46 protein-coding genes, 2 rRNA genes, 1 other RNA gene and 2 pseudogenes (1 of these 51 cut by a window edge) are annotated in these 57370 nt (G+C 60.6%); 30 read left to right on the top strand and 21 right to left on the bottom strand.

Annotated elements, in window-relative coordinates; translation table 11 throughout:
• From PSJE_RS13135 to recD, 5 genes are all read left to right on the top strand, one after another.
• A 23S ribosomal RNA gene (locus tag PSJE_RS13135) occupies positions 1 to 108 on the top strand; the annotation flags it as partial.
• A 171-nt stretch (positions 109 to 279) separates the two neighbouring features.
• Positions 280 to 395: ribosomal RNA gene (rrf, locus tag PSJE_RS13140) — 5S ribosomal RNA — on the top strand.
• A 221-nt stretch (positions 396 to 616) separates the two neighbouring features.
• Positions 617 to 4066, top strand: a complete 3450-nt coding sequence (gene recC, locus PSJE_RS13145) for an exodeoxyribonuclease V subunit gamma (RefSeq protein ID WP_090452971.1) — start codon at positions 617 to 619, stop codon at positions 4064 to 4066.
• Complete coding sequence (gene recB, locus PSJE_RS13150; RefSeq protein WP_090452972.1) at positions 4066 to 7755, top strand: exodeoxyribonuclease V subunit beta; 3690 nt, start codon at positions 4066 to 4068, stop codon at positions 7753 to 7755. The genes recC and recB overlap by 1 nt, the downstream gene beginning before the upstream one ends.
• On the top strand, positions 7752 to 9845 hold the full coding sequence (gene recD / locus PSJE_RS13155) for an exodeoxyribonuclease V subunit alpha (RefSeq protein ID WP_090452974.1): 2094 nt from the start codon (positions 7752 to 7754) through the stop codon (positions 9843 to 9845). Before recB ends, recD begins: the two co-directional genes overlap by 4 nt.
• Here the strand turns inward: recD and PSJE_RS30540 are convergent.
• Positions 9842 to 9979: pseudogene (locus tag PSJE_RS30540) on the bottom strand (LysR family transcriptional regulator); the annotation flags it as partial. The gene recD and the pseudogene PSJE_RS30540 overlap by 4 nt on opposite strands.
• 182 nt (positions 9980 to 10161) lie before the next feature.
• Here PSJE_RS30540 and PSJE_RS13160 point away from each other — a divergent pair.
• Positions 10162 to 10722 carry a hypothetical protein gene (locus PSJE_RS13160; protein ID WP_224795447.1) on the top strand — a complete coding sequence of 187 codons (561 nt, stop codon included), beginning with the start codon at positions 10162 to 10164 and terminating at the stop codon, positions 10720 to 10722.
• A gap of 166 nt (positions 10723 to 10888) precedes the next feature.
• On the opposite strand, the gene PSJE_RS13165 is transcribed toward PSJE_RS13160, so the two are convergent.
• Complete coding sequence (locus tag PSJE_RS13165) at positions 10889 to 11836, bottom strand: LysR family transcriptional regulator (protein WP_057716520.1); 948 nt, start codon at positions 11834 to 11836, stop codon at positions 10889 to 10891.
• 150 nt (positions 11837 to 11986) lie between these two features.
• Between PSJE_RS13165 and PSJE_RS13170 the strand changes: the two genes are divergently transcribed.
• Both PSJE_RS13170 and mmsB read left to right on the top strand, forming a co-directional pair.
• Positions 11987 to 13513: a CoA-acylating methylmalonate-semialdehyde dehydrogenase gene (locus tag PSJE_RS13170; RefSeq protein WP_057716519.1), complete on the top strand. Its 1527-nt coding sequence runs from the start codon at positions 11987 to 11989 to the stop codon at positions 13511 to 13513.
• A 10-nt stretch (positions 13514 to 13523) separates the two neighbouring features.
• Complete coding sequence (mmsB, locus tag PSJE_RS13175; RefSeq protein WP_008047570.1) at positions 13524 to 14411, top strand: 3-hydroxyisobutyrate dehydrogenase; 888 nt, start codon at positions 13524 to 13526, stop codon at positions 14409 to 14411.
• 173 nt (positions 14412 to 14584) lie between these two features.
• Here the strand turns inward: mmsB and PSJE_RS13180 are convergent, their stop codons facing one another.
• From PSJE_RS13180 to PSJE_RS13195, 4 genes are all read right to left on the bottom strand, one after another.
• Positions 14585 to 14929, bottom strand: a complete 345-nt coding sequence (locus tag PSJE_RS13180) for a cupin domain-containing protein (protein ID WP_007988984.1) — start codon at positions 14927 to 14929, stop codon at positions 14585 to 14587.
• Positions 14930 to 15035: 106 nt separating this feature from the next.
• Entirely contained in the window at positions 15036 to 15407 is a 372-nt protein-coding gene (locus PSJE_RS13185) for a MerR family transcriptional regulator (protein WP_057716517.1), read from the bottom strand.
• A gap of 49 nt (positions 15408 to 15456) precedes the next feature.
• Positions 15457 to 16035 (bottom strand): NAD(P)H-dependent oxidoreductase, encoded by a 579-nt coding sequence (locus tag PSJE_RS13190; protein WP_090452976.1) that lies wholly within the window; start codon positions 16033 to 16035, stop codon positions 15457 to 15459.
• A 42-nt stretch (positions 16036 to 16077) separates the two neighbouring features.
• Positions 16078 to 16962 carry a LysR family transcriptional regulator gene (locus tag PSJE_RS13195; RefSeq protein WP_090452978.1) on the bottom strand — a complete coding sequence of 295 codons (885 nt, stop codon included), beginning with the start codon at positions 16960 to 16962 and terminating at the stop codon, positions 16078 to 16080.
• A gap of 217 nt (positions 16963 to 17179) precedes the next feature.
• Here PSJE_RS13195 and PSJE_RS13200 point away from each other — a divergent pair, with 217 nt between their 5' ends.
• Positions 17180 to 17944 (top strand): sulfite exporter TauE/SafE family protein, encoded by a 765-nt coding sequence (locus PSJE_RS13200; RefSeq protein WP_090452980.1) that lies wholly within the window; start codon positions 17180 to 17182, stop codon positions 17942 to 17944.
• Here PSJE_RS13200 and PSJE_RS13205 read toward each other — a convergent pair.
• The gene (locus tag PSJE_RS13205; RefSeq protein WP_057716513.1) at positions 17934 to 18248 is read right to left on the bottom strand and encodes a putative quinol monooxygenase; all 315 of its coding nucleotides are present in this window, start codon (positions 18246 to 18248) and stop codon (positions 17934 to 17936) included. The two genes, PSJE_RS13200 and PSJE_RS13205, sit on opposite strands and share 11 nt — an antisense overlap.
• Before the next feature lie 162 nt (positions 18249 to 18410).
• On the opposite strand from PSJE_RS13205, the gene mdaB reads away from it, so the two are divergent.
• From mdaB to PSJE_RS13240, 7 genes are all read left to right on the top strand, one after another.
• Positions 18411 to 19001 (top strand): NADPH:quinone oxidoreductase MdaB, encoded by a 591-nt coding sequence (gene mdaB, locus PSJE_RS13210; protein ID WP_090452982.1) that lies wholly within the window; start codon positions 18411 to 18413, stop codon positions 18999 to 19001.
• Positions 19002 to 19067: 66 nt separating this feature from the next.
• Positions 19068 to 19979 (top strand): LysR family transcriptional regulator, encoded by a 912-nt coding sequence (locus PSJE_RS13215; RefSeq protein ID WP_090452984.1) that lies wholly within the window; start codon positions 19068 to 19070, stop codon positions 19977 to 19979.
• A gap of 242 nt (positions 19980 to 20221) precedes the next feature.
• Positions 20222 to 21667 carry a SulP family inorganic anion transporter gene (locus tag PSJE_RS13220; RefSeq protein ID WP_090452986.1) on the top strand — a complete coding sequence of 482 codons (1446 nt, stop codon included), beginning with the start codon at positions 20222 to 20224 and terminating at the stop codon, positions 21665 to 21667.
• Between the two features lie 185 nt (positions 21668 to 21852).
• Complete coding sequence (locus PSJE_RS13225; RefSeq protein WP_008047545.1) at positions 21853 to 23202, top strand: GntT/GntP/DsdX family permease; 1350 nt, start codon at positions 21853 to 21855, stop codon at positions 23200 to 23202.
• 14 nt (positions 23203 to 23216) lie between these two features.
• Positions 23217 to 24077 (top strand): MurR/RpiR family transcriptional regulator, encoded by an 861-nt coding sequence (locus PSJE_RS13230; RefSeq protein WP_090452988.1) that lies wholly within the window; start codon positions 23217 to 23219, stop codon positions 24075 to 24077.
• Between the two features lies 1 nt (position 24078).
• Positions 24079 to 25536 (top strand): D-aminoacylase, encoded by a 1458-nt coding sequence (locus PSJE_RS13235; protein ID WP_090452990.1) that lies wholly within the window; start codon positions 24079 to 24081, stop codon positions 25534 to 25536.
• Positions 25537 to 25772: 236 nt separating this feature from the next.
• Positions 25773 to 26141 carry a glyoxalase superfamily protein gene (locus PSJE_RS13240; protein ID WP_090452992.1) on the top strand — a complete coding sequence of 123 codons (369 nt, stop codon included), beginning with the start codon at positions 25773 to 25775 and terminating at the stop codon, positions 26139 to 26141.
• A 26-nt stretch (positions 26142 to 26167) separates the two neighbouring features.
• Here the strand turns inward: PSJE_RS13240 and gliR are convergent, their stop codons facing one another.
• Positions 26168 to 27196 carry an AraC family transcriptional regulator GliR gene (gliR, locus tag PSJE_RS13245; protein WP_090452994.1) on the bottom strand — a complete coding sequence of 343 codons (1029 nt, stop codon included), beginning with the start codon at positions 27194 to 27196 and terminating at the stop codon, positions 26168 to 26170.
• Positions 27197 to 27406: 210 nt separating this feature from the next.
• Between gliR and PSJE_RS13250 the strand changes: the two genes are divergently transcribed.
• The 6 genes from PSJE_RS13250 (at position 27407) to PSJE_RS13275 (ending at position 37245) form a co-directional block, all read left to right on the top strand.
• Complete coding sequence (locus PSJE_RS13250) at positions 27407 to 29002, top strand: FAD-binding oxidoreductase (RefSeq protein WP_090452996.1); 1596 nt, start codon at positions 27407 to 27409, stop codon at positions 29000 to 29002.
• Between the two features lie 5 nt (positions 29003 to 29007).
• Complete coding sequence (locus PSJE_RS13255; protein ID WP_090452998.1) at positions 29008 to 30603, top strand: glycerol-3-phosphate dehydrogenase/oxidase; 1596 nt, start codon at positions 29008 to 29010, stop codon at positions 30601 to 30603.
• A gap of 20 nt (positions 30604 to 30623) precedes the next feature.
• Positions 30624 to 32192 carry an FGGY-family carbohydrate kinase gene (locus tag PSJE_RS13260; RefSeq protein ID WP_090453000.1) on the top strand — a complete coding sequence of 523 codons (1569 nt, stop codon included), beginning with the start codon at positions 30624 to 30626 and terminating at the stop codon, positions 32190 to 32192.
• Positions 32193 to 32431: 239 nt separating this feature from the next.
• Positions 32432 to 33721: a phospholipase C/P1 nuclease family protein gene (locus PSJE_RS13265; protein WP_090453002.1), complete on the top strand. Its 1290-nt coding sequence runs from the start codon at positions 32432 to 32434 to the stop codon at positions 33719 to 33721.
• Positions 33722 to 33781: 60 nt separating this feature from the next.
• Positions 33782 to 35737, top strand: coding sequence for a DUF1302 domain-containing protein (locus PSJE_RS13270; RefSeq protein WP_191622245.1), 1956 nt, complete (start codon positions 33782 to 33784; stop codon positions 35735 to 35737).
• 134 nt (positions 35738 to 35871) lie between these two features.
• Positions 35872 to 37245 carry a DUF1329 domain-containing protein gene (locus PSJE_RS13275; protein WP_090453004.1) on the top strand — a complete coding sequence of 458 codons (1374 nt, stop codon included), beginning with the start codon at positions 35872 to 35874 and terminating at the stop codon, positions 37243 to 37245.
• Between the two features lie 161 nt (positions 37246 to 37406).
• Here PSJE_RS13275 and PSJE_RS32200 read toward each other — a convergent pair whose 3' ends face one another.
• Both PSJE_RS32200 and PSJE_RS32205 read right to left on the bottom strand, forming a co-directional pair.
• Positions 37407 to 38270 (bottom strand): methyl-accepting chemotaxis protein, encoded by an 864-nt coding sequence (locus PSJE_RS32200; RefSeq protein WP_408003798.1) that lies wholly within the window; start codon positions 38268 to 38270, stop codon positions 37407 to 37409.
• A gap of 42 nt (positions 38271 to 38312) precedes the next feature.
• Positions 38313 to 39326: pseudogene (locus PSJE_RS32205) on the bottom strand (methyl-accepting chemotaxis protein); the annotation flags it as partial.
• 259 nt (positions 39327 to 39585) lie between these two features.
• Between PSJE_RS32205 and pmrG the strand changes: the two are divergent.
• From pmrG to PSJE_RS13295, 3 genes are all read left to right on the top strand, one after another.
• Positions 39586 to 40257, top strand: a complete 672-nt coding sequence (gene pmrG / locus PSJE_RS13285; RefSeq protein ID WP_090453008.1) for a lipopolysaccharide core heptose(II)-phosphate phosphatase PmrG — start codon at positions 39586 to 39588, stop codon at positions 40255 to 40257.
• A 31-nt stretch (positions 40258 to 40288) separates the two neighbouring features.
• Positions 40289 to 41116, top strand: coding sequence for a phosphatase PAP2 family protein (locus PSJE_RS13290; protein WP_090453010.1), 828 nt, complete (start codon positions 40289 to 40291; stop codon positions 41114 to 41116).
• A gap of 512 nt (positions 41117 to 41628) precedes the next feature.
• Positions 41629 to 41892, top strand: coding sequence for a hypothetical protein (locus PSJE_RS13295; RefSeq protein WP_008047515.1), 264 nt, complete (start codon positions 41629 to 41631; stop codon positions 41890 to 41892).
• Positions 41893 to 41988: 96 nt separating this feature from the next.
• On the opposite strand, the gene ssrA is transcribed toward PSJE_RS13295, so the two are convergent.
• The 8 genes from ssrA to PSJE_RS13335 all read right to left on the bottom strand — a co-directional run bounded on the left by ssrA (position 41989) and on the right by PSJE_RS13335 (position 51157).
• Positions 41989 to 42385, bottom strand: a transfer-messenger RNA (tmRNA) gene (gene ssrA / locus PSJE_RS13300).
• 94 nt (positions 42386 to 42479) lie between these two features.
• Positions 42480 to 42758 (bottom strand): hypothetical protein, encoded by a 279-nt coding sequence (locus PSJE_RS13305; RefSeq protein ID WP_057716496.1) that lies wholly within the window; start codon positions 42756 to 42758, stop codon positions 42480 to 42482.
• A 335-nt stretch (positions 42759 to 43093) separates the two neighbouring features.
• The gene (locus tag PSJE_RS13310; RefSeq protein ID WP_090453013.1) at positions 43094 to 43366 is read right to left on the bottom strand and encodes a hypothetical protein; all 273 of its coding nucleotides are present in this window, start codon (positions 43364 to 43366) and stop codon (positions 43094 to 43096) included.
• Positions 43367 to 43558: 192 nt separating this feature from the next.
• Positions 43559 to 46369, bottom strand: coding sequence for an FAD-binding and (Fe-S)-binding domain-containing protein (locus PSJE_RS13315; protein WP_090453015.1), 2811 nt, complete (start codon positions 46367 to 46369; stop codon positions 43559 to 43561).
• The gene (locus tag PSJE_RS13320; protein ID WP_090453017.1) at positions 46366 to 47037 is read right to left on the bottom strand and encodes a LutC/YkgG family protein; all 672 of its coding nucleotides are present in this window, start codon (positions 47035 to 47037) and stop codon (positions 46366 to 46368) included. The genes PSJE_RS13315 and PSJE_RS13320 overlap by 4 nt, the downstream gene beginning before the upstream one ends.
• Complete coding sequence (locus tag PSJE_RS13325) at positions 47034 to 48491, bottom strand: LutB/LldF family L-lactate oxidation iron-sulfur protein (protein WP_090453019.1); 1458 nt, start codon at positions 48489 to 48491, stop codon at positions 47034 to 47036. The genes PSJE_RS13320 and PSJE_RS13325 overlap by 4 nt, the downstream gene beginning before the upstream one ends.
• Entirely contained in the window at positions 48488 to 49312 is an 825-nt protein-coding gene (locus tag PSJE_RS13330) for a (Fe-S)-binding protein (RefSeq protein WP_057716491.1), read from the bottom strand. The genes PSJE_RS13325 and PSJE_RS13330 overlap by 4 nt, the downstream gene beginning before the upstream one ends.
• A 150-nt stretch (positions 49313 to 49462) precedes the next feature.
• Complete coding sequence (locus PSJE_RS13335; protein WP_090453021.1) at positions 49463 to 51157, bottom strand: lactate permease LctP family transporter; 1695 nt, start codon at positions 51155 to 51157, stop codon at positions 49463 to 49465.
• A gap of 261 nt (positions 51158 to 51418) precedes the next feature.
• On the opposite strand from PSJE_RS13335, the gene PSJE_RS13340 reads away from it, so the two are divergent.
• Positions 51419 to 52186, top strand: a complete 768-nt coding sequence (locus PSJE_RS13340; RefSeq protein ID WP_090453023.1) for a GntR family transcriptional regulator — start codon at positions 51419 to 51421, stop codon at positions 52184 to 52186.
• 115 nt (positions 52187 to 52301) lie between these two features.
• Here the strand turns inward: PSJE_RS13340 and smpB are convergent, their stop codons facing one another.
• Entirely contained in the window at positions 52302 to 52784 is a 483-nt protein-coding gene (smpB, locus tag PSJE_RS13345; protein WP_008057382.1) for an SsrA-binding protein SmpB, read from the bottom strand.
• Between the two features lie 118 nt (positions 52785 to 52902).
• Here smpB and PSJE_RS13350 point away from each other — a divergent pair, with 118 nt between their 5' ends.
• From PSJE_RS13350 to PSJE_RS13360, 3 genes are read left to right on the top strand one after another with little or no spacing between them, the layout of a single operon-like run.
• Positions 52903 to 54306, top strand: coding sequence for a sodium-dependent transporter (locus PSJE_RS13350; RefSeq protein ID WP_090453025.1), 1404 nt, complete (start codon positions 52903 to 52905; stop codon positions 54304 to 54306).
• A 7-nt stretch (positions 54307 to 54313) separates the two neighbouring features.
• Positions 54314 to 54748, top strand: a complete 435-nt coding sequence (locus PSJE_RS13355) for a type II toxin-antitoxin system RatA family toxin (RefSeq protein WP_057716487.1) — start codon at positions 54314 to 54316, stop codon at positions 54746 to 54748.
• Entirely contained in the window at positions 54741 to 55055 is a 315-nt protein-coding gene (locus tag PSJE_RS13360; protein ID WP_057716486.1) for an RnfH family protein, read from the top strand. The genes PSJE_RS13355 and PSJE_RS13360 overlap by 8 nt, the downstream gene beginning before the upstream one ends.
• A 61-nt stretch (positions 55056 to 55116) precedes the next feature.
• On the opposite strand, the gene PSJE_RS13365 is transcribed toward PSJE_RS13360, so the two are convergent.
• Entirely contained in the window at positions 55117 to 55644 is a 528-nt protein-coding gene (locus PSJE_RS13365) for an outer membrane protein assembly factor BamE (protein ID WP_090453027.1), read from the bottom strand.
• Positions 55645 to 55741: 97 nt separating this feature from the next.
• Here PSJE_RS13365 and fur point away from each other — a divergent pair, with 97 nt between their 5' ends.
• Positions 55742 to 56146 (top strand): ferric iron uptake transcriptional regulator, encoded by a 405-nt coding sequence (fur, locus tag PSJE_RS13370; protein WP_003197684.1) that lies wholly within the window; start codon positions 55742 to 55744, stop codon positions 56144 to 56146.
• Positions 56147 to 56222: 76 nt separating this feature from the next.
• On the opposite strand, the gene recN is transcribed toward fur, so the two are convergent.
• A protein-coding gene (gene recN, locus PSJE_RS13375; RefSeq protein ID WP_090453029.1) for a DNA repair protein RecN crosses the window boundary here: on the bottom strand, positions 56223 to 57370 show its 3' portion. Its footprint extends 526 nt past the window's final position; 1148 of the gene's 1674 nt are visible here — the last part of the coding sequence; the start codon falls outside the window, past its right edge; the stop codon is at positions 56223 to 56225.

A 57370-nucleotide genomic window follows, 5' to 3' on the forward strand; every position in this document is an offset into this window, starting at 1 on the left:
TTGAGTCCCCTGAAGGGCCGTCGAAGACTACGACGTTGATAGGTTGGGTGTGTAAGCGCTGTGAGGCGTTGAGCTAACCAATACTAATTGCCCGTGAGGCTTGACCATATAACACCCAAGCAATTTGCCTGCTCTTGGCTAAAAAGCCGAAAGAAGCATCAGATTGCGGTGTGTGAAGACGAAAGAACCGAAAGTTCGACGCTTACAAAACACCGAAAGCTGTCACATACCCAATTTGCTGAAGCGAGGCCATCCGGTCACGACTCAGTACCCGAATTTCTTGACGACCATAGAGCGTTGGAACCACCTGATCCCATCCCGAACTCAGCAGTGAAACGATGCATCGCCGATGGTAGTGTGGGGTTTCCCCATGTGAGAGTAGGTCATCGTCAAGATTAAATTCCGAAACCCCTATCTGCGTATGCAGGTAGGGGTTTTGTTTTTGGCGTCCCTGTAGGCGCGAGCTTGCTCGCGAAAAAACCGAGAGCGCTGCGGGGCGTCAGGTTTCCCGCGTCATCGTTAGCGTCCATCGCGAGCAGGCTCGCTCCTACAATGAAGCCAATCGCCTTCAATGCTAAAGTCGTCCCTCGAATTTGTATTATCCAAGGAAGCCTTTATGCCGGACGCGACGTCCCTCAGTGCTGGTTTTATGGTGGTTCACGGCAACCGCCTGGACGAGTTGCGCAGCCTGGTGGTCAGCTGGATGCGACGCTACCCGCTGGCTCCCCTGGAGAACGAAATCGCGTTGGTGCAAAGCAATGGTATTGCCCAATGGCTGAAGCTGGCACTGGCGGAAGATTCTGAAGAAGACGACATGGGAGGCTGCGGCATCGCTGCCGCCATCGACGTGCAGTTGCCTGGCAGCTTCATGTGGCAGCTCTATCGCATGGTCCTTGGCCGTGACGAAATTCCGGTCAAGTCCCTGCTCGATAAAGCCCCACTGACCTGGCGTCTGATGCGCCTGCTGCCGCAGTTGATCAATCAGCCGCACTTCGAGCCGCTGCAGCGTTTCCTGACCCATGACACCGATCTGCGCAAGCGCTATCAATTGGCTGAGCGTCTGGCGGATCTGTTCGACCAATACCAGGTGTACCGAGCCGACTGGCTCGAAGACTGGGCGGAAGGTCGCCATCAAACAAGAAACGCCAGGGGTGAAGCCAAACCCCTGACCCCGGCCAATTGCTGGCAGGCAGAGCTATGGCGCGCACTCTTGCTGGATGTGGGAGAAGAAGGCATGGCGCAAAGCCGTGCCGGTGTCCATCAGCGATTTGTCGAGCGTATCAACCATCTCGAAGCAGCCCCCAAGGGGTTACCCTCGCGAGTGATCGTTTTCGGGATTTCTTCGCTGCCTGCACAAGCCCTGGAAGCACTGGCGGGACTGGCACGATTCAGTCAGGTTTTGCTGTGCGTGCATAACCCGTGTCGTCACCATTGGGCGGACATCGTCGCCGATAAAGACCTGTTGCGGCATCAATACAAGCGTCAGGCCCGCAAAAGCGGCATGCCGGTAGTGATCGATCCGCAAACCCTGCATCAGCATGCGCACCCGTTGCTGGCCGCATGGGGCAAGCAGGGGCGGGACTATATCAACCTGCTCGACAGTTATGACGATCCCAACAGCTATCGTTCGGCATTCCGCGACGGGCGCATCGACCTGTTCAGTGACGGTCAGCCGCTGAATGTGCTCAACCAGTTGCAGGATGACATCCTCGAGTTGCGCCCCCTCAACGAGACTCGGGAGCGTTGGCCGGCTATCGATCTGCAGCAGGACGAATCGATCCGTTTTCACATCGCCCATAGCGCCCAGCGAGAAGTCGAGATCCTCCACGATCAACTGCTCGCGCGCTTCAGCGCCGACCCGACATTGCGGCCCCGAGACGTCATCGTGATGGTCCCGGACATCGACAGCTACGCACCGCATATTCGTGCCGTGTTTGGACAGCTTGACCGCCAGGATCCTCGCTTCATTCCGTTTACCCTGGCTGACCAGGGCCAGCGTGGTCGCGATCCATTGCTGATTGCTGTCGAACACCTGCTCAAGCTGCCTGACAGCCGATTCCCTGTCAGTGAGATTCTCGATCTGCTGGACGTCCCGGCACTGCGTGCTCGCTTTGGTGTCGAGGAGCGTGACCTGCCGACGCTGCACCGCTGGATCGAAGGTGCCGGTATTCGCTGGGGCATGAATGCCGAGCAACGTGCCGGGCTCGGGCTACCCAACGAACTGGAGCAAAACAGCTGGCGCTTCGGATTGCGACGAATGTTGCTCGGTTATGCCGTTGGCAGCGCCGATGCTTATGAGGGTATCGAGCCCTACGACGAGATCGGTGGTCTGGACGCTGCGCTCATCGGTCCGCTGGTTGCGTTGCTGGACGCGCTGGAAGTGGCTCACCACGAACTCTCTCAGCCGGCATCGCCAGGGCAATGGGGCTTGCGCTTGCAGGCGTTGGTGCAGTTGTTCTTCCTTGCCGGTAACGAACACGATGACTACTTGCTGGCCCAGCTCGAAGAGCTGCGTGAGGCCTGGCTCGAGACCTGCGAATCCGTCGGGTTGCAGGATGAGTTGCCGCTGACCGTCGTCCGTGAAGCCTGGCTTGCAGGTCTGGATCAGGGCCGTTTGTCCCAACGTTTTCTGGCCGGTGCGGTCAACTTCTGCACCTTGATGCCCATGCGCGCTATCCCGTTCAAACTGGTGTGCCTGCTGGGCATGAATGACGGCGATTATCCGCGGGCGCAACCGCCGCTGGATTTCGATCTGATGGGCAGTGATTACCGTCCGGGTGACCGCTCCCGGCGCGAAGATGACCGCTACCTGCTACTGGAAGCCTTGTTGTCGGCACGGGACCAGCTCTACATCAGTTGGGTGGGTCGCAGCATCCGCGATAACAGCGAGCGGCCTGCCTCGGTGCTGATCGGCCAGTTGCGTGACCACTTGGCCAGCGGTTGGCGAATGCTGCAAAGCGACGAGGATCTGCTGGAAGCCATGACCCGGGAACACCCATTGCAACCCTTCAGTGCTCGCTACTTTCACGACGGGGATGAGTCGTTCAGCTACGCCACCGAATGGCAGGTCCTTCATCAAGCGGCAGAGCAGCAGCCAAGCGCCGAAGTGCTCGGGCCCCACGTTCAGGACGAACCACTGAGTCTCGGTCAACTGCAGGATTTCCTGCGCAATCCGGTACGGCACTTTTTCAGCCAGCGACTGAAGGTCTTCTTCGAGGCGGCAGAAGTGCCGTTGGCCGATGAAGAACCCTTTGTCCTGGATGCGTTGCAGCGTTACAGCCTCAGCGACCGTTTGCTCGAAGCGGCGCTGGCAGATCCTGGAAATACCGGGCAGGCACTGGAGGATCAGGCGAAGCGTTTGCAGAACAGCGGGCTGCTGCCGATGGCCGGATTCGGTGAGTGCCTGCAACGTGAGTTGATCGAGCCATTGCCTGACTTGCTGCAACGCCACCAACAGCTCCTGGCGTTGTGGCCAACACCGCTGAGCAGCGCGTTGCCCGTCAGTCTTGAGCTGCAAGGCCTGCACATCGAGGGCTGGCTCGGCGGCCTGCATCAGCGTGCTGATGGTGGTTTGTTGTCTGTCACAACGATCCCCAACAGCATCGGCTCGATCAAGTCGCGCAAATGGCATCGACTGACACGCCCTTGGGTCAATCATCTGATGGCTTGTGCCAGTGGCATGGCGTTGACCACCGCATTGGTGGCCAGTGACGACAGCCTGTTGCTCGGTCCGCTGGACCAGTCCACGGCACAGAAAATTCTCGGTGACCTGTTGATGGCCTGGCAGTCGGGGATGCGCCAGCCTCTGCCGATCGCTGTCAAGACCGCTTTCGCGTGGCTGGGGCAAACCGACCCGGTCAAAGCCGAAGCCGCTGCGCGCAAGGCCTATGAAGGTGATGGGCAGACGACGGACGGGGAGCGGCGTGAAAGCCCGGCACTGGCGCGCCAATTCGCCGATTACGATGCCTTGGTCGCCGATGAGACGTTCCCCCAGTGGTGTGACGCGCTCTATCGTCCGCTTCTTGAAGCGCCCTGGTGTTCCCTGTCCAGCGAGGAGTCGCGTTGATGAGCACGAAGACACCTTTGGCCCTGGCATTCCCGCTCCGTGGCAGCCAGTTGATCGAAGCCAGTGCCGGGACTGGCAAGACGTTCACCATTTCCGCGTTGTACCTGCGTCTGGTGCTTGGCAACGGCGGGGAGGACAGTGGTTTCGGGCGTGAGCTGTTGCCGCCGCAGATCCTCGTCGTGACGTTCACCGACGCCGCTACCAAAGAGCTGCGCGAACGCATTCGCACGCGGCTCGCCGAGGCTGCACGCTTTTTTCGCGATGAAACACCAGCCCCCGACAGCCTGATTGCCGAGTTGCGTGATCAGTACTTGCCCGAGCAATGGCCCGGATGCGCAAACCGCCTGGATATCGCCGCCCAGTGGATGGACGAGGCGGCGGTGTCGACCATCCACAGTTGGTGCCAGCGCATGTTGCGCGAGCACGCATTCGACAGCGGCAGCCTGTTTACCCAGACCCTGGAAACCGACCACAGCGACTTGCTGGGGGAAGTCCTGCGCGATTACTGGCGGCTGTTCTGCTACCCCATGCAAGGTGACGCCTTGAATTGGGTGCGCAGCAATTGGGGCGGACCGGCGGCGCTGCTGCCGCGGATTCGTGCACTGTTCGCCAGCGAGCGGGATACCCTTGAAGGGAAAGAACCCGCCGAAGTGATTTCGCAATGCTTGCAAGAGCGAAGGGCGGCCCTGATCGAACTCAAGAAGCCCTGGCTGCAGTGGGCGGACGAGTTGCTTGCGATCTGTCACCAGGGCGTTGCCGGCAAGGCTGTCGACGGTCGCAAGATGCAGGCACGCTATTTCGAGCCCTGGTTTGAAAAGATCAAAGCCTGGGCCGAAGACGAATCCCTCGAGCAACTGGATATCGGCACCGGTTTCACGCGCCTGACCCCGGATGGCATGGCCGAAGCCTGGAAGGGCGAAGCGCCTCGACATCCGGGGCTCGATGCGATGGCCGGGCTCAAGGCCAGTCTCGATGGGCTGCCAACACCCGATGCCGCCGTACTGCAACATGCGGCTCGCTGGGTCGGGGCGCGATTCGAGGAGGAGAAGCGCCGCCGCGCGGAAATGGGTTTCGACGACATGTTGCTGCGTCTTGATGCGGCCTTGCAGTCCGATGGCGGCGAGCGACTGGCAACCCTGATTCGCGAGCAGTTTCCGGTGGCACTGATCGATGAATTCCAGGACACCGACCCGGTGCAATACCGGATCTTCGAGAGCATCTACCGCATTGAAGATAACAGCCCCGAGTGCGGTCTGTTCCTGATCGGCGACCCGAAACAGGCGATCTACGCTTTTCGCGGCGCCGACATCCATACCTACCTGCGCGCCCGCCAGGCCACCACTGGCCGCCTGCACACCCTGGGCACCAACTTCCGCTCAAGCCATGGCATGGTCAACGCGGTGAACCATGTGTTCGCGCGCGCCGAAGCCCGTGAGTCAGGACGCGGCGCGTTCCTGTTTCGGGAGAAGAATGGCGACAACCCGGTTCCGTTCACGCCGGTTGCCTCCCAGGGCCGCAAAGAAGTCTTGCGCATCAATGACCAGGCAATCCCTGCCTTGAACATCTGGCACTTGTCGGCCGAACAACCGTTGTCCGGTGCGGTGTACCGGCAACATCTGGCGGCTGCCTGCGCCAGTGAAATCACGGCATTGCTCAATGGCGGGCAGCAGGGGCAAGCGGGATTCACCCAGGACGGCAAAGCCTTCAGGGGCCTGCTACCGGCGGACATCGCCATCCTGGTGCGCGATGGCAAGGAGGCGCAGGCGGTACGTGCGCAATTGGCCGCCCGTGGTGTGCGCAGTGTTTACCTGTCGGACAAGGACTCGGTGTTCGCCGCCCAGGAGGCGCATGACGTGCTGACCTGGCTCAAGGCCTGCGCCGAGCCGGATGTCGAGCGACCGCTGCGGGCTGCGTTGGCCAGCATCACGTTGAACCTGTCCTTGACGGAACTGGAGCGTCTGAATCAGGACGAGTTGGCCTGGGAGTCCCGGGTCATGCAGTTCCGTGGCTATCGCGAAGTCTGGCGCAAGCAGGGCGTACTGCCGATGCTGCGACGCTTGCTGCACGACTTCCGTTTGCCCCAGGCTTTGATCGCCCGCAGTGACGGCGAACGCGTTTTGACCAACCTTCTGCACCTTTTCGAACTGCTGCAACAAGCCGCCGCTGAACTCGATGGCGAGCAAGCCTTGATCCGGCATTTGTCCGAGCATCTGGCGCTGTCCGGGCAGGCTGGCGAAGAGCAGATCCTGCGTCTGGAAAGTGATGAGCAATTGGTCAAGGTCGTGACCATCCACAAGTCCAAAGGCCTTGAATACCCCTTGGTGTTCCTGCCGTTCATTTGCTCGGCGAAACCAGTGGATGGCAGTCGCCTGCCGCTGCACTACCACGATGAATCCGGCAACGCCCAAGTCACCTTAAAGCCGACGGCAGAATTGATTGCCCTGGCTGACGATGAGCGTCTGGCCGAGGATCTGCGCTTGCTCTATGTCGCCATGACCCGGGCGCAGCACGCCTGCTGGCTGGGGGTGGCCGACCTCAAGCGCGGCAACAACAATGGCTCGGTGCTGCATCTGTCGGCATTGGGTTATCTGTTGGGCGGCGGTGCGCCATTGGCCGAGTCCCCGGCGTTGCAGCGTTGGCTGCAGGATCTGCAACAGGACTGCCCGGCGCTGGCGTATGCCGAGATGCCTGAAGCAACAGCAGAGCATTATCAGCCTCCACAAAACGATGCGGCGCTGCTGGTTCCGCGGGTTCCGAAACGCAAGGCCAGTGAAAACTGGTGGATCGCTTCCTACAGCGCGCTGCGCATTGGCGACACCCTGAGTGTCGGCACGGACGAGGCGCCGGAGAGCCCGCAGGCGCAAAAACTGTTCGATGACGAACGCCTCGATCCGCAGGCCCCCAGGGAGGTGGTTGCCGGTGGTGGCGATATCCATCGCTTCCCGCGCGGCCCGAATCCCGGCACCTTCCTCCATGGCTTGCTCGAATGGGCGGGGGGCGAGGGTTTTGATGCGGCACCACACGAGGTGATCGACGCCATTGCCCGTCGCTGCAACCGTCGAGGCTGGGAGGGCTGGATCAGCACCTTGAGTGACTGGCTACAGCATCTGCTCAAGTCGCCGTTGCAACTGGGCGCCGGCCAAGCGCCAGTGGTATTCGGCCAGTTGACGCAGTATCAGGTCGAGATGGAGTTCTGGTTCGCCAGCCATAAGGTCGATGTGCTCAAGCTCGATGCGCTGGTGTGCCAATACACCCATAGCGGCGTGGCCCGGGTGGCTGCGGAACCGGTGTTGCTCAACGGTATGTTCAAGGGCTTCATCGACCTGACGTTCGAACATGACGGCCGTTATTACGTTGCCGACTACAAATCCAACTGGCTCGGCGTCGATGATGCGGCCTATACCGCGCAGGCCATGGAACAATCGATTCTCGACAACCGTTATGACCTGCAATACGTGTTGTACCTGTTGGCCCTGCACCGCCAGCTCAAGGCGCGGCTCGCCGATTACGACTACGACCGGCATGTCGGCGGTGCGTTGTACCTGTTTTTGCGCGGTACGCGTGCGGCCAGCCAGGGTGTGTTTTTCGCCCGTCCGCCAAGAGAGCTGATCGAGCGTCTGGACAGGTTGTTCCAGGGCAAGCCAGAGCCCAAGGCCGAACCCGCTTGGGAACAGGGAGTACTGTTATGAGTCGCACATTCGCCGATTTGTTGCCCACATCGCTGGCAGCCGAAAGCCTGGTCGATCTGGCGCCGCTGAGTCGTGCCGACGACTTGCTGTTGTTGCTCACGCGTTGGGTCGAGCGTGGCTGGTTGCGCGCGCTGGACAAAGCCTTTGTGGCGTTTCTACATGAACTGGCGCCGGAGGATGACCCGTTGGTGTTGCTGGCAGCCGCGCTGACCAGCCACCAGTTGGGTCACGGGCATGTCTGCCTCGACCTGTTCGAGACACTGAAAGAACCGGACTTCGCCCTGTCGCTGCCACCCGAAGGTGACGTGCAAGGCGGCGCGATGTTGTTGCCCTCGCAATTGCTGGGATCGCTGGACGGTGCTCATTGGTGCAAGGTGCTGGCCGCCAGCAATCTGGTCGCACTGGCTGCTGACAGTCGTGACAACGTGCGTGACCGGCCTTTGGTGTTATCGGGCAAACGCTTGTACCTGCGCCGCTATTGGGCCTACGAGCGGCGAATCGACCTTTCGTTGCGCGAGCGTCTGACGGAACACGAATCCACGCCGAATGACTTGCTCCAGCGTCTCACCGGGTTGTTTGGTCCTGCCCGACCTGGTGACGTGATCGACTGGCAGAAGCTGGCCTGCGCCCTGGCGACCCGCAGCGCCTTCAGCATCGTCACTGGGGGCCCGGGAACCGGCAAGACCACCACCGTCGTGCGCTTGCTGGCGTTGCTCCAGGCGCCAGCGGTCGAGGTCGGCATGCCCCTGCGCATTCGTCTCGCCGCACCGACCGGCAAGGCCGCGGCGCGTCTGACTGAATCCATCAGCCAGCAAGTACGGACCTTGAAGGTTACGGAGGACGTTCGGGAAAAGATTCCGTCCGACGTCACCACCGTTCACCGCCTGCTCGGCAGCCGGCCCGGGACTCGTCATTTCCGGCACCACGCGGGTAATCGCCTGCCGCTGGATGTGTTGGTGGTGGACGAGGCCTCGATGATCGACCTGGAAATGATGGCCAACCTGCTCGACGCCTTGCCCGCCCATGCGCGCCTGGTGCTGTTGGGGGACAAGGATCAACTGGCTTCGGTAGAAGCCGGTGCGGTACTGGGGGATCTGTGTCGCGACGCCGAGGCTGGCTGGTACAGCCCGCAGACGCGCCAGTGGCTGGAAGCCGTCAGCGGCGAGAGTTTGCAGGCCAGTGGATTGCAGGAGGACACGCAGGGCGCTCATCCATTGGCCCAACAGGTTGTGATGTTGCGCCATTCCCGGCGATTCGGTGAGGGCAGTGGTATTGGCCAACTGGCTCGTTGGGTCAACCAGCAGCAACCCGAAGAAGCACGCAGGTTGTTGTCTGCGCGAAGCCATGACGATGTGTACTCCTTGTCTCTCAAGGGAGAGCAGGACCGCGCTCTGGAGCGCCTGCTTCTCGACGGTCATGGTGAGGAACCGCAGGGTTATCGGCACTACCTGAGCCTGCTGCGCAATCAGCGCCCGGCGCTCGATTGTCCGTTGGAAGACTCACGCTGGACCGACTGGGCCCGGGAGGTGTTGCAAGCCTTCGACGCGTTCCAGTTGTTATGTGCCGTGCGCAAGGGGCCGTGGGGTGTGGAGGGCTTGAACCAGCGAGTGACGGACGCCTTGCTAAGGGCACGCCTGATCGACAGTGACCAGCAGTGGTACGAAGGCCGTCCGGTTCTGATGACCCGCAATGACTACGGCCTGGGTTTGATGAACGGCGATATCGGCATCGCCCTCAAGCTTCCGGAGCGTGAGGGCCCCGAGGCCGGCAAGCAGGTTCTGCGTGTCGCCTTTCCGCGCAATGACGGCCAGGGTGGCGTGCGCTTTGTCCTGCCGAGCCGGCTCAATGATGTCGAAACCGTGTACGCCATGACTGTGCATAAATCCCAGGGCTCGGAATTTGCCCACACCGCGTTGATTTTGCCAGACGCCTTGAACCCCGTGCTGACCAAGGAACTGATCTACACCGGGATCACCCGGGCCAAGAACTGGTTCACCTTGATCGAGCCCCGCACAGGGGTGTTCGAAGAGGCGGTGAGGCGCAAGGTCAAGCGCTTGAGCGGGTTGATGCTGGGGCTCGGCGCCGACTAGTCGGCGAACAGCATCTCCCGGCTTTCACCCATCAGCAGTCCCTGATTGCGCTCGGTCACCTCGCGGATGTAATCCCACAACAGGGTGATCCGCTTGAGCTTCCTCAAATCCTCCCGGCAGTACATCCAGAACTTCAAGGAACTCAGGTCAACCCAATGAATACAGGGGCTATTCCATCCACAAGTTCGCGCCCGAAGGACTAAACCAGAGAGCTTCCAGACACCGTATCAGGTGTCGAGCTAACTATTCGAAAGAGTGGCATAGTGCTACTATTTGCGATCTCTTTGGAACTTTTACAATTAAAAGGATTTGTCGAATGACGTACCTTCGCTTGCTTTTAGCTTCAGCCCTGATTGCTCTTTGCACTGGTTGTGCCTCGCCTGCTCAGATTTCCGGCATGTCAGTAACGGCTGATCAGGCCAAGGCAAACACTTATGACTCCCAGCTGCGAAACAATGTACGGCTTTCTGAGGTGAATGGTGGAGATAAAACCAACCCTCTGTGGACTTCCGAAATCGACGCCCCTGACTTCGGCGCTGCACTCAAGCAATCGCTCGTCAATGCTAATTTGCTTGGCGACGAGTCAGCCCCCTATGCTCTGCGTGCCAACCTGCTGCGCGTCGACCAGCCTGTATTTGGACTGAATTTTGAAGTGACCAGTGAAGTTGAATACACCTTGACAGAGTCAAGCACTGACAAGGTCATTTTGCGTGAAATCATCCGGACTCCTTTCACCGCTGGCATGGGCGATTCGGTTATAGGAATCAAGCGACTACGCTTGGCCAATGAGGGATCCGCTCGGGTAAACATCATTGCTATGCTCAAGCGCCTCAGTGATCTGAAAATCGACGCCAAACAAGTTTCGTTAAAGAACTGAGGATCATTCAAAAGTCCCCCCTCTCAAACCTGAACCCCAAGCTACTAAGGACTCTTGCGCCCTGGTAGCCAGGGTTCAGGGCCTTGTCTCGTTCGTGCCGCTCTTTGGAGGCTGGTCCGGTCTTTGGACCTCGTCACGATGCCGCTACCTGACTCCTTGAATACTCCTAATCGGCGAACAGCATCTCCCGGCTTTCACCCATCAGCAGTCCCTGATTGCGCTCGGTTACCTCACGGATGTAATCCCACAACAGGGTGATCCGCTTGAGCTTCCTCAAATCCTCCCGGCAGTACATCCAGAACTGTCGGGTGATATTGATTTCCTGCGGCAACACCGGCAGCAGGCGAGGGTCCTGAGTGGCGAGAAAGCACGGCAGGATCGCCAGTGAGCGTCCCTGCTGCGCGGCCACAAATTGCGCGATCACGCTGGTGCTGCGCAGGTTGGCGCTGGCGCCGGGCAATACGTTGGCCAGGTACAGCAGCTCCGAGCTGAACGCCAGGTCGTCGACGTAACTGATAAACGAATGTTTGGCCAAGTCTGCCGGTCGGCGGATCGGCGGGTGGTTGTCCAGATAGTCCTGGGTTGCGTACAGCTGCAATCGGTAGTCGCACAGTTTGCAGCAGACGTACGGTCCATGCTCCGGGCGCTCCAGGGCGATGACGATGTCGGCCTCGCGCTTGGACAAGCTGATGAAATGCGGCAGCGGCAGGATATCCACCGAGATGGCCGGGTAGGTGTCGACGAAGTGGCTCAGCTGCGGCGTGATGAAAAAGCTGCCGAAGCCTTCGGTGCAGCCCATGCGCACATGACCGGACAGCGCCACGCCGGACCCGGAAACCTGCTCGCACGCCATGTGTAAGGTGCTCTCGATCGACTCTGCATACCCCATCAACCGCTGGCCTTCGGCGGTCAGGACAAAGCCGCTGGTCCGGGATTTTTCGAACAGTAATGTGCCCAGCGCCGTTTCCAGGGAACTGATGCGCCGCGACACCGTGGTGTAGTCCACCGCCAGGCGCTTGGCCGCGGTGCTGGCTTTGCGGGTGCGGGAGACTTCCAGGAAAAACTTTAGGTCGTCCCAGTTCAACGAGCCGAGGGAGGTGATGTTTTTTTGCATGTTGGACCGGTTTTTATGTGCGTTCTTATCAGAAGTTTGCACATCTATACTCCAAAAACAGCCCGTTAACCAATTCGCGGCGCATGCCTCTTCTCAAGGCGACTATTTCGCCTTGGCTCCCAAGATAACAACAAAGATCTGGAGACCCACATGAACGTATCGCTCACGCCCAATGACACCACCGTGCAGAAGGTCAAACTGTTGATCGACGGCCAGTGGGTCGAATCCAAGACCACCGAATGGCACGACATCATCAACCCGGCGACCCAGCAGGTGCTGGCCAAGGTGCCGTTTGCCACCGCTGAAGAAGTCGACGCGGCCATCAGCGCCGCTCATCGTGCATTCCAGACCTGGAAACTGACACCCATCGGCGCGCGCATGCGCATCATGCTCAAGCTCCAGGCGCTGATCCGCGAACACTCCAAGCGCATCGCCGCCGTCCTCAGCGCCGAGCAGGGCAAGACCATTGCCGACGCCGAAGGCGATATTTTCCGTGGACTGGAAGTGGTCGAGCACGCCTGTTCCATCGGCAGCCTGCAAATGGGTGAGTTCGCTGAAAACGTCGCCGGTGGCGTCGACACCTACACCCTGCGCCAGCCGATCGGTGTGTGCGCCGGCATTACCCCGTTCAACTTCCCGGCGATGATTCCGCTGTGGATGTTCCCGATGGCCATCGCCTGCGGCAATACCTTCGTGCTCAAGCCGTCCGAACAGGACCCGATGTCGACCATGCTCCTGGTGGAGCTGGCGATCGAGGCGGGTATTCCGGCCGGTGTGCTCAACGTCGTGCATGGCGGCAAGGATGTGGTCGACGGGCTCTGCACCCATAAAGATATCAAGGCGGTTTCCTTCGTCGGTTCAACCGCCGTCGGTACGCATGTCTACGACCTGGCCGGTAAACACGGCAAGCGTGTGCAATCGATGATGGGCGCCAAGAACCACGCCGTGGTGTTGCCGGATGCCAATCGCGAACAAGCGCTGAATGCGCTGGTGGGTGCCGGTTTCGGTGCCGCCGGTCAACGCTGCATGGCCACTTCGGTGGTGGTGCTGGTGGGCGCGGCCAAGCAATGGCTGCCGGATCTCAAGGCGCTGGCGCAAAAACTCAAGGTCAATGCCGGCAGCGAGCCGGGCACTGATGTTGGCCCTGTCATTTCGAAAAAGGCCAAGGCGCGGATTCTCGACCTGATCGAGAGCGGCATCAAGGAGGGCGCGAAACTGGAGCTGGACGGTCGCGAGATCTCGGTTCCAGGTTACGAGAAGGGCAACTTTGTCGGCCCGACCCTGTTCTCCGGCGTGACCACCGACATGCAGATCTACACCCAGGAAATCTTCGGCCCGGTGCTGGTTGTGCTGGAGGTTAATACGCTCGACGAGGCCATCGCCCTGGTCAACGCCAACCCGTTCGGTAACGGCACGGGCCTGTTCACCCAGAGCGGCGCGGCGGCGCGTAAATTCCAGAACGAAATCGACGTCGGCCAGGTCGGTATCAACATCCCGATTCCGGTGCCGGTCCCGTTCTTCAGCTTCACCGGTTCGCGTGGTTCCAAGCTCGGCGACCTCGGCCCGTACGGCAAGCAAGTGGTGCAGTTCTACACTCAGACCAAGACCGTCACCAGTCGCTGGTTCGATGACGACAGCGTCAACGACGGTGTGAACACCACGATCAACCTGCGATAAGGAGCCGGACATGAAAATCGCTTTTATCGGTCTGGGCAACATGGGCGCGCCGATGGCGCGCAACCTGATCAAGGCCGGCCATGCACTGCGCCTGGTGGACCTGAACAAAGCTGTGCTGGCGGAACTGGAACAACTGGGCGGCAGTATCAGTGCATCGGCCCGTGAAGCGGCAGAGGGCGCCGAACTGGTCATCACCATGCTGCCTGCCGCGGTGCATGTGCGCAGTGTGTGGCTGGGTGAAGACGGCGTGCTCGCCGGTATCGGCAAAGGTGTGCCGGCCGTGGATTGCAGCACCATCGATCCGCAGACCGCGCGGGACGTGGCCACCGCCGCTGCCAAACAGGGCGTGGCCATGGCCGATGCACCGGTCTCTGGCGGCACCGGTGGCGCAGCCGCCGGGACGCTGACCTTTATGGTCGGCGCCACCCCCGAACTGTTCGCCACCCTGCAACCGGTACTGGCGCAAATGGGCCGCAACATCGTCCATTGTGGTGAGGTCGGTACCGGGCAAATCGCTAAAATCTGCAACAACCTGCTGCTGGGGATTTCCATGGTCGGCGTCAGCGAAGCCATGGCACTGGGCGATGCCCTGGGCATCGACACCAAGGTGCTGGCGGGCATCATCAACAGTTCCACCGGGCGTTGCTGGAGTTCAGAGATGTACAACCCGTGGCCGGGCATCGTTGAAACAGCGCCGGCGTCGCGCGGTTACACCGGTGGTTTCGGTGCCGAACTGATGCTCAAGGATCTGGGGCTGGCCACTGAAGCGGCGCGTCAGGCGCACCAGCCGGTGGTACTCGGCGCGGTGGCCCAGCAGTTGTATCAGGCGATGAGTTTGCGTGGGGAGGGTGGTCAGGACTTCTCGGCGATCATCAATGGCTATCGCAAACCGCAATAGAAGGGCGGTGAAAAAACTGTGGGAGCGAGCTTGCTCGCGATGAGGTCGTTACAGTCGACATTGATGCTGATTGACCCACCGCAATCGCGAGCAAGCTCGCTCCCACAGGGACTGCATGTACCCAAAGATATTTACCGGGAGATCACGTCGGGTGATCCCCCGGTTTTTTTGTATCAGGCAAACACGAAATATTTGCGCACGGTTTCCACCACTTCCCAGGTGCCTTTCATTCCCGGTTCGATGACGAAAATGTCGCCGGCGCGCAGGTGGATCGGCGCCATGCCTTCCGGGGTGATGACGCAGTAGCCTTCCTGGAAATGGCAGTACTCCCACTTCACATATTCGACGTACCACTTGCCCGGCGTGCAGATCCAGGTGCCCATGATCTTGCTGCCGTCTTCACTCGTGTAGGCGTTGAGGTTGACGGTGTGCGGGTCGCCTTCGAGTTTTTCCCATTTGCAGGCGTCGAGCACGGGCAGCGGGTGGGTATCGCGAAGTACGGTAATCGGTGCGGTCATGATGACTCCGGGCAGTGGGCTCAAGAACTGAAGTCGCACCCTATAGCGCCTGCCCATCGTTCAGTTGTCTGTGCTCGACACTGAGCTGTCCAGAAACGCACAACTCTCAAGGACGAGTCAGCGGGCAGTCGAGCCTGGATTGTTCGAGGCTGTTCTCGAACTCGACCAATTGTGAGTGCTGTTGCGACAGCGCCGCTATCCGCTCGGCGATTTCCTGTTTTTTGCTGGCGATGATCTGGTGTGCCCGTTCCCATGGCAACTGCGGACCCTGATGTCCGGCGAAGACCGACTGCAATTCCTTGAGCCTGAAACCCAACTGCTGGGCACATTTGATGAACATCAGCAGGTCGACGCTGTGCTGGTCATAGATGCGGTACTTGCCCAGGCGGCGAGCGGCAGGCAGCAGGCCAATCGACTCGTAATGACGGATGCTTTTGACCGTGGTTCCGGAACGTTGCGCGGCTTGGCCGATGTACATGGGAAGGTCCTTTTCTCCGAGGATAAAGCTCGGCGCATTATCGACCGACTCAAGCGCTGGCGATAGCTTCGGCTTGCCGCAACCAGGCTGCATGCCGGTCTGCGCTGGCGCCGAGAATTGGCCCGAAGGTGAGGGTTCGGGTTGGCTTGATACCACAGAATTCCAGCGTGGTTTTACGGACCTGATGCAAACCGGGCATGCGGTAGATCCATCGGTAGTACCAGGGCGGTGTGTCCATGGTCACCAGCAGGTGGGCGGTTCGGCCGCGCAGGAGTTTGTCGGGGAAGGCTTTGCCCTGGCGATACTTGAAGGCAAAACCCGGCAAGAACACCCGGTCGAAAAAGCCCTTGAGCAAGGCCGGTACGCCACCCCACCAGATCGGATAAACCAGTGTCAGCTGTTCGGCCCACAGGATATCGGCCTGGGCGTTACGCAAGTCGGCTTCCAGCGGCTGGACCTGTTGATAGCCTTCGCGCAGCACCGGGTCAAAATCCATGCTGCCCAGAAACAATTGACGCACTTCATGCCCGGCGCGCACTGCCGACTGTGTGTAACGCTCGGCAAGGGCGGCGCAGAAGCTGTTGCCGGACGGATGCCCGAGTATCACCAGTATTCGTTTACCCATCATCGCGGTCCTTGAAGATCAAACCTCAAGGATAAAGTCTGCCCCTCAGGGGAGAGTCAAGGCGTGCAGCAGGGCCTTGGCATAGCCGGGTAATGCGGCGAAGTCCCGGGCACAGAGCAGCAGTTTGCGTTGGCCCCAGGGTTCTTGCAGGGCGAAGCTTTTGAAGGGTAGTCCGGCGGACCCGCGTTCGACCGCGGCCAGCGGTACGATTGCCAGTCCCGCCCCTCGGGCGACCATGCGCATCACGCCATCGAAACCGTCGGCGCGGATGCGAATCTGCATGCGCAGGCCGGCGTGCAGTGCCTGCTCTTCCAGGTACACCGCCAGCGCGCTGTTGGCATTCAGGCTGACGTAGTCGTGATGCAACGTGTCGGTGAAGCTTACTGAGGTCGCATGAGACAAGGGATGTTCCCGGGGCATGATCAGCACCAGCGGATCATCGCGAAACGCTCGGGTCTGCAGGTCATCGGTGTCCACCGCGTCGGAAACGATGCCCAGGTCCGCCGCACCCTGGCGCAAGGCGTGGGTGATGCGGGTGCTGGGCAGTTCCTGCAAATCGATGTCGAGGTTGGGATGGCTATGCAGGAAATCCGCGAGCAGCTCTGGCAGGTATTCGGTGATCGCCGTGGTGTTGCACAGCAGTCGCACCTGGCCTTTGACACCCTGGGCGTACTCGGCCAGTTCCTGTTGCAGGCGTTCGGCCTGTTGCAGCAGAACCCGGGCGTGTCGGGCCAGGGCATTGCCGGCCGGCGTCGGGCTGACCCCACGACGATTGCGCTGAAGAAACTCGACGCCCAGCGACGCCTCCATGGCGCGAATTCGCGCGCTGGCCGCTGCCAGGGACAAATGACTGCGTGCTGCGCCGGCGGTGATGTTGCCGGTGTCGAGGATGTTCAGGTACAGGCGCAGGTCGGTCAGGTCGAAGTGCATTGCGGCAACCTCTGGATGTGTGTTGTCAGGGAGGCCGCCATCGCGAGCAAGCTCGCTCCCACAGGAGATTTGTGAACAACAGATAACCACTGTGGGAGCGAGCTTGCTCGCGATGGCGTCAGATACCGCACCCGATTATTCAGCCTCTTGTCTGAAGAGAGGCAGCCTCAGTATATGGCAGATTTTCAATCAACCCCCGCGGGCTCACCATGGCCCCATGAATACACTCTCGGCGTTTTATCAGCATCTCGGCTTGGCCCTTTCGCTGCTGGTTATCGGCACCTTTGTGCTGGCCGGCATGATCAAGGGGGTGATCGGCCTCGGCCTGCCGACCGTTGCCATGGGCCTGCTCGGTCTGGCTATGGCGCCGACGCAGGCTGCGGCGCTGCTGATCATTCCGGCGACCCTGACCAACATTTGGCAACTGGCATTCGGCGGGCATCTGTCGGGGCTGGCCAAGCGGTTATGGCCGATGTTGCTGGCGATTTTCATTGGCACCGGGGCAGGCACGCTGTGGGTCGGCATGAGCGGTGGCCATTGGGTGGTGCGGGGGTTGGGCGCGGCATTGTTGCTGTATGCGCTCAGCGGTTTGTTCCTGCCGACTGTGCGCGTGGGGCGGCGCAGCGAACGCTGGCTCGGTCCACTGTGCGGCGTGCTGACCGGCGTCATCACGTCGGCCACCGGCGTGTTCGTGATTCCGGCGGTGCCCTATCTGCAAGCGTTGGGTTTGAGCAAGGACCAACTGGTGCAGGCGCTGGGCCTGTCGTTCACCGTCTCGACCCTGGCCCTGGCTGGTGGCTTGCTATGGCGCGGCGCGCTCGGCGGGGGCGAGTTGAGCGCGTCGCTGTTGGCGCTGATCCCGGCCATGCTCGGCATGTGGCTGGGGCAATCGCTGCGCCAGCGGATCAGCGCCCTGTGGTTCAAGCGCGTGTTCTTCGTTGGCCTGGGGTTGCTCGGCGGCCATTTGCTGATCAGCGGCTAGCGGACGATGGGCTGATCATGTCGATGGCGCGGATCTCGAAATCCCGTTCCAGGTATTCATCGCGCTGCTCGAGGAACTGCTTCATGTGCGGCAGGTTCGAGTGCACATCGAGGTGGGCCTGGGATTGCCAGATCTCGTAGAAGATGAACAGGGTCGGGTCCTGTTTGTCGCGCAGCATGTGGTATTCGATGCAACCGGGTTCGGCTCGGCTCGCTTGCACGTAGCCGCTGAAAAACGCTTCAAAGGCGTCGGATTTTTCCGGACGGGTCTTGGCGTGCAGGATGAATCCCTGGATTTCACTCATCTACATCTCTCCTCAAGTCAGAACTGGCGCCAGTCTAAGGCAACAATCGCCTGTTGATTCGTGCTTGTAGGTCAAATGAATTTTGCCAAATCGACGCTTACTCCGCGTGAGGTCGATCGGTACTCTGCCGCCATCCGATTCCCGACCTTCCCGAGACCTCCCATGAAAAAAGTCCTGTTGCTCAATGGCGGCAAAAAATTTGCACACTCCGACGGCCGCTACAACGCCACCCTGCATGAAGCCGCGTTGAGCGTGCTGGATCGCGGCGGTATGGATGTCAAAACCACTTTCATCGACGAGGGCTACGACGTCGCCGAAGAAGTGGCCAAGTTCCTCTGGGCCGACGTGATCATTTACCAGATGCCCGGCTGGTGGATGGGCGCGCCGTGGACCGTGAAAAAGTACATTGATGAAGTCTTCACCGAAGGCCATGGCAGCCTCTATGCCAGCGACGGTCGCACCCGTTCGGACGCGTCGCAGAAGTACGGCAGCGGCGGCCTGATTCACGACAAGCAATACATGTTGTCGCTGACCTGGAACGCCCCGCAGCAGGCCTTCGACGACCCGACCGATTTCTTCGAAGCCAAAGGCGTGGACGCGGTGTACTTCCCGTTCCACAAGGCCAACGAGTTCCTGGGCATGACCGGTTTGCCGACGTTCCTGTGCGTGGACGTGATGAAACGCCCGAACATCGAAGGCGACGTGGCACGCTATGCGCAGCATTTGACTGAGGTGTTTGGCCTCAAGGCGTAGTGCTCGGCTACTATCCGATGCAACGGCCAGGAAGATCGCCGCGCCGACTCGCAAAAGAGGACACACGTGAAAGCCAGATCCGATGAGTTGCAGGTTTTCGTCTGCGTGATTGAATGCGGGTCGATTTCTGCGGCGGCCGAGCAAGTCGGGCAAACGCCTTCGGCGGTCAGTCGTACGCTGTCGCGGCTGGAGGCCAAGCTCGACACTACGCTGATCAATCGCACCACGCGGCGCATGGACCTGACCGAAGAGGGCAAGTACTTCTTCGAGCACGCCAAGCGGATTCTCGATCAGATGGACGAACTCGAAGAGCGCCTGTCCTCACGCCAGCAAACGCCGTCCGGGCGTTTGCGCATCAACGCGGCATCACCGTTCATGCTGCACGCCATCGTGCCCTACATCGATGAATTCCGCCGGCTCTACCCCGACATCCAGCTCGAACTCAACAGCAACGATTTGATCATCGACCTGCTGGAGCAGAGTACCGACATCGCCATTCGCATTGGCACCCTGACCGACTCGACGCTGCATGCCCGCTCCCTGGGTTGCAGCCCGCTGCACATCGTCGCCAGCCCGGCGTACCTGGAAAAGCATGGCACACCGCAAGCCGTGGCTGACCTGGCCGACCATACGCTGCTGGGGTTCACCCAGAACGAAGGCCTCAACCAATGGCCGCTGCGTTATGTGCATGGCGATCGCTGGCCGATCCAGGCGTCGATCAGTGCTTCCAGCGGCGAAACCATCCGCCATCTCGCACTGGATGGGCAAGGCATTGCCAGCCTGTCGCATTTCATGACCATCGAAGACATTCGTGCCGGACGCTTGAAGGTGTTGCTGGCCGAGTTCAACAGCGGTTATCGCCAGCCGATCAACGCGGTGTACTACCGCAACTCGCAACTGGCCCTGCGCATTCAGTGCTTCCTGGACTTCATCCAGGGCAAGTTGGCGGATTATGCGAGCGCAGACTTCAAGGGTTGATTCGTGATTGCTGCGCAATGACGAGAGGGGCTGAGCTCGCTTTAGACCGCGTCATCGTTCTTCGCGGGCAAGCCACGCTCCCACAGGTACTTTGTTGTTCGCCCATTTCGTGAATGACACAAAACCTGTGGGAGCGAGCTTGCTCGCGATGGCGTTTGCGCAGGCACAACAACTGGTCGGTCTGACTGCATTTCCGTAACATCCGCACACTCTTTTTCGTCTCTCCCTGTGTGCGGTTCCCAATGAAAGCAAAACGTCTACGCGCCGATGTCCTGGCGGGGCTTACCACTTCCTTCGCCCTGTTGCCCGAGTGCATCGCTTTCGCGCTGGTGGCCCATCTCAATCCGTTGATGGGGCTCTATGGCGCGTTCATCATCTGCACCCTGACCGCGCTGTTCGGTGGGCGACCGGGCATGGTGTCCGGCGCGGCAGGCTCGATGGCCGTGGTGATCGTCGCGCTGGTGGTGCAACACGGTGTGCAGTATCTGCTGGCCACGGTGTTGCTGGGCGGGTTGATCATGATCGCGTTCGGGCTGCTCAAGCTCGGCAAGCTGGTGCGTATGGTGCCGTACCCGGTGATGCTCGGTTTCGTCAACGGCCTGGCGATCGTCATTGCCCTGGCGCAACTGGAGCACTTCAAGAACGGTGAGGCCTGGTTGAGCGGTACGCCGCTGTACATGATGCTCGGGCTGGTCGTGGTGACCATGGCCGTTGTCTATGTGATGCCGCGCCTGACCCGTACGGTGCCACCGGCGCTGGTGGCGATTCTCGGCGTGGGCCTGGCAGTGTATCTGCTTGGCCTGCCGACCCGCACCCTGGGCGACATGGCGCACATTGCCGGTGGCTTGCCGACGCTGGCGCTGCCGGACATTGCGTGGAACCTGGACACCCTGCGCATCATCGCGCCCTACGCGATCGTGATGGCGCTGGTCGGGTTGCTGGAAACCCTGTTGACCCTGAACCTCACCGACGAATTCACCGAGAGCCGTGGTTACCCGGATCGCGAGTGCGTGGCGCTGGGGGCGGCGAATCTGGTGTCCGGTGCGTTCGGCGGCATGGGCGGGTGCGCCATGATCGGCCAGACCGTGATCAACCTCAGTTCCGGCGGTCGCGGGCGTTTGTCCGGGGTGGTGGCGGGGGTGTCGATCCTGTTGTTCATCCTGTTTCTGTCGCCGCTGATCGAGCGCATTCCGCTGGCCGCGCTGGTGGGGGTGATGTTCGTGGTGTCGCAACAGACCTTCGCCTGGGCTTCGTTGCGGGTGCTGAACAAGGTGCCGTTGAACGACGTGCTGGTGATCATCGCGGTGACGGTGATTACCGTTTTCACCGATCTGGCAATGGCGGTGCTCTGCGGGATCATCATCGCGGCGCTCAATTTCGCCTGGCAGCAGGCCCGGCAGCTGTACGCCGACAGTCATCTGGAAACCGACGGCAGCAAGCTGTACCGGGTGCATGGCACGCTGTTCTTCGCCTCGACCACACCCTTCCTCAATCAGTTCGATCCGGCCAATGACCCGGCGCAAGTGACACTTGATTGCCAGCACCTGAGCTTTGTCGACTACTCGGCCATCGCTGCACTGGGCACCTTGCGCGAGCGCTACACCAAGGCCGGCAAGCACCTGCGGGTGCTGCATTTGTCCGAGCGTTGCAAGAAATTGCTCAAGCGTGCCCGGATGCAGCACGACTGAAATCAAACAGGCAGGCGCGATGAAAATCCGCCTGCCTGATTTTCATTATTTGCGACAACTCATACCTCTGCGCGACACGCCTTACCTCTGCACGAAAATTACTTTCACCTCGTTTGAAAATCACCTTCCGAAATGTTTTAAGAGTTTCACAAATATTTCGACGTGACCCTCTCGAGGAGTACCGCATGACCCTGTCCTTCGGCTATTGGCTGCTGGTGTATGCCGCCATCGCCATCATTGCACTGATCGTTCTGATCGCCCGTTACCGGCTCAACCCGTTCATTGTCATCACCCTGATTTCCATTGGCCTGGCGCTCGTGGCGGGCATGCCGCCGTCGGGTGTGGTGGGGGCGTACGAGGCCGGGGTCGGCAAGACCCTGGGACACATCGCGCTGGTAGTGGCGCTGGGCACCATGCTCGGCAAGATGATGGCCGAGTCCGGTGGCGCCGAGCAGGTGGCGCGGACCTTGATCGACCGTTTCGGCGAGAAGAACGCGCATTGGGCGATGGTGACCATCGCGTTTCTGGTGGGGTTGCCGCTGTTCTTCGAAGTCGGTTTCGTCTTGCTGGTGCCGATTGCCTTTACCGTGGCGCGGCGCGTGGGCGTCTCGATCCTGATGGTCGGCTTGCCGATGGTCGCCGGGCTTTCGGTGGTGCATGCGCTGGTACCGCCGCACCCGGCGGCGATGCTGGCGGTGCAGGTGTACCAGGCGTCGGTGGGGCAGACCTTGATGTACGCGATCCTGATCGGCATTCCGACGGCGATCATCGCAGGTCCCCTGTACGCCAAATTCATCGTGCCGCGCATTCAGTTGCCGGCGGAAAACCCGCTGGAACGCCAGTTCCTGGAGCGTGAGCCGCGCGACAGCCTGCCGGGTTTCGGCATCACCATGGCGACCATCCTGTTGCCGGTGGTGCTGATGCTGATCGGTGGCTGGGCCAATCTGATTTCTACGCCGGGCAGTGGTTTCAATCAGTTCCTGCTGTTCATCGGCAACTCGGTGATCGCGCTGCTGCTGGCCACATTGTTGAGTTTCTGGACCCTCGGCCTGGCCCAGGGCTTCAACCGTGAATCGATCCTCAAGTTCACCAACGAATGCCTGGCACCGACCGCGAGCATCACCTTGCTGGTAGGCGCCGGCGGTGGCTTGAACCGGATTCTGGTGGACGCCGGCGTCACCGACCAGATCGTCGGCCTGGCCCACGAATTTCATTTGTCGCCGCTGTTGATGGGCTGGCTGTTTGCCGCGCTGATGCGCATCGCCACCGGTTCTGCCACTGTGGCCATGACCACCGCTTCAGGCGTGGTCGCGCCAGTGGCCATTGGTCTGGGTTATCCCCATCCGGAGTTGCTGGTGCTGGCGACTGGCGCCGGGTCGGTTATCTTTTCCCACGTCAACGACGGTGGTTTCTGGTTGATCAAGGAATACTTCAACATGACCGTTACCCAGACCTTCAAGACCTGGACCGTGCTCGAGACGTTGATCTCGGTCGTCGCCTTCGGCCTGACCGTTGGCCTTTCTTACCTGATTTAGCCGGAGCCACTTGCATGGACATCCTCTACCAGATCCGCGCCCGTCAGGACTCCTTCAGCGCCGGTGAAGGACGCATCGCCCGCCTGATGCTCGACGACGTAGGATTTGCCGCCTCCGCCAGTCTCGATGAGCTGGCGCTGCGGGCGGAGGTCAGCAGTGCCACGCTGTCGCGGTTCGCCCGTACGGTCGGCTGCAAGGACCTGCGTGACCTGCGCTTGCAACTGGCCCAGGCCAGCGGCGTCGGCAGCCGGTTTCTCGACCCGGCGGGCATGCCCGAGCAGTCGGCGTTCTACGGGCAGATCGTGGGCGACATCGAGTCGACCTTGCGCCAGCACCTGGCCGCGTTCGATGAGTCGCGTTTCGCCGATGCGGTGAAACTGCTGGGCAAGGCGCGGATGATTCACGCCTTCGGCATGGGCGGCTGTTCGACCCTGTGCAGCGATGAACTGCAAGTGCGCCTGGTGCGCCTCGGTTATCCGATTGCGGTGTGCCACGATGCGGTGATGATGCGCGTCACCGCCGCCAGCCTCAGCGCTGAACACGTGGTGATTGTCTGCTCGCTGACCGGGATCACCCCGGAGCTGATTGAAACGGTGGAGCTGGCGCGCAACTATGGCGCAGGCATTCTGGCCATCACCCGGGCAGATTCGCCCCTGGCGCAACTGGCCGATATCGTCCTGCCCCTGCAAAGCGCCGAAACCTCGTTCATCTACAAACCCACGGCAGCGCGCTACGGCATGCTGCTGGCCATCGACGTGCTCGCCACCGAGCTGGCCCTGGCCAATCCTGAAGACAATCAAGAACGTCTGCGGCGGATCAAACTCGCCCTGGACGAATACCGCGGCGGCGACGATCACTTGCCGCTGGGAGACTGACATGCAGTACGACACGCTGATTCGCAATGCCCTGATCATCGACGGCAGCAACAGCCCTGGATACCCCGCCGACGTGGCCATTCTCAACGGGCGCATCGAGCGTATCGGCGACTTGCGCGATGCCCGTGCCAGCGAGGAAATCGACGCGCAGGGCCATGTGCTGGCGCCGGGTTTCATCGACGTGCACACCCATGACGACACCGTGGTGATTCGTCAGCCGCAGATGCTGCCCAAGCTCAGCCAGGGCGTGACCACGGTCATCGTCGGCAACTGCGGGATCAGTGCCTCGCCAGTGAGCTTGCGCGGCGATCCGCCGGACCCGATGAACCTGCTCGGCACGGCCGCTGCGTTCGTTTATCCGACCTTCCGCGACTACCGCGTGGCCGTCGAAGCGGCGAACACCACGCTGAACGTTGCCGCGCTGGTCGGTCATACGGCGTTGCGCAGCAATCATCTGGACGACCTGTTTCGCACCGCCACGGCAGACGAAATCAGCGCGATGCGCGAGCAACTGCGCGAAAGCCTTGAGGCCGGCGCCCTGGGCCTTTCCACCGGCCTTGCCTATGCCAGCGCCTTCTCGGCATCGACCGATGAAGTGATGCAACTGACCGAAGAATTGACCGCGTTCGGGGCGGTCTATACCACCCATTTGCGCAGCGAATTCGAACCGGTGCTGGAGGCCATGGACGAGGCGTACCGGATCGGTCGTCATGCGCAAAGCCCGGTGATCATCTCTCACCTCAAATGCGCCGGCGCCAGTAACTGGGGGCGTAGTCCGCAGCTGCTGGCGTCCCTCGAAGAGGCAGCGAAGACCCACCCGGTGGGTTGCGACTGTTATCCCTACGCCGCGAGCTCTTCGACCCTGGACCTCAAGCAGGTGACCGATGCCCACCGCATCACCATCACCTGGTCGACCCCGCATCCGCAGATGGGCGGCCGCGACCTGATGGACATCGCCGCCGAATGGAATCTGCCGTTGCTGGAGGCCGCTCGCCAGCTGCAACCGGCCGGTGCGGTGTACTACGGAATGGATGAGGCGGATGTCCGTCGGATCCTCGCGCATCCGCTGTCGATGGTCGGCTCCGACGGCTTGCCGGAAGATCCGTTTCCGCACCCACGCTTGTGGGGCGCATTCCCTCGGGTGCTCGGACATTTCAGCCGCGACGTGGGACTGTTCCCGCTGCACACCGCCGTGCACAAAATGACCGGGCTGTCGGCGGCGCGCTTCGGCTTGAAGGCGCGCGGTGAAATACGCGAAGGCCATTGGGCGGACCTGGTGTTGTTCGACCCGGCGACCATTCGTGATGTCGCCGACTTCAACGACCCACAGCGGGCGGCGGAGGGCATTGAAGGGGTATGGATCAACGGTGTGTTGAGTTACCGTGATGGCCAGGCCAACGGGCGCAGGGAAGGACGGTTTCTGGCCCGGGAAGGGGATTTGCGCACGGGTTTTCAGTGAGTTTCGAGGATTGCGTCACAGTGATGGCACTTTGAAACTAAAGAATGGCATTTCCGCGCCGAATTGCTGACATCAGGCCCGGCTATCATTGCGGTTCGGTTACGTATTTTGTAGGAGCGAGCTTGCTCGCGATGGACGATAGGGCGCAGCGTTTACCCAGTAGACACGCGTCATCGTTAACGACCATCGCGAGCAAGCTCGCTCCTGCAGGTCTTTCATTGTCTGGGAGCAACCCGATGAGCTTCGGCAAAACAACTCCGATCCTGCGTATTTTCGACGAAGCCAAGGCAGTGGAGTTCTACGTCGATTTCCTGGGGTTCAAGATCGACTGGCAACATCGATTCGAAGCGAATTACCCGCTGTACCTGCAAATCTCCCGTGGCGAATGTGTGCTGCACTTGTCCGAACACCATGGCGACAGCACACCGGGGTCTGCGCTGCGGATCGAGACGGATGAGCTGGAGAAGTTTCAGCGGCAACTGTTGGCCAAGCAATACAGGTTTTCCCATCCGCAGATTCAGGCCATGCCCTGGGGCAGCCAGGACATGACCATCGCCGACCCGTTCGGCAATCGGTTGGTGTTCACCAACGCGATAAGTCTCTGAGCCTTCAGCCCCTCAGGTTTAAGCCTTCAGCCTTCGTTCGGCACCCGGTGGGTTTGGCGAAACTCGCCGGGCGGCATCCCGCGCCGGCTTTTGAACGTGCGGTGAAACGAGCGGGGTTCGGTGAAACCCAGGTACTGGGCGATGTCCTGGATCGGCAGGGTGCTGTTGAGCAGGTAATGCTCGGCCAGTTCCTGGCGCAGGTCATCGAGGATCTGCTGGTACGACGTACCGGCCTGATGCAACTGGCGTTGCAGCGTGCGCACTGACACCGCGAGATGCTCGGCCACCTGCTCCTTGCGTGGCAGACCTTCCTTGAGCAACTTTCGCAGGATGCTTTTGACCCGCTGTTCCAGCGAAGCGTCCTCCAGTGTGGCCATCAACCCCTGGGCATGTTCCTCCAGCGTGCGCAGCAATTGCGCATCGGCCTGGCGCAATGGCAACTGCAAATACGGCAATGGGACAATCAGCGCCGAATAAGGCTGGTCGAACAGTACCGGGCAGTCGAAGAACTGCTCGTACTGTGCCAGCGTCGTGTCGGCCGGACAGGCATGTTCCAGCCAGACGGCAGCCGGTGACATTTGCGTGTCGGCGATCCAGCGCGCGTATTGCAGCCAGGAACCGAGCACGTTTTCCACCAGGTGTCGGCGAATTCGCGGGCGTTGATGGCGGCATGTCCAGATCAGGTGCACCTCGCTGCCTTGCACCTCGGCGCGGCTGACGCCCATGTCTCCCACCAGCTTCTCGAACGGCATGATGCGGCTCATGGCGTCGCCCAGTGTCGCGCAGTTCATGGTGATGTAGCCCAGCACGCTCCAGGAGTTGGGCAACACAAAACGCGCGGCGTTGAGACCGAACAACGCATCGCCCGAGTGTTCGCAGAAATAGTCGAGCAGCCGTTCATGGGCTTCACCTGGCAACCGCAGGCTGTTGTCACTCAACTGCTGTGCCTGCAACCCGGCAGCCGCCAACGCAGGCTCGATGGCCATGCCCAGTTGTTCGGCATGACGCAGGTATTTGAGCAGCGGCGGAACTGAAGTGAAGCCCAGGGATTGCATGATCGTATTCCTTTGATCAAGGCCCGCGTGCGCGGATGAATGCCCTGAAAGGTAATTTGAAACCACGGCTAAAGTAAATGGCTGACGCCTGCGCGACGTTTGACTCAATTGGCTACTCGAACTGGCCGGATGCGACCGTGACACTTTTCGGCGGCTGACTAGTATGGGGGCCTGAAATATCACTGATCAGAACCGCAAAAGGACACACGCATGCGACGCTGGAACGGCTGGGGAGATGCAACCACGGTGGTCGAACTGCCGGCCCAGGGCGCGAGTTTTCTCGCCCAGCGGGTGGGTGACGGTCGAGCGCTGCCCGATGCGACGCTTGAGACAGCATTGGCCCGCGTGCCCCCGTCGCGGTTGCAGCAACACTTCTTGTACAGCGTGGATGCCCAAGATCGTTTGCTGCATGCCCGGGGCCAGAGCCTGCCGGACTGGCTGGCGTTGCGTGAAGGCGCGCTGGGGAATTATCCCGACGCCGTGGCCTATCCCGTGAACGCTGAACAGATTCGCCGGTTACTGTTGCTCGCCCATGAACAGGACCTGTGCCTGATTCCTTATGGCGGTGGCACCTCGGTGGCCGGTCACATCAACCCGCCGAGTTCCGCGCGGCCGGTGGTGACAGTTTCCCTGGCCCGCATGAATCGCCTGCTGGACCTCGACGAACAGAGCCTGCTGGCCACCTTCGGCCCTGGCACCAGCGGACCGCAGGTGGAAAGTCAGTTGCGCGCCCATGGTTACACCCTGGGGCACTTCCCGCAGTCGTGGGAGCTGTCGACCCTGGGTGGTTGGGTCGCCAGCCGCTCCAGTGGCCAGCAGTCGCTGCGCTATGGGCGGATCGAGCAACTGTTCGCCGGCGGGACCCTGGAAACCTTTGCCGGACCTTTGGACATTCCCTCCTTTCCGGCCTCGGCGGCCGGGCCCGATCTGCGCGAGGTGGTGTTGGGCTGTGAGGGCCGCTTCGGGATCATTTCCGAGGTGAAGGTACGGGTCAGCGCTCTGCCCGCCGATGAGCGTTTCTATGGTGTGTTTCTGCCCGATTGGCCCAAGGCGCTGCAAGCCATCCGCCAGTTGGCCCAGGCGCGGGTGCCGCTGTCGATGCTGCGCCTGTCCAACGCGGTGGAGACCGAAACCCAGCTGGCGCTGGCCGGTCACCCGCAGCAGATCGCCTGGCTGGAAAAGTACCTGGCCCTGCGCGGCGCCGGTGAGGGCAAATGCCTGCTGACGTTCGGCGTGACCGGCAATCGTCGACAAAATGCGCTGTCCCTGCGCCAGGCCCGGCAGCACCTCAAGGCGTTCGGCGGGGTGTTTACCGGCACCTTGCTCGGCAAGAAGTGGGCGCAGAACCGTTTTCGTTTTCCCTACCTGCGGGAAAACCTGTGGAACGCAGGATACGTGGTGGACACCCTGGAAACGGCCACTGACTGGAGCAACGTCGATAACCTGCTCACGCTGATCGAAAACAGCCTGCGCGACGCCTTGGCTGCCGAAGGCGAGCGGGTGCATGTCTTCACCCACCTTTCCCATGTCTATGGCGAAGGATCGAGCATCTACACCACCTATGTGTTTCGCCCGGCGGCCGACTACCCCGCTACCCTGGCGCGCTGGCAGGCGCTCAAGCAGGCGGCCAGCCAGACCATCGTCGACAACCACGGCACCATCAGTCACCAGCATGGCGTGGGCAAGGACCACGCGCCGTACCTGCGGCGGGAGAAGGGCGCGCTGGCGATGGACACCCTGCAGGCATTGAGTCGGCACTTTGATCCGGCCGGGCGATTGAACCCTGGCACGCTGTTGCAGGAGTGACGGCCATGAGCCTGGACTGGAACGCGACGTGGCGACAGCGGGTGCTGCCGACGCTGGCGGATGAAACCTGGGACCTGATCGTCATCGGTGGCGGCATCAGCGGCGCCGGTATCCTGCGCGAAGCCGCGCGCCGTGGTTGGCGCTGCCTGCTGCTGGAGCAGCGCGACTTCGCCTGGGGCACCTCCAGCCGCTCCTCGAAAATGGTCCATGGCGGCTTGCGCTACATCGCCAAGGGCCAGTGGCGCCTGACCCGCGATTCAGTCCGCGAACGCCAGCGCCTGCTCGACGAGGCGCCGGGGCTGGTGGAGCCGATGAGTTTCATGATGCCGCATTACCGTGGCGGTTTTCCCGGACCGCGGGTGCTGGGTGGTTTGCTGTCCATCTATGACGCATTGGCCGGGCGACGCAGCCATCACTTCCATGACGCGCAACAACTGCGTTATCTGGCGCCCGGGGTGAAGGAAGATGACCTGCTGGGCGGCACCTGTTTTGTCGATGCGCTGACCGATGATGCCCGTCTGGTGATGCGCGTATTGGGCGAGGCCCGGGCCGATGGCGCCGTGGTGCTCAATGGCGTGCGCGTACAGCAATTGCTGCGTGAAGAGGGGCGCGTTTGCGGGGTTCAGGTCGAAGACTGCGAAGGGGGTGGGTTACTGACATTGCGTTGTGGCGTGCTGGCCGTGGCCACCGGCGCGTGGGCCGAGCGCTTGCGCCTGCCCGATGCCCCTCGCCAGTTGCGCCCGTTGCGTGGCAGTCATTTGCTGTTGCCGGGCTGGCGCCTGCCAGTGGCGCAAGCCTTCACCTTCCTGCACGAGCGCGACCGTCGACCGGTGTTCGTTTTCCCGTGGGAGGGTGCCACGGTGGTCGGCACCACGGACCTCGATCATCACGGCGATCTGGATCAGAGCGCGAGCATCAGCTTTGATGAGCTCGACTATCTGCTGGCGGCCTGCAGTCAACAGTTCCCCCAGGCCGAGGTGGTCGCCGCCGATGTGCTGTCGACCTGGTCGGGCGTGCGCCCGGTGGTGGGCAGTGCGGCGGGTGAGCATCAAGACAAGCCGTCGAATGAAACCCGTGAGCATGTGCTGTGGCAGGAGCCTGGTTGCGTGACCCTGGCCGGCGGCAAGCTGACCACCTTTCGCCCGCAGGCGATTGAAGTGCTCAAGGCCTGCGCAACCATGCTCGAGCGCCCCTTCAATGATGACGCCGCGCCGGTGTTCGCCGCCGTGCCGCCGCTGGCGATACCGGGGCTCAGCGCCAACCGGTGGCGGCGCCTGGCCGGGCGGCATGGCCGTGACCTGCCGAGGCTGGCGCAACTGATCGCGGAACTCGGCCATGACACCGTCGGCGGCACTGACACCTTGTGGGCGGAGCTGGCCGTTGCCTGCGATGGGGAAATGGTCCTGCACCTGGATGACCTGCTGCTGCGCCGAACCCGCCTGGGCCTGTTGCTGCCGCGCGGTGGCGAGGATTATTTCGCTGCCATTGGCCAACTCTGCCAACCGCGACTGGGTTGGGACGATGAGCATTGGCAGCAGGAATTACAGCGTTATCGGGCGTTGTGGCAACGCCATCATGGTTTGCCGGATGCCGCGCATTGATGCCCATTGAAGAGAGCTCCATGGATAACCACCCGAACAAGCGTTACCTGTTGGCCATCGACAATGGCACCCAGAGCGTGCGCGCGCTGCTCTTCGACCTGCAGGGCAATCTGCTGGGCAAAGGCAAGGTCGAGTTGCAGGCCTATTACTCGACTCAACCCGGCTGGGCCGAACAGGACCCGGAGTATTACTGGGCAAAACTGGGTGAGGCCTGCCAGCAGTTGTGGCAGCAAACCGGCATCGATCGTTCACAGATCGCCGGTGTTTCCCTGACCACCCAGCGCGGCACAGTGATCAACGTCGATGCTCAGGGCAAGGCGCTGCGCCCGGCGATCCTGTGGCTCGATCAACGCCAGGCCGAAGTCAAAGGCGGCATCAAGGGACCGTGGGGCTGGCTGTTCAAACTGGTCGGCGCGCAAGCCACAGTGGACTACTTTCGCGCCCAGGCCGAGGCCAACTGGATCGCCCGCCACCAGCCTGAGGTCTGGGCGGCGACCGACAAGTTTTTGCTGCTCTCGGGGTTTCTCACCCATCGCCTGTGTGGGCGCTTTGTCGATTCGGTGGGCTGTTGCGTCGGTTACCTGCCGTTCGACTTCAAGCGCTTGCGCTGGGCCGCCCCCTCCGACTGGAAATGGCAGGCGCTGGCGGTGCGCCCCGAACAACTGCCAAGCCTGCACAAGCCCGGTGAAACCCTCGGCTACATCAGCGCCGAGGCCAGCCGCCACACCGGCATTCCCGAGGGGCTGCCGCTGATTGCCGCGGGTGCCGACAAGGCCTGCGAAGTCGTGGGTTCCGGCGTCGTCGACCCAGGCACCGTGTGCCTTTCCTACGGCACCACGGCGACGATCACCAGCACCCGGTCGCGCTACCTGGAAATCGTTCCGTTGATTCCGCCTTACCCGTCTGCGGTACCGGATCAATACAACTGCGAGGTGATGATTTATCGCGGCTACTGGATGGTCAGCTGGTTCAAGAACGAGTTCGGCCTGCGGGAAATGCAGCAGGCCAAAGCCCAGGGTGTGGAGCCCGAGCAACTCTTCGATGCGCTGGTCGACGCCGTGCCGCCGGGCTCCATGGGGTTGATGCTGCAACCCTACTGGTCGCCCGGTATCCGCGAGCCGGGTGTCGAAGCCAAGGGCGCGATGATCGGCTTCGGCGACGTGCATACCCGCGCACACATTTACCGGGCGATCCTCGAAGGTCTGGCGTATGCCTTGCGTCAGGGCATGGAGAAAATCGAGAAGCGTTCGAGGGTCTCCATCACGCGCTTGCGCGTCGCCGGTGGTGGCTCCCAGAGTGATGCCGCGATGCAACTCACGGCGAACATTTTCGGCCTGCCGGCCGAGCGTCCGCATGTCTACGAAGCGTCCGGCCTGGGCGCGGCCATTTGCTGCGCGGTGGGGCTGGGACTGCACGCGGATTTCCCCACGGCGATGGCCGCCATGACCCGGGTCGGTGCGGTATTCATGCCGCAACCCGAGGCGCAGCAGATCTATGAGCGACTGTACAAAGAGGTTTACCTGCGCATGTATCGACAGCTCAAGCCGCTGTACCAGAGCATCCGCAAAATTACCGGTTACCCCGCTTAGGAAAACACCCGGGAACCCTGTGGGAGCGAGCTTGCTCGCGATAGCGGTGTGTCAGTCAAAGTAACTGTTGGCTGACCCACCGCTATCGCGAGCAGGCTCACTCCTACAATGTCCGGGGGTGATTTTATGTCACCTCATGTGGCGCTATCGGAGACCTTTTCTGGTGAGATTGGACAGTGTCAGGGGCAGGGTCGGTTGTTAGGCTCAACCCCCACAGCACATCCAATAAGAACCAAGCAATGAAGCTGACATTCCTCCTGTTGCTGCTTTGTGCAACGGCCCCCACAGCCTGGGGCTGGTCGATCCATACGGTGGGCAGCTACCTGGCATTGCAGGATTTGCCGGCCTTGCGTGATGCACCGCAGGTCGAAGTCGAGCCGCTGGAACAGTTTCTTTCGCAGCAATACCAAGCCGTGAGTGCGCTGCTCGATGAGCAGGAGCGCTTCGCCCGCGAGCACTTCGCCCAATACCCGCCGCGCCCCGACAACCTGCGATTGCCTGTCGTGCCTGGGGACAATCTGCGCCACGACTTCCTCAGCGCACTGCGCATCAACCCCGGGATTCATCTGGCGATGGTCATCCAGCCGATGCCGGGCAAGGATCTGCCCGAGCGTGAACACCTCAAGACCGAACAAGTCATGGTGCAACAGACGCTTTCACCGTGGAATCGCCAGCGCTTCATCGTTGTCGCTGACCACGAACAAGTCGCGCCCCTGGCCGTGTTGGCCAGCGCTGCCGATGAGCCGGATTACGGCCACGACATCAACCTGTTCAGTGACAACCCCGGCGAAGTCGGCGCGTTGTACGGCTTCGGCCCGCAGCCTTTCGGCGACGCCCGGTTTCAGTACAGCTCCCAGGCGCCGTTCCATATGGGCTTCTTCCATGAAAGCCCGGTGGTGTACGCCGCTGCCGGGTTTCTTCAGCGCAGCTGGCCGGACTGGCGCGCCTACCAGTACATGGGCTTGGCGCGACTGGCGTTTGCCACTGGCCATCCTTATTGGGGCTATCGATTTCTCGGTTGGGGCCTGCACCACGTTCAGGACCTGACCCAGCCTTATCACGCCAAGCCGCTGCCCGGTGTCGAACTGGCGAGCCTGCTGGTGCTGGAAGGCAAGGCCCTGGCCGGCTTCGATGCGGACAAACATGCCGCCATCGAACGGGTCGCCACCCGACACATGGAAGTGGAGAAGTATCAGTCGACCTGGCTTCGTCGCCTGCTGCGCGCCGGCCAGGCACACCCGATGCTCGACGCTTATGCCGACTCTGCACAGGACGCCCATTACCCACCGTATTCGGTGGACTACCTGCGTGAAGTGGTGAGTGCCGAGTCCGTCGACGAATCCGCGGCGTTTGATGAAGCCATCGGCCAGTGGTTGGACGCGGCACCGATCACCAGCGATTTCAGCAGCGGTAATCAGCTGCAGCGCGAAGACTTCGACCATCCGGCACTCAACCGGCAGCTGTTCAAACTGCTGGGGCATTTCGGCGCCCACAGCCGGATTTACGCCCGTGCGGGATTGGCGCCATAGCCATCGCAGCCACACTTTCAGAACACAAAAACAATAAAACCAGGGAAAGAGGAACGGATCATGAGCACTCGATTTCGCCTGTCTGGCGCGGCGCTTCCCGGCGTGGGCCTGGCAGGGCTGCTGCAACTGTGCGCGGTCGACGGCGTGCAGGCCAAGGAGTTCAGCGTGCTGGACAACCAGATCACCGGTTCATTCGACAGTACCTTGTCTTATGGCCGCTTGTGGCGGGTCCAGGGCCGGGACAAAAACAACGACGACGTCAACACCAACGACGGCAATCGCAACTTCGACACCGGGCTGGTTTCCGAGGTGTACAAGATCACCTCGGAGCTCGAGGCCAACTATCAGAACTACGGGATGTTCGTGCGCGGCACCGCGTTCTATGACACCCAACTGATGGACAAGCGCAACGATTACTACCGTAACAACAACCCGTCGCAACCCAGTCAGAGTTTCCCGCAGGACGACCACTTTACTGACCAGACCCGCGATATCGCCGGCAGCCGGGTGGAGATGCTCGATGCCTACCTCTATGGCAACTGGGACGTTGCGCAGATGCCAGTCACGGCCCGTGTCGGGCGCCAGGTGTTCAACTGGGGTGAGGGGATTTTCTACCGTGGCGGGGTCAACACCACCAACCCGGTGGACGCGGCCAAATACCGTTTGCCCGGGGCCGAAGTCAAGGAAGTGCTGGTGCCGGTGGAAGCGCTGAGCTTCAACATCGGCCTGACCGACAGCCTGACCATGGAAAGCTTTTACCAGACGAACTGGAAGGAAACCCGCATCGACCCGGTCGGCACGTTCTACTCGCAGACGGACCTGTTCGCCGACGGCGGCAACACCGCCTACAACAACTTTACCGGTACCGCCCTGGACACCCCGGTGCCTGGCTTCGGCAACGTGATCGATCTGTACAGCGCGCTGGGCAACAACCCGCTGCTCAGCCAGGCCCTGAGCACCACCGGCCTGTACGCCAACGGGGTCACCCCGGCCTTTGGCAACACCGTCAAAGTGGCCTCGGTCGGCAAGGATTACAACGCGCGCAACGACGGCCAGTTCGGTTTCGCTTTTCGCTACATCGTAGAAGAGCTCAACAGCACCGAGTTCGGGTTGTACATGGTCAACTACCACGCCAAGGAACCGACCATTTCCGCCGATCTGGGTGGGTACAAGGGCATCGACATGAACGCCCTGACCAACCTGTTGGCCGGTGTTGCCGGCAGCCAGGCGGGGCAACTGGCCAACGGCCTGGCGACCATGGATGTGCTGGGCAATATTCAGGCGCATCGGCGCTACGCCGAAGACATCCGCATGTACGGCTTCAGTTTCAACACTACCCTGGGCCAGGCGTCGGTTTTCGGCGAAGTGGCCTATCGGCCGAACCTGCCCATCGGGGTCGCCGCCACCAACGACCTGATCGGCGACCTGGCCAACGGCGCCGCCGCAGCGGCAGGCGGCCAGACCATCAACATCGGCGGGCAGCAGGTCACGCTCGACAGCCAGATCAACAACGCCGAGCGGGTGGAAGCGTTCAACACATCCATGGGCACCATTTACAACTTTGGCCCGAGCTTGTCATTCGACTCGATGTTCGGCGTGTTCGAGCTGGCGTCCGAGCACCTGCGCGGCAGCAGCCTGCAATACACCGCGTATGACGGCAGTACCCGTTACTACGCTGGCACCGGTAACTTTTCCTATGTGTCCGGCGGCGAACGCAGCGATCAGGTCAACCGCAACTCCTACAGCTACACCGCGATGCTCAACGGCACCTGGAACGACGTGTATGCCGGGGTCAACGTCTCGCCTTATGTCGTCTACAAGGATGACTTCAAGGGCAACAGCTACCAGGCGGGCAACATCATCGAGGGCCGCAAGGCCTACACCCTGGGGATCAAGGCCAACTACCAGAACAAGCTGGAGGCCGAGCTGCAATACACCGAGTTCTACGGCGGTGGGCAGGACAACGGCCTGCGTGACCGCGACAACGTCGGCTTCAACCTCAAGTACTTCCTTTGATTGCTACATGCAGACCCATTGTGGGAGCGGGCTTGCTCGCGAAAGCGGTGAATCAGGCGACATCTGTGCTGGATGTGCCGCCCTCTTCGCGAGCAAGCCCGCTCCCACAGGTTTTTGTACTTCGGAGAACGATCATGTTTCACACTTCACGACTGACCAAGACCACGCTGGCGCTGCTCCTGAGCCTGGCCGCCGGCAGCGCGCTGGCCGCGATCTCGCCCCAGCAGGCCGAGCAATTGAAGACCACGCTGACACCGCTGGGGGCCGAGCGTGCCGGCAATGCGGCCGGGACCATTCCGGCCTGGAACGGCGGCATCACTCAGGCACCGGCGGGCTACAAGCCGGGCCAGCATCACCTGGACCCGTATGCGGCGGACAAGCCCCTGTTCACCATCACCAAGGCCAACCTTGAACAGTACAAGGCCCACCTCAGCCCGGGTCAGATCGCACTGTTCAACAGCTACCCCGACACCTTCCAGATGCCGGTCTATCCCTCTCGCCGCTCGGGCGCGGCGCCGCAGTGGCTGTATGACAACACCTTGAAAAACGCGACCTCGGCCAAGCTGCTCGATGGCGGCACCGGTTTTGACGATGCCTATGGCGGTGTGCCGTTCCCGGTGCCCAAGGATGGCATCGAGGTGCTGTGGAACCACATCACCCGTTATCGCGGCATCTATGTGGTCCGTCGTGCCTCCGAAGCGCCGGTACAACGCAACGGCAGCTTCGCGCTCGTGACCTCGCAGCAGGAGGGGCTCTTCAACTATTACCGCCCGAGCGGGCAGTTTGCCGACCTGAAAAACATCCTGTTCTACTACCTGGCGTTCGTGAAGAGCCCGGCCCGTCTGGCGGGCGGTGCGGCATTGGTTCACGAGACCCTGGACCAGCTCAAGGACCCGCGTCAGGCCTGGGTCTACGACGCGGGCCAGCGCCGTGTGCGCCGGGCGCCGAACCTCGCGTATGACACCCCGATCGCCTCATCCGACGGCCTGCGCACGGCGGACGATACGGACCTGTTCAACGGCTCGCCAGACCGCTACGACTGGAAGCTCAAGGGCAAGCAAGAGGTCTACATTCCCTATAACAATTACAAAGTCGGCAGCCCTGAGGTGAAGTACGAGCAGTTGCTCACGCCGGGCCACCTCAACCCGCAATTCACCCGTTATGAGCTGCATCGGGTCTGGGTGGTCGAAGGCACGCTCAAGCCGGGCGCGCGGCATATCTATTCCAAGCGCGTGCTGTTTCTTGACGAGGACAGTTGGGGCGCCGCATTGGTGGATCAATATGACGGGCGAGGGGAGTTGTGGCGGGTGTCGATGGCCTACCTGAAAAACTTCTACGACCTGCCCACCACCTGGAGTGCGCTGGACGTATTCCATGACTTGCAGGCGCGTCGTTACTACGTGCAGAACCTGGATAACGAAGAGCCGGGCACAGTGGACTTTGCCCAACCGGTGCCCGAAGACGCGTACTTCATGCCGTCGGCATTGCGCCAGCGCGGGACGCGGTAAGCCGCGCAGCACACCCTTTCAGATGCGGTCTGTGAGAACGCAATCGCGAGCAAGCTCGCTCCCACAGGGTTTTGGGTCGTTCACAGAGTCTGTGTTCGACTCTCTACCTGTGGGAGCGGGCTTGCCCGCGAATGGGCCTTTCAATTACCGACGGTGTACGGTCAGACGCGGAAGTGGCTCACCATCTGCTGCAATTGACCACCCAACCGCGCCAGTTCAATGCTGGACTTGGCGGTTTCATCGCTCGCCGCAGCGGTCTGCTCGGACACATCGCGCACGTTGATGATGCTGCGGCTGATCTCTTCCGCCACGGCACTTTGCTGTTCGGCAGCGGCGGCGATCTGCTGGTTCATCGACTGGATGTTGGACACCGTGCGGGTGATGTTCTCCAGTGACTCGCCGGCCTTGCGGGTGAGGGCCACGCTGCTGTCGGTGAGGACGCGGCTGTTGTTCATCACGGCGGACACTTGTTGCGTGCCGTTCTGCAGGCCGGCCACCAAGCCTTCGATTTCCTCGGTGGATTTCTGCGTGCGCTGGGCCAGGCCGCGGACCTCGTCGGCCACCACCGCAAAACCACGACCGGCTTCACCGGCACGGGCTGCTTCGATGGCGGCATTGAGTGCCAGCAGGTTGGTCTGTTCGGCGACGGCCTTGATCACGTCCATGACGCTGCCGATCTTGTCGCTTTCCTGTTGCAGCACGCTCATGGCTTCGGTGGAACGCACCACTTCGCTGGCCAGGCGCTCGATCTGGGCGATGGCTTCGTTGACCACTTTGTCACCTTCACGGGCTTCGCCGTCCGCCGCTGCAGCAGCTTGCGAGGCTTCTTCGGCGTTGCGCGCGACTTCCTGCACGGTGGCGGTCATCTCGTGCATGGCGGTAGCGACCTGATCGGTCTCGACTTTCTGGCTGTTGACCCCGGCACTGGTCTGCTCGGTCACGGCCGACAGCTCTTCGGCGGCGCTGGCGATCTGGGTCACGCCGTCGCGGATGCCGCTGATCAAGTCGCGCAGGGTCACGCCCATGCGCGCGATGCCTTGCTGCAACACGCCGAGTTCATCACGGCGAGTGACCAGCACATTGTGGGACAGGTCACCGCTGGCGATGCGATCGACCACCGCCAGGGTGTCGCGCAATGGACGGGTGATCTGGCGAGTGATGATCACGGCGGCAATGACGCCCACCAGCAGTGCCAGCAACGTGCTGACCAGTTGCAGGGTACGGGCCTGGGCACTTTCGGCGTCACGGCGGTCGAGCTGGATCTGATACAGCTGATCGCTCTGGGACACAATGGCGGCGCCCTGGTCGGTCATTTCCTTGCGCGCTTGCACTGCGTCATTGCTGGCGGCCTTATAGGCCTGCAAGGCGCTGCGGTAGTTGCCCAGCGCGGTTTCCAGCTGACGCAAGGCGTCTTGTTGGGAATCGGCGAAATGCACGTTCAGCGGTTTCAGGCTGGCGATGGCGGCGTCCAGTTGACCGACGGCTTTTTGCTCGGTCTCGGCATTGGTACTGGCGGTGTAGCCGCGCACTTCGTAGCGGGCCAGCAGGAACGCTTCCTTGGCAGCCGTTATGGCCTGGAACTGTTCGAAACGCTGGTCGCTCAGCGGCATTTGCTGCACGCGGGTATTGATGTCATTGATCAGCGTGTTGGCGGTTTCGGCGTTGGCACTCATGGCGTCGCGGGCGCTGTTGCCGGTGCGATAGGCGCTGCGCATCTTGCCCAGGGACGTCCTGTAGGCGTCGATGACGGCGCCTTGCTCTCGTAGCAGCTTGAGGTTTTCCGGGCTCTTGAACTTCGCCAGTAGGGCTTGCTGCTGGGTCGAGAAGGCGTCGAGGGTGGTCTGCACGTTCTGCGCGGCGGTTTCCTCGCCGTTGGTCAGCATGTATTGCAGGCGAACCACGCGCAGCTTGGTCAGGCCGGCGTTGAGCTGGGTGATGTCGCTCATCCAGTTGCTGCGGTCGATCAACCCGCCCAGGCTGGTCCAGCCGGTCAGGGCCAGGACGCAGGTCAGTGCCAGGACCAGGCCAAACCCCAGGCCCAGTTTCAGGTTCACGCTGATGTTGCCGAACCAGCTATTCATCTCATTCCTCCAGGAACTTGGTACTTCTTTATCGTCGGTTGGCTGGAAGGTTGTTTTTTTTGGAAGCCGCCAAGCGGTGTAAGCAGGATGTATCGGCAGCAATCCCGGGAGCTGAAAGGTTTTTTCCGCACGGTTCTGTAACAAGACTTTTACAGCGCCTTTAAGCTTTTTTTCACATGGGTTTCACCAGCCACCGACGCGCGTTTCCTTAACCTGCCCGTATCTGATGAGGTATTGCGTGCCGGCGAGGCGGCTTGATGTGGAATTAAGACTGAGTCTTTTTGGGGTAAAACGCTCGATCGATCTGAACCGCTTCGCCCGTTATCGCAACGCTGCGGTGGTGTTGGTCTCGGCGTTGCTGGTGATCCCGTTGGTGCTGTTCTTGCTGCGACCTGCCGCCGTTGCGGACTTGGCTCACGGCAATGTGACTGGTGCACAGGCGTTGATGACCGGGTGGGCCAAGGGCGACCTGATCGTTCTGGTGCGCCACGTCGAGCGCTGCGATCACTCCACGGCGCCTTGCCTGGTTGGCAACGATGGCATTACCGAGCGCTCGCGCAGTGTCGCCATGGGTGTCGGTGCGCATTTCCAGAACCTGGGTCTGGACAAGGCCGATATCTACAACAGCCCGATCCTGCGTACGGCGCAGACCGCCAACTTCATGTTCAACAAGGTCGGCACGGGTGAAGACTGGCTGATCGGTTGCCGGGGCACCATGCTGCGCGACGCATTGGCGCACAAAGTGGCCGGACGTAACCTGATTCTGGTGACCCACAGCGAATGCATGGACCAAATGGAAAAAGACCTCCATTTGCCGACTTCGACCCTGGGTTACGGGGCTTCTTTGTTTATCTCCGCCGAAACGTCGCAGACTCCGCGCATGCTTGGCTTTATCGAAGCATCGGATTGGCCGACGGTGACGACCCGTTGAATTTCACCATCCCTTTGAATCAGGACTGAGCATGCAGACCGCTTCCCGCTTTTACTGGGTGAATTTTGGTATTCCGCTGGCCTGCGCGGTCGCGGTGTTCCTGATGCTCGACATGACCGGCATCGACATCGCCTTCAACAATTACTTTTTTGATCCGGTGACGCAGACGTACCCGTTGGACCAGGTCCATCTGTTCGAAAAAATCACCCACAAATGGGCGCGGATCATTCCGAACTGGACCGGAGAAATGGCGATTATCGGTGCCTTGCTGTCGTTTCTCTGGCCGCGCCTGAAGGCTGAAAAGCACTCGAAAATCATCGCCTTCCTGGAAAAAATCAAAGTCGCACCGGTGCTGCGCTTTGCCAATCGCCATCGACGCGACTTTCTCTACGTGGTGTTCGCGTTCGCCATCAGCACCGGGGTCATTCACTACCTCAAGGGCCACACCAGTGTGTATTGCCCGATCGAGACGACCCTGTACGGCGGCAAAATGGAGCACATCGAGTGGTATGAAAATTTCGACCTGTTGAAAGTCGCCGGTGAGGGGCGCTGCTGGCCGGGCGGACATGCATCGGGCGGTTTCACCATGCTGGCGTTGTACTTCGTGGCTCGCCGTTATCGCTGGCGCTATTCGAAAGCGATCATGTACGGCTCGCTGACCCTCGGTTTCATCTATGGCACCACACGGGTATTGCAAGGGTGGCACTACATGTCCCACACCTTCTGGGCCGGGATCTTCGTATGGCTGGCGTGTTTACTAACGGCGCTGGCATTCTACGGGCGAGCGAGGCTGGAACAGCCGGTGCTCTCCAAAGCGCAACAACCGGTGGCGGCGACTCAGATCCAGGCAGCGAATTGAGTTGGTGTTGAACCGCAAAACCCGCATCTCGAAAGGGGTGCGGGTTTTTTGTTGCTCGCGGAAACCTTCAGTGAGTCTCGAATTGCGAATTCGCAGACAAAAAAAAGCCCGCGGGAGGGCGGGCAAACCGTAGTTTCTTGAATGAGCGAGTGCAATGTACAGGCAGTAACGCAACCGTGGGGTGAAGAAAAATTCATCTGGATCAAAGCCTTGTACCAGAGCTTGCGGCATAGCTACGGCAAATGATCCGCGGCAAAGTCTGCTTCCGACCGGTTTGTCTGTCAGGCATCGACTCGACGCCACTACCTGGAAACAAGGAGGTTCGGGCCGGTGCCCATATTGCAACCATGCACATAGCGGCATTGCGCGACTATCCATGTGACCCTATCGTCAGATTTCACCTGCCACAAAGTGCTTTTGTGAGTTGTGGGCGTACGATGTAACTCACGTTTTCGCTGAATGCATGGGGGAGCGACCGAAGCGACCGAACGATGTTGAATTGGAGAAAAGTCATGATTCGCAAGCACTACTTGAAAGCCCTGGCGACGCTGCTCATCGCCGCTGGCGTGCAGTGGGTGACGCTACCCGTCTACGCGACCGAGCAGGGTGAACAGCGGCGTGAAGCTCGCGATACCAGGCAGGAAGGGCGATCCACTGCCCGGCAAACCAAGGATGAATGCAGAAAGGGCAATGACAAGAGCAACGTGGAATGTCGCCAGGACAAGCGCAGCACCAAGCAGGATACCCGTCGCACAGCTCGGGATATCAAGTACTGATCGTTGGTGTGGGTCCTGTTTCAGACGGTTGCAGGGCTAGCGATACAGCCAGAAACAACAAAGCCCGCACTGGGCGGGCTTCGTTGGTGTCTCAATTGGTGGAGCCGGGGGGATTTGAACCCCCGTCCGCCAGTACTCCGCTGTCGGTACTACATGCGTAGCCGTGTCTATTAAGTTAACCCTCAGCGACCCGACGGGCAGGGTGCTTTGGGCGAGTTGTGTAAGTTTTAGCCGCTTCGTCCACAACGTACTGCACGGCGATTCTGTTCTATATGACAATCACTTTGGGTTTACAGACATCCCCTGGTGATTGCTGGACCCGAAGGTACCAGAAGCTCAGGGCTAAGGCTGCTTACGCAGCGAGAGCGAATTCCTGGCCGTAGTTATCGTCATTGGCAACTATAAGTAGTTGCAACAGTGGATTTACGAGTTCTGTTACCAACTCGGCATGCACCTAAAGTTTCGCAACCGGCGTCGAATCCTAAACGGCCCCGAGCCTGATGCTCTGTGAATCAAGTGAGCAGCAGGCATATACAGTGTACGTCATCACGCCCCGGAAGGCCAACCTGAAGGTTGGCCACCACAGATCATGGGTTTGGTTGGGTGCTCTGTCTGTCAGCGAGCGCCAATGCCTGGGTGGCCTCGGTGACGCATTTTTTGTCGTCTCCGGAGGCTTGTGAGGCTTCGGCGCTGGACATCAGTCTTTTGATCTCCATCGTAGTGTTTGCGGAGTTCGCCGGCAGCGCATTCACTTTGCCTTTGAGCTCTTGCAGCTTGCTCGTACAGAGGTTGTTGTCCGCAGCAAATACAGGAGAGGCCAGCATGGCAGCAGCAATGAACAGGCCAGCGAGTGTGGTGCGTTTCATGGGTATCTCCTTGAGCTGATGGTCTCGGTGCTGTCGTATGAGTAGACGGGCAAGCCGAGCCCGAAAAGTCCGCCCGATCTGATGGGGCCTACCTCAAAGACTACGATTCAACGCAAGAATTCGGTTTTTGCAGAAAACCTGTCGAGCTTTTCCAGCGATGGGGGGGCGGTTACACATTTCCAGACCCCAGATGCAACAAAACCCGCAACTGGCAGGTTTTGGTTTGCTTCGTATCGGGCACGGCCGGGCTTTGAGCTCCCGGCTGCCAGTACTCCGTTGTTGATGTACGCCAACGCGGCCCGAAAGGCCAACCCGAAGGTTGGCCTTGAGCCGAGTTACTTGGCGCCTTTTTTCGAGTCGGTGACGGCCTTGATAATGTCGTTGGTCTCGGCGATGCAATCATCAATGCCTTCCTTGGTGCCTTTTGCCTGGTCGGCTTTGGCTTGCTCGACGGAGGCTTTTACCTGGTCAGTCATTTCCGGAGGAATCTGTGCCTTGCCGTTTTCGATGGTTTTCAGGTTGACCGCGCAAAGGTCTTCAGCGGCAAATGAAGTGGAAGCCAGCATGGAAGCAGTAACGAACAGACCTAACAGCACAGAACGATTCATGTGTTTCTCCTTGAACTGATGGCCAGGCATTGTTGGCCATCAAATCGGTCTACCGAGTGTTGGGAAAGTCCCGCATTGGCGGGACTTGATCAGTGGACTGCGGCGACACGTCAGGGTTCTGTTTTTCTGTGTTGATGCCCACAAGAAACGACTAGACAGGCGCCTGAATGCGCCTTTCTTGAGGCCTCGTCATCAGGTCACCCTGGCCTGGGTAACGCGGTCCACCAGATAGACTAGTCCGTGGTAGTCGATTCCGCCGTGTTGTGTTAGGCCAATCTCGCAGGTACGGCTGGTGGAAATCCCCTCGCTGCACTGCTGCACCGCATCCTTGAGCGTGCGCAGCGAATGGGCGTTCAGCTCTGGCGTGGTGAAGCCCTTGTCGCCGGCGAAGCCGCAGCAGTGAATACCTTCGGGAATGACCACGTTTTTGCTGCACTTGCGCGCCAGGTCGATCAACGCCTGGCTTTCCCCGAGGTGTTGGGTGCTGCAGGTTACGTGCACGGCAATCGGCGCCTCCTGAGGCGTGAAGTCCAGGCGATCCATCAGGTGTGTGCGGATGAAGCGCACCGGGTCGTACAGGTCCAAACGGACTTCCCCGAGGTCTTGAACCAGGCGCAAGGTGCAGGGGCTGGTGTCGCAGTAGATCGGGTCGAGCCCGCCACGGCTGGCGTGGAGCAGGGCGCCGATCAGTTCCTGTCGTTTGTGCTCGGCTTGCTCGGCGTAGCCTTTGGAGGCGAATGGCTGACCGCAGCACAGGTTGTCGAGGTTGTCCGGGAACACCACCTGGTAGCCGGCCTTTTCCAGCAGGCCTCGGGTCTTGTCGTGCAGCGACATTTGCTCCGTATCGCCCGCTGCCGGGCCCATGGCGCGGGATACACAGGCCGCCAGATAGACCACGCGCGGGCGCGCGTCCGTCACCGTCGGGCTGAAGCGAATCGGCCGTTCAGGCTGGGGCATGGCGTTGCTCCATTGCGGGACCTGACCCTTGGACAGGCGCGTCAACGTCGCCGACAACTTCGCCAATCTTGGCGCCCCCAGTAACATCCGCGCACCATTGGCCACGTGCAGGGTGAAGCGTGCACCTTGCAGTGCCGTAGCGAAATGTCCTTCAAGCCAGTTAGCGGTTTTCGTATGCGTCGCCTTCCGGCTGCGCAGCTTTTTCACCAGCTCGCCGGTATTGATGCCTACAGGGCAACGTTGTGCGCACAGGCCGGTGGCGGCGCAGGTATCGATGCCTTGATAGTCGAAGGCGGCTTCGAGTTCGGACGTATCGATGCCCGCGAGTTTCTTTGCCTGAATGTCGCGCCAGATCACGATGCGCTGACGCGGACTCAGGGTCAGGCCTTTTGACGGGCAGACCGGTTCGCAGAAGCCGCATTCGATGCACTTGTCCACAATCTCGTCAGCCGCGGGCAAGGGCTTGAGGTGCTTGAGGTGGATCTGTGGATCTTCGCTGAGCACCACGTCCGGGTTGAGAATGCCATTGGGGTCGAGCAGTCGTTTGAGCTGCCACATCAACTGGTAGGCATCGCTGCCCCATTCCAGTTCAACGAACGGCGCCATGTTGCGTCCGGTGCCGTGTTCAGCCTTCAGCGAACCGCCGAACTCCACCGCCACCAGTTGCGCCACGTCGTCCATGAACGCCTGATAGCGTGCGACTTCTTCCGGGCTGTTGAAGCCTTGGGTGAAGACGAAGTGCAGATTGCCTTCCAGGGCGTGTCCGAAAAGGATCGCTTCGTCGTAGTGATGTTTGTCGAACAGCTCGATCAGGCGGTTGACGCCGATGGCCAGTTGTTCGACCGGGAAGGTGACGTCTTCGATGATCACCGTGGTGCCGGTCTTGCGCACGGCGCCGACGGCGGGGAAGGTGTCCTTGCGGATGGCCCAGAGACGGGCGTTTTCCTGCGGGTCTTCGGTGAAGTCGACCTGCTTTTCCACCGGGAACGCCTTGAGCGACGCCATGATCTGCGCCAGTTGCTCATGCAGCAAAGTGGACGACGCGGCGCGGGATTCGATCAATAGTGCACAGGCATTGTTCGACAGGTGCTGTACGAAAGCGGGCATGCCGGGTTTGTTCTGTACCGAGCGCAGGCTGCGCCGGTCCAGCAGTTCCACGGCCGACACTGGTTGGCTTTTCAGCACAGACACTGCATTGCAGCAGGTCTCGACATCTGGGAACACAATCAGGGCCGAGGCCTTGTTCGGGTGGTCGATCACGGTGTCGTAGGTCACGGCACTGATGAACCCGAGTGTGCCTTCGGAGCCCACTAGCAAGTGGCTCAAGATATCCACAGGCTCGTCGAAATCCACCAGGGCATTGAGCGACAGGCCGGTGGTATTTTTCAGGCGGTATTTGTGGCGAATTTTCGCAGCCAGCTCGGTATTTGCGCGGGTCTCGCGGCCCAGGATCGCCAAGCGTTCCAGCAGCGCGGCGTGGCTTTGGCGAAACGCCGTGACGCTGGCGGCATCCTCGGTGTCGAGACGACTGCCATCGGCCAGCACCAGACGAATGCCGGCCAGGGTGTGATAGGTGTTTTGCGCGGTGCCGCAGCACATGCCGCTGGCATTGTTGGCGACGATCCCGCCGATCTTGCAGGCGTTGATCGAGGCCGGGTCCGGACCGATCTTGCGTCCGAACGGTGCCAGCCAGGCGTTGGCCTGGGCGCCGATCACCCCCGGTTGCAGGCGGATTTGCGTGCCTTGGCCGCGGATCTCACGACCGTTCCAGTTATCCCCCAGCACGATCAGTACCGAGTCGCTGATCGCTTGGCCGGACAGACTGGTACCGGCGGCGCGGAAAGTCACCGGCACCTGATCCCGTTGCGCCAGTTGCAGCAGTGCCACCACTTCGTCTTCGGACTCGACGCGGATCACCAGTTGCGGAATCAAACGATAGAAGCTGGCGTCGGTGCCGAAGGCCAGGGTCGACAGCGGGTCGTCGAAACGTCGCTCTTGGGGAATCAGTTGCTGTGCGTCACGCAGGAAAGCGGCCGGTAGACTCATTGGTCCTCCAGGATCAGTACCACCAGGTCTTTTGGACCGTGTGCGCCGTACGCCAGCACTTGCTCGATGTCGGCGGTCTTCGACGGGCCAGACACCAGCAACGCGTTGGTCGGCATGCCCTGGGCCCATTCGAATTCCTGTTGCACCTGATAGAAGTTGTTGCGGATTTCACTGGCCTTGAGCAGGGCGAAATGCACCGGTGGCGCCAGGCTCATCAGGCGCGGTTCTTCCCGGGTCGGCCAGAGAATAAGGCTGCCCGTGGCAGCGATGGCGCCGAGGGTTCCAGTGATGCTCGCCGGGGTGTCGTTGAACAGCTCGGCTTTCCATTCTTCAACCGGGCGGTCGTAGGCTTTCAGCATTGGCAGGCCGGGACTATTCGCCCAGTGCTGCGTGATCCGTTGACCGTGGGGCGTTGTCGGTGCGATCAGCAGGCTTGGCAACTGGCGGTCCAGCAGCAACTGCGCGAGTAGCGTCGGCCACTCTTGGCCGGACGTCAGATGAATTTCCGTGTGCACCGCTTCCATCAATTTGCGCAGCTGCGCAATGCGCTGCTCTGGCGCGTAGGTGTAAGGCTGGGTCACCAGATCGACATCGAAGTTGTCGGCCACCGGCGTTGTGCCTGTCAGGCTTTTACGCAGTTTGGCGAGGATATTTTGTTTGGCGCTCATCGGCGGTCTCCCTGTTTGGCCAAATGTTCGCGGGCCATGTCATGCAATGAGCGGGCAGCGGGTTTCGGTGCGCTGTGGTTTTGCGTCCACGGGCCGACATTGCTCGGCGTAAGGGCGCGCAAACGGGTGGCAAAGAAACCGAACAGGCGATAGAGCGTCGGCGAACTGTTGAGCTTGGCCCAGGCGTTCCAGATGAACCGCTCCTTGCGCGAATACTTGCTGCCCTGGCCGCGCATCACTTGATGGGGGCTGTCCGGGGCCTTGACGTTTTCTTCCCGCAGGCGCCGCAGCAAAGCAGGGATCGGGATTTTCACCGGGCAGACTTCACCGCAGGCGCCGCACAGCGACGAGGCGCTCGGGTGATCCGGGACTTTCGCCAGGCCGACCATGTGCGGGGTGATGATTTTTCCGATAGGCCCGGGGTAAACCTCCCCATAGGCATGACCGCCGATTCGGGTGTACACCGGGCAATGATTCATACAGGCGCCGCAGCGAATGCAGTTCAGGGTCTGGCGCAATTCGCTGTCGGCAAAGGCCTGGCTGCGGCCGTTATCGAGCAGTACGAGGTGCACTTCCTGTGGGCCGTCGAGTTCATGTTCCTTGCGTGGACCGGAGATCATGTTGACGTAGGTGGTGATCGGAATGCCCAAGGCTGAACGGGTCAGCAGCGACAGCAACGGCACCACATCACGCAGGTTTTCCACGACTTTTTCGATACCGGTGACGGCGATGTGCACGGGTGGCACCGTGGTGGTCATGCGACCGTTGCCTTCGTTTTCCACCAGCAGCAGGGTGCCGGTTTCGGCCACGGCGAAGTTGACGCCGGAGACGCCGATGTCCGCTTCGAAGAATTTCTGCCGCAGGACTCTGCGACCGATCTGAATGAGTTGGTCTACGTCCTTGGTGTATTCCACGCCAAGTTTGTCGTGGAACAAGGACGCGACCTGACCGGCGTTCTTGTGGATTGCCGGCATGATTATGTGTGAAGGCTTCTCGTGGTCGAGCTGGACGATGTACTCGCCCATGTCCGATTCCAGGCATTCAATGCCCTGTTCAGCGAGGACATGGTTCATCTCCATCTCTTCGCTGACCATCGATTTGCCCTTGATCACTTGCCGCCCCTCGTGAGCGCGGATGATCGAGAGGACGATGCCATTGGCCTCGTCCACCGTTTCCGCCCAGTGCACTGTCACACCGTTGCGGGTCAGGTTCTGTTCCAGTTGCTCGAGCAGGTCGGGCAACTTGGAGAGCGCGCGGGCACGGATTGCATTGCCCAGTGCGCGCAAGTGTTCTCTTTCATGGGCATCGCTGAAAGCGGCTGCCCGTTTGGTCATCAGTGAATCCATCGCCTTGCGAAAGTTGCTTCGCAATTGCGGGTCACCCAGTGCGTTGTGGGCGCGGGTGCGGAAATCTTCTTCTACGGCAACCGTAGGAATAATCGTCGAGGTGCTCATTTCACACCTCCGGTTCGCTGCCAGAGGAAGCTGGCCAGATGCTGACCGCGCAACGCTTCCTGCTGTTTTTCCAGCGAGCCGTTGATGTTCATCAAACAGCCGCAGTCGGCACTCAATACCTTGTGCGCGCCGGACTCCTTCAGCGCCCGGGTCTTGTCAGCCACCATCGCGCCGGAAATGTCTGGCATACGGACGCTGAATGTCCCACCAAAGCCACAGCATTCACTTTCGTGATCGTGGTTGACCCGCTCCACATTGCTCAACTGCGCCAACAACTCGCGGCCGTGCAGGTGGGTGTTCATTTCACGGCGTGCCGAGCACGAGGTGTGCAGCGCCACTTTCACGGGCTCGCCGCCGTCCTTGAGCTGCACCTTGCAGACAAACAACAGGAACTCGGCCAGCTCGTAGGTTCTGGCCGCCAGGGCCTGGACCTGTTTCAACGTGTCCGGCTCGTCCTTGAACAGGTCGGCGTAATGTTCGCGCAGCATGCCTGCACAAGAGCCTGACGGCACCACCACCGGATAGTCGCCGGCAAACAGCGCCAGTTGCGAGCGCGCCACGGTCCGTGCCTGCTCGGTGTAACCCGAGGTGTAGGCCGGTTGTCCGCAGCAGCTTTGCCCTTGCGGGTATTCGACACGAATGCCTTCGCGCTCCAGCAGGTGGATCGCATCCATCCCGGCTTCCGGGTAGAACAAATCGACCACGCAGGTCCCGAACAGGTAGACCCGTGAAGGTTTCTCGCTGGGGTACTGCCGAGGCTCGGGCAGTGGCGGGGCGACACGGGTCGCATTCGGCACGGCGTTGTAAAAAAGCTCGCTCATCAGGCGGTCTCCGGGTGGTCCCGGTTATTCGTCTGTTGAGGCTGCTGAATATAGAGCCGGTAGCTTTCAGCAGCCTTACAGACCGGGGTGTGAATAGCGGACGCCGGGGGCGTGGCCCGGCGTCGGTTTTTATCGTGTTGCTTGTAGCCCTTATTGCACCAGCATGCCGGTGAACCAGTAGGCCTGGGCCAACGTGATCAAGCCGACAATCGTTGCAAAGAATAGGCTGTGCTTGAGGGTGAAGCGGAACAGATCCGATTCTTTACCCACCAAGCCGGTCGCGGCGCAGGCCACGGCGATCGATTGTGGCGAGATCATTTTGCCGGTCACGCCACCACTGGTGTTCGCCGCCACCAGCAAGGTGTCGTTGACGCCGATCTGGTGCGCAGTGGTCGCTTGCAGCGAACTGAACAGCGCGTTGGACGAGGTATCGGAACCGGTGAGGAACACGCCCAGCCAGCCGAGGAACGGCGAGAAGAACGGGAACGCTGCACCGGTGCCCGCCAACACCAGGGCCATGGTCGAAGACATGCCCGAGTAGTTGGTGACGAAGGCAAACGCCAGCACCATGCCGATGGACAGGATTGGCCAGCGCAGTTCGTAGAAGGTCTCTTTAAAAGTGGTCAGACCAGTTTTGATATTGATCTTCAGCACCAGCATCGAGATCAGGGCCGAGAAGAAAATCGCCGTGCCGGTGGCGGAAATCGGGTCCAGTTTGAACACTGCCGGAAGGGCGGTTGGCGCGACTACGATCGGTGCGACCTTGATCACCATCTGGTCCAGGTGCGGGATGGCGAAGTTGAATACGAAGCTGTACATCGAGCCGCCGGCGGCGAACATCGCCTTGAACGGCTTCAGGGTCCAGATGGTAACCAGTACGGTCAGGATCAGGAACGGCGACCATGCCTTGAAGATTTCCCCAAGGCTGTAGGGCGAAGCCACGGTGGTGCGCTTCTGGCCGAAACCACCGACGCTGGCGCTTACCACTGAGGCCGAGACAGCGCCGACGATGTGTTGGCCGGCGGCGCGTTTTGGTTGCCAGACTTTCAGGAACAGGGTCAGGGAAATCAGGCTGGCCAGGGCCGAGGTGATGTCCGGCAGTTCCGGGCCGATGAAGTTCGAGGTGAAGTACTGGGTGACGGCAAAGCTCAAGCCGGCCACCAGCGCTGCCGGCCACGTTTCCCGCACGCCGCGCAGGCCGTCCATCATGAACACCAGCCAGAACGGCACGAACAGCGACAGCAACGGCAGTTGGCGGCCGGTCATGGCGCCGATCTTGAACGCGTCGATACCGGTCACTTGCCCGGCAACGATGATCGGAATGCCCAGGGCGCCGAAGGCCACCGGCGCGGTGTTGGCGATCAGGCACAGGCCGGCGGCGTACAGCGGGTTGAAGCCAAGTCCTACCAGTAGCGCAGCGGTAATCGCCACGGGTGCGCCAAAACCGGCTGCACCTTCGAGGAAGGCGCCGAAGCAGAAACCGATCAGCAGAACCTGCAGGCGCTGGTCATCGGTGATCGACAGAACCGAACTGCGGATGACTTCAAACTGCCCGCTCTTGACCGTCAGTTTGTAGAGGAACACCGCTGCCACGATGATCCAGGCGATCGGCCACAGGCCATAAGCGAAGCCATACCCGGCGGCGGCGAACGCCATATCGACCGGCATCTGGAAGGCGAAGATCGCCACCAGGATCGATAAAGCCAGGGTGATGCTGCCGGCCACATGTCCTTTGAGGCGGAACACGGCCAAAGCCAGGAAGAAAAATACGATGGGGATGACGGCGGCGAGTGCGGACAAGCCGAGGCTGCCAAGCGGGGTATAGAGCTGTTGCCAGGTTTGCATATGGGGTGGCCCCTAATTGTTGTTGGTCAGGCACTGATCAGCGTTCTTGGATAATTGGTAAGACCAATTTACAATCGCTGTTGGCTAGGGTAAAAGCCTTGTAGGCGGTGTGTCAATTTGCCGCCCTAAAACTTTTGTCGAATGCAAAGTCCGCAGGTCGCCTGCCTGGTAAGACCAAATGCGTTGTGGCAGGTGCTGGCGCGGCGCCGATAGGCCAGAATAGAGCCCCGGCGAGCCGTCGGATCGTGGAGTAATCGAGTTATGGGGTTTGATCAGATTCGTCAGCGCCGTTTGTCTGACGATATTGTCGAGCAGCTTGAGGGCATGATCCTCGAGGGCACGCTGAGAGCGGGTGAGCGCTTGCCGGCCGAACGTGCGTTGGCCGAACAATTTGGCGTGTCACGCCCTTCGTTGCGCGAAGCCATTCAGAAGCTGACCGCCAAAGGCCTGCTGGTCAGTCGCCAGGGCGGCGGCAACTATGTGGTGGAGTCGCTGGGTAGCACCTTCAGCGATCCCTTGTTGCAGCTGCTGGAAAGCAACCCCGAGGCACAGCGCGATCTGCTGGAGTTTCGGCATACGCTGGAAGCGTCTTGCGCCTACTACGCGGCGTTGCGTGCCACTGATGTGGATCGCGAACGACTGACCGCGGCATTCAACGAGTTACAGGACTGCTATTCGCGTCACGAAGAGGTGAGTCGTGCCGAAGAGGGTGCGGCGGACGCAAGCTTTCACCTGGCGATCGCCGAGGCCAGCCACAATGCTGTGCTGCTTCACACCATTCGCGGGCTGTTCGACCTGCTCAAGCGCAACGTGGTGACCAACATCGGTGGCATGTACAAGCAGCGCACTGAAACCCGCGACATGCTGATCACGCAGCATCGAGAGTTGTATCAGGCGATTATCGAAGGGCGGGCGGAGCAGGCGCGGGAGGTTTCCAGTCGACACATTCTGTATGTGCAGGAGGTACTGGAGGAGGTGCGTCAGGAAGTGCAGCGCGTGGCCCGGGCGGAACGGCGCAAGGGGATGTAGCCAGTCGGTTCCATATCGTTTGTGAGATTGCTTTCGCGGGCAAGCTCGCTCCCACAGGTACACCGAAACCCTGTGGGAGCGGGCTTGCCCGCGAAGGGGCCTCAAGGCGAAAGAGTCAGTCTTCCTTGCCCTTGTTGCGCACCGCACGCTGCAACTCGCGACCGGCGTCGCGTTCGCGCTCGGTATCGCGCTTGTCGTATTCCTTCTTGCCCTTGCCCAGAGCGATCTCGCACTTGACCATGTGCTTGCTCCAGTACCAGGACAGGCATACGCAGGCGTAACCCTTTTGCTGCACGGCCGCGGCCAGCTTTTCCAGCTCGCGCCGGTTGAGCAGCAATTTACGGGTGCGCACCGGATCGGCAATGACGTGGGTACTGGCGGTCGTCAGGGGCGTAATGTGGCTGCCGAGCAGCCAGGCTTCGCCATCCTTGAGCAGTACGTAGCTGTCAACCAGCTGCAGTTTGCTTGCCCGCAGACTTTTTACTTCCCAGCCGGCCAGGACCAGACCAGCCTCGAAACGATGTTCGATGAAGTAATCGTGTCGCGCCTTTTTGTTTTGCGCGATGGTCCCTGTTGGGTGTTTCTTCTGTTTAGCCATAGGGGCGGCATTATAGGGAGTTGCACGCGAGTCGGCTACGGTGTTGCTACGTGCTTGAGCAGGTTGATTGAATCCCGGACAATGCGGCCTCTTTTTTGAACGCTTGGGCGTGATAACGATGTCGACAGACAAGGTTTCTGTCCACGGCAGTTGGGCTAGCCGCTGGGTCTTCATACTCGCCGCGACCGGTTCGGCCGTGGGGCTGGGTAGTATCTGGAAATTCCCGTACATGGTCGGCGTCTATGGCGGCGGCGCCTTCGTGCTGATGTTCCTGGCCTGTATCGCATTGATCGGCGTGCCGGTCATGCTGGCGGAAACCCTGATCGGTCGGCGTGCCCGGCAGAGTCCGGCCAATGCCTTGAAGATGCTGGCGGTCGAGGCGGGGCACTCGGCCAAATGGTCCTGGGGCGCGTTTGCCGGGATGATCACGGCATTGCTGATCCTGTCGTTCTACAGTGTGGTTGGCGGCTGGTCGCTGGACTACATCATCGACATGGGGCGTGGCGACTTCCAGGGCGCGACGCCTGATCAAGTGGGGGCTTACTTCGGCAATGTGATCGCCGATCCCTGGCGCCTGACACTTTGGCACACGATTTTCATGCTGTTGTCAGCGGTGGTGATCGCCAAGGGCGTGGTTGCCGGGCTTGAACGCAGTTTGCGCATCATGATGCCGTTGTTGTTCGTGATGATCCTCGTGCTGCTGGGCTACAGCATGACCACCGGTCATTTCATGGAAGGCGTGCATTTCATGTTCGACTTCCACCCGGAAAAGGTCATGGACGGCTTGTTGCCCGCGATGGGGCATGCGTTCTTTTCCCTGAGCGTGGGCGTTGGCTCGATCATGATCTACGGTGCGTACATGCCGAAGAACTCATCGATTTCAGGGACGGTTGTCGGCGTGGCGCTGCTCGACACCTTCGTTTCCCTGGTGGCCGGCCTGGCGTTGTTTCCGATTGTTTTCGCGGCGGGCCTGAATCCGAGCGAAGGGCCGGGGCTGATGTTCGTCAGCCTGCCGTTTGCCTTCGGTAACGTAGCGTTCGGGCAATTGATGGGTGTTGTGTTCTTCGTGCTGGTGGCGGTCGCTGCCTGGAGTTCGGCGATTTCCCTGCTGGAACCGATGGTGGCCTACCTGGTCGAGCGCACTAAAGTGAGTCGTGCCTGGGTCACCTTCTGGCTGGCGTTCAGCTGCTGGTTTGTCGGCCTGGGTACGGTGTTCTCCTTCAATATCTGGAAGGAGGCCAAGTTCTTCGTGAACGAAGGCGGGATGTTCCACCTCTACCAATGGGGAGCGACCGGTGGCCTCGACTTCTTTGGCGTGATCGATTTCTTCACCTCGCGACTCATGCTGCCGCTTGGCGGTTTGTGTTTCGTGGTGTTTGCGGGTTGGATCATGGGGCGTGAGGCGGTGCGCGACGAGTTGTCGATCCGTAACCCTGCGCTGTTTGGCCTGTCCTTGTTCTTGATGCGCTATGTGGCGCCCATCGGCATTCTCGTAGTGTTTGCCGCCCAGCTGTGGAAGTGACGCTGACATGACGACACACATTTCACGTTCGGCCTTGCTGCCGTACCCGGCGCAAGCGCTGTATGACCTGGTCAACGACGTGGCGCGCTATCCGGAGTTTCTGCCGTGGTGCTCGTCCGCCGAAGTCCTGGAGAGCTCACCTGAGCATATGCGGGCGAGTGTCGGCGTGGCGAAGGGTGGCCTCAGTCAGCATTTCGTGACGCGCAACACGTTGATTCCGGGGCAGTCGATCGAAATGAACCTCGAAGAGGGTCCTTTCACCCAATTGCATGGCATCTGGGTATTCAAGGCGCTGACCGACAAAGCCTGCAAGATCAGCCTCGATCTGTCATTCGATTATGCCGGGCCGCTGGTTCGCGCCACCTTGGGGCCGCTGTTCAATCAGGCGGCCAACACTTTGGTGGATGCGTTCTGCCAGCGCGCCAAGCAGATACATGGTTGAGGTCATGATCGAAGTCGAGGTGGTCTACGCGGCCGTAGACCGTCAGGTGCTGCTGACAGTGGCAGTACCTGTCGGAACGACCGTGCGGGCGGCCTTGCTCAGGTCGGCCGTGGCTGAAGAGTTTCCGGAGCTGGATCTGACCCATTGCCCTGTGGGGATCTTCGGCAAGGTGGTCGCTGACCCGGGGAGTCGGGTAGTCCAGGCCGGGGATCGCATCGAGATTTACCGCCCGTTGCTGGCCGATCCGAAAGAGGTGCGCCGACTGCGCGCGGCGAAAGCTGCCGAGGCCAAAGCGCGGAATCAGTGAGTGGCTTGAGCGCCAGACAATAAAAAGCCCGGGCATGCCGGGCTTTTTATTGCGTCGCAAATTATTGCGGCGAGGTGTCCAGTGGCTCCGGCGTCGGGACCGGAACGGTTTCTACGCCATCGACGTCCTTCTGGATCTGATCCAGCAACGAACCTGGCTTGACCGGTTTTTCCGGTTTTGGCTTCTCGACGTTTTCTGTCGGGGCAGCCACTGTCGTGCCGCTGTCCTTGCCGAGAATGGCTTCGTCACGGCTCACGCCTGGCATGAAATCACCGGAGAGGCTGACAAGCTGATCATTTGGGTTGAAGATAACGCTAATGCGTTCCTGTTGGCGTTCACCGCCACCCGGTTGCAGGCTGTACAGATAATCCCAGCGATCGGCATGGAACGTGTCAGTCAGCAGAGGGTTGCCCATGATAAACCGTACTTGCTTACGGGTCATTCCCGGGCGTAACTGGTCTATCATGTCCTGCGTGACGACATTGCCCTGCTGGATGTCGATTTTGTAAACCCCGGGGAATGAACAACCGGCGAGTGCGAGCAGTCCCACAAAGGTGAAACTGGTTAGCAAGAGCTTGGTGTTTTGCATCGGTGGGCGACTTCCACTATCTTGGCTGGGACAACGTAAACGCCGATCATACCCGCATTAAGAGAAGCTGCGAAGCAGCATCGCGAGAAAGCTGACCATGGTTGAAAATAGCGAACTACGCAAAGCCGGCCTCAAAGTGACCCTTCCACGGGTCAAAATTCTGCAAATGCTCGATTCCGCCGAGCAGCGCCACATGAGTGCCGAGGATGTCTACAAGGCCCTTATGGAGGCTGGTGAGGACGTCGGTCTGGCCACGGTTTACCGTGTTCTGACTCAGTTCGAGGCAGCTGGCCTTGTGGTGCGGCACAACTTCGACGGAGGCCATGCAGTCTTCGAACTGGACGACGGAAAGCATCACGACCATATGGTCAACGTCGAAACCAGCGAAGTGATCGAATTCTTCGACGAAGAAATCGAGCGGCTTCAGAAAGCAATCGTCGACAAGTATGGCTTCGAGATGGTTGATCACAATCTGGTGCTGTACGTGCGCAAGAAAAAGTAAGCATGTCGCGCGAACATTCAGTTCGCGAAACGAACGAAGGCGACCCCAGGGTCGCCTTCGTGCTTTCTGCCTTTATTCAAGCTTTTGCGGCCACCACCATTTTTTTTGCATGCGCCAGGGATTCCTTGGTGAGGTCGATGCCGCCCAGCATCCGTGCGACTTCTTCGATGCGGTCGTTTTTGCTCAATCTGGAAACGGCCGTGCGGGTGGCATCTTCGCCGCGCACTTTATGCACAAATAGATGTTGATGGCCTTGCGCTGCCACTTGCGGCAAGTGGGTCACGGTCAGTACCTGCCCGCGCTCGCCGAGGCGACGCAACAGCTGGCCGACGATTTCCGCAGTCGGACCACCGATACCAACGTCCACTTCGTCGAACACTAGAGTGGGAACGCGAGATGTCTGCGCGGTGATCACCTGGATCGCCAGGCTGATCCGTGACAGCTCGCCTCCGGATGCAACTTTTGCCAAGGCTTTCAATGGTTGGCCCGGGTTGGCGCTGACCAGTAGTTCAACCTGTTCAAGTCCGTTAGGGAGTAGCTCGTCGCTACTGTTTGGGCGTAACTCGATGGTGAAGCGCCCGCCAGGCATGCCCAGGCGCTGGATCTCCTGTTCCACGGCGCTGGCCAGGCTGTTCGAGGCTTGATGACGCAGATCGCTCAGTTCGCGAGCCTTTTCCTGATAATGGCGAGCGTATGAAGACAGTTCGTCGCTCAGTCTCTCGATGGATTCGTCGTTGGCGTTGAGGGTTTCGATTTCATCCAGCAGTTTCTGCTGCATCTCGGCAACTTCGGTCGGCTGGATGCGGTGTTTGCGCGCCAGGGTGTAGATCGCGTCGAGGCGCTCTTCAAGGTATTGAAGGCGCGATGGATCGGCGTCGAAGTTGTCGAGGAAGCGGTTCAGTTCACCCACGGCCTCTTCAACTTGGATCTGTGCACTGGTCAACAGGCTGCTGGCTTCGCCCAGCGCACCGATCGAGCTGTTCACGCTCGACAGGCGGTTGAGGCTGGCGGTCAGGGCGTTCAGTACATTCCCGGAATCACTTTCACTGCATTGCTCGACGACTTGCCGGCAGATCCCGAGCAAGGTCTCTGCGTTTGTCAGGTTCTTGTGCTCCTGCTCGAGCTGCTCCAGCTCGTTGTCGCCAAGGCCAAGGTTTTCCAGTTCTTCGAGTTGATAGCTGAGCAACTGATGGCGGGCGCGTTGCTCATCGCCGGAGTTGGAGA

The sequence above is a fragment of the Pseudomonas jessenii genome (assembly GCF_002236115.1).
Classification (GTDB): Bacteria; Pseudomonadota; Gammaproteobacteria; order Pseudomonadales; family Pseudomonadaceae; genus Aquipseudomonas; species Aquipseudomonas jessenii.

Bases quoted from the DNA above. Each gene is read 5' to 3' on its own strand.
- PSJE_RS13350 (WP_090453025.1), top strand. From the start codon at position 52,903: ATGTCGACAGACAAGGTTTCTGTCCACGGCAGTTGGGCTAGCCGCTGG.
- PSJE_RS13275 (WP_090453004.1), top strand. From the start codon at position 35,872: ATGTTTCACACTTCACGACTGACCAAGACCACGCTGGCGCTGCTCCTG.
- PSJE_RS13260 (WP_090453000.1), top strand. From the start codon at position 30,624: ATGGATAACCACCCGAACAAGCGTTACCTGTTGGCCATCGACAATGGC.
- mdaB (WP_090452982.1), top strand. From the start codon at position 18,411: ATGAAAAAAGTCCTGTTGCTCAATGGCGGCAAAAAATTTGCACACTCC.
- PSJE_RS13250 (WP_090452996.1), top strand. From the start codon at position 27,407: ATGCGACGCTGGAACGGCTGGGGAGATGCAACCACGGTGGTCGAACTG.
- PSJE_RS13360 (WP_057716486.1), top strand. From the start codon at position 54,741: ATGGTTGAGGTCATGATCGAAGTCGAGGTGGTCTACGCGGCCGTAGAC.
- PSJE_RS13165 (WP_057716520.1), bottom strand. From the start codon at position 11,836: ATGCAAAAAAACATCACCTCCCTCGGCTCGTTGAACTGGGACGACCTA.
- PSJE_RS13195 (WP_090452978.1), bottom strand. From the start codon at position 16,962: ATGCACTTCGACCTGACCGACCTGCGCCTGTACCTGAACATCCTCGAC.
- PSJE_RS13365 (WP_090453027.1), bottom strand. From the start codon at position 55,644: ATGCAAAACACCAAGCTCTTGCTAACCAGTTTCACCTTTGTGGGACTG.
- PSJE_RS13235 (WP_090452990.1), top strand. From the start codon at position 24,079: ATGCAGTACGACACGCTGATTCGCAATGCCCTGATCATCGACGGCAGC.
- PSJE_RS13355 (WP_057716487.1), top strand. From the start codon at position 54,314: ATGACGACACACATTTCACGTTCGGCCTTGCTGCCGTACCCGGCGCAA.
- PSJE_RS13200 (WP_090452980.1), top strand. From the start codon at position 17,180: ATGAATACACTCTCGGCGTTTTATCAGCATCTCGGCTTGGCCCTTTCG.
- recD (WP_090452974.1), top strand. From the start codon at position 7,752: ATGAGTCGCACATTCGCCGATTTGTTGCCCACATCGCTGGCAGCCGAA.
- PSJE_RS13340 (WP_090453023.1), top strand. From the start codon at position 51,419: ATGGGGTTTGATCAGATTCGTCAGCGCCGTTTGTCTGACGATATTGTC.
- PSJE_RS13315 (WP_090453015.1), bottom strand. From the start codon at position 46,369: ATGAGTCTACCGGCCGCTTTCCTGCGTGACGCACAGCAACTGATTCCC.
- PSJE_RS13325 (WP_090453019.1), bottom strand. From the start codon at position 48,491: ATGAGCACCTCGACGATTATTCCTACGGTTGCCGTAGAAGAAGATTTC.
- PSJE_RS13160 (WP_224795447.1), top strand. From the start codon at position 10,162: ATGACGTACCTTCGCTTGCTTTTAGCTTCAGCCCTGATTGCTCTTTGC.
- PSJE_RS13335 (WP_090453021.1), bottom strand. From the start codon at position 51,157: ATGCAAACCTGGCAACAGCTCTATACCCCGCTTGGCAGCCTCGGCTTG.
- PSJE_RS13190 (WP_090452976.1), bottom strand. From the start codon at position 16,035: ATGATGGGTAAACGAATACTGGTGATACTCGGGCATCCGTCCGGCAAC.
- smpB (WP_008057382.1), bottom strand. From the start codon at position 52,784: ATGGCTAAACAGAAGAAACACCCAACAGGGACCATCGCGCAAAACAAA.
- PSJE_RS13230 (WP_090452988.1), top strand. From the start codon at position 23,217: ATGGACATCCTCTACCAGATCCGCGCCCGTCAGGACTCCTTCAGCGCC.
- PSJE_RS13185 (WP_057716517.1), bottom strand. From the start codon at position 15,407: ATGTACATCGGCCAAGCCGCGCAACGTTCCGGAACCACGGTCAAAAGC.
- PSJE_RS13265 (WP_090453002.1), top strand. From the start codon at position 32,432: ATGAAGCTGACATTCCTCCTGTTGCTGCTTTGTGCAACGGCCCCCACA.
- PSJE_RS13295 (WP_008047515.1), top strand. From the start codon at position 41,629: ATGATTCGCAAGCACTACTTGAAAGCCCTGGCGACGCTGCTCATCGCC.
- PSJE_RS13290 (WP_090453010.1), top strand. From the start codon at position 40,289: ATGCAGACCGCTTCCCGCTTTTACTGGGTGAATTTTGGTATTCCGCTG.
- PSJE_RS13255 (WP_090452998.1), top strand. From the start codon at position 29,008: ATGAGCCTGGACTGGAACGCGACGTGGCGACAGCGGGTGCTGCCGACG.
- PSJE_RS13180 (WP_007988984.1), bottom strand. From the start codon at position 14,929: ATGACCGCACCGATTACCGTACTTCGCGATACCCACCCGCTGCCCGTG.
- PSJE_RS13320 (WP_090453017.1), bottom strand. From the start codon at position 47,037: ATGAGCGCCAAACAAAATATCCTCGCCAAACTGCGTAAAAGCCTGACA.
- PSJE_RS13240 (WP_090452992.1), top strand. From the start codon at position 25,773: ATGAGCTTCGGCAAAACAACTCCGATCCTGCGTATTTTCGACGAAGCC.
- mmsB (WP_008047570.1), top strand. From the start codon at position 13,524: ATGAAAATCGCTTTTATCGGTCTGGGCAACATGGGCGCGCCGATGGCG.
- fur (WP_003197684.1), top strand. From the start codon at position 55,742: ATGGTTGAAAATAGCGAACTACGCAAAGCCGGCCTCAAAGTGACCCTT.
- recB (WP_090452972.1), top strand. From the start codon at position 4,066: ATGAGCACGAAGACACCTTTGGCCCTGGCATTCCCGCTCCGTGGCAGC.
- PSJE_RS13225 (WP_008047545.1), top strand. From the start codon at position 21,853: ATGACCCTGTCCTTCGGCTATTGGCTGCTGGTGTATGCCGCCATCGCC.
- PSJE_RS13220 (WP_090452986.1), top strand. From the start codon at position 20,222: ATGAAAGCAAAACGTCTACGCGCCGATGTCCTGGCGGGGCTTACCACT.
- PSJE_RS13205 (WP_057716513.1), bottom strand. From the start codon at position 18,248: ATGAGTGAAATCCAGGGATTCATCCTGCACGCCAAGACCCGTCCGGAA.
- PSJE_RS13310 (WP_090453013.1), bottom strand. From the start codon at position 43,366: ATGAATCGTTCTGTGCTGTTAGGTCTGTTCGTTACTGCTTCCATGCTG.
- PSJE_RS13330 (WP_057716491.1), bottom strand. From the start codon at position 49,312: ATGAGCGAGCTTTTTTACAACGCCGTGCCGAATGCGACCCGTGTCGCC.
- PSJE_RS13270 (WP_191622245.1), top strand. From the start codon at position 33,782: ATGAGCACTCGATTTCGCCTGTCTGGCGCGGCGCTTCCCGGCGTGGGC.
- gliR (WP_090452994.1), bottom strand. From the start codon at position 27,196: ATGCAATCCCTGGGCTTCACTTCAGTTCCGCCGCTGCTCAAATACCTG.
- PSJE_RS13305 (WP_057716496.1), bottom strand. From the start codon at position 42,758: ATGAAACGCACCACACTCGCTGGCCTGTTCATTGCTGCTGCCATGCTG.
- PSJE_RS13170 (WP_057716519.1), top strand. From the start codon at position 11,987: ATGAACGTATCGCTCACGCCCAATGACACCACCGTGCAGAAGGTCAAA.
- recC (WP_090452971.1), top strand. From the start codon at position 617: ATGCCGGACGCGACGTCCCTCAGTGCTGGTTTTATGGTGGTTCACGGC.
- PSJE_RS32200 (WP_408003798.1), bottom strand. From the start codon at position 38,270: ATGGGCGTGACCCTGCGCGACTTGATCAGCGGCATCCGCGACGGCGTG.